This is a genomic window from Vibrio sp. Vb0349 (assembly GCF_033338975.1).
Genome location: NZ_JAWOTS010000028.1, coordinates 1 through 47,943, shown reverse-complemented (window position 1 = coordinate 47,943; position 47,943 = coordinate 1). Strand labels below are relative to the sequence as shown.

Below are 47,943 nucleotides of genomic sequence, written 5' to 3'. Positions count from 1 at the left end.
AGCCTCCAATTGAATACTAGTATGAATCAGCCAACATCACTCTATCTTGCTTCTTTATTGGAAGTAGAGTGGCAAAACCCCGAAGAATTCGAATTTCCAAATGAATTTGCCAAGCACTGGCTTGAAGAGCAAGGGTCTTTGTCACGTCGTTTAAAACAGCACTGCCAAGCGTTAACGGTAGAATTGCTACAAAATCAGATCGTCACTGCAGCGACATTAAAACAGGACGAAAGTCAGTTATTGTCCGAACAAGATTGCTTACTGAGAGAGGTAATTTTGTGCGGTGACAATAATAACTGGGTTATTGGGCGGACATTGATTCCTCGCTCAACCTTAGTTGATCAGCAGTATGATTTGGCTCAACAAGGTGATATCCCATTAGGACTAACGGTGTTCAGCGCAGACAACGTTGAGCGAGACTCTTTGCAAATGGGATGGGTAGCCGTACCAGAAGGACGTTTGTTAGCGCGACGCTCAAGGTTGTGGATGAATCACAAACCGATGCTAGTCGCCGAGTTATTCTTATCTAATTCACCAGTTTACGCTAAGGAGACAGTGTAAATGTCCGCAGAAAAAGCCAAAGCATATTGGCAACTGATGCGCATGGATCGCCCGATTGGTTCACTGTTACTGATGTGGCCAACGATTTGGGCGCTAATTATCTCAGCCCAAGGGATGCCGAGTTGGGATGTATTTATCGTGTTTGTATTGGGTGTTTTCCTAATGCGTAGTGCGGGGTGCGTGATTAATGATTTTGCAGATCGCAAAGTCGACGGCCATGTAAAGCGTACTAAGCAACGTCCACTGCCATCAGGGAAAGTGACAGCAAAAGAAGCGATTGGATTATTTTTGGTTTTGGGTATCAGCTCGTTTTTGTTAGTGCTGACCATGAACCCGCTGACGATTCAGCTATCCTTCGCTGGCATTGTGTTGGCGTTCATCTATCCATTTATGAAGCGTTACACTCATATTCCACAGCTATTTTTAGGCTTGGCTTTTAGCTGGGCGATTCCAATGGCGTGGGCTGCACAAACTGGGGAATTACCATTAATTGTTTGGTTTTTGTTCCTCATTAATGCTTTGTGGACCATTGCGTACGACACTCAATATGCGATGGTAGACCGAGATGATGATCTAAAGATTGGCATTAAATCGACGGCAATTCTGTTTGGTCGTCATGACAAGCTTATTATTGGTGTGTTGCAACTGATTACACTCGCGATGTTGGTTTGGTTAGGGCAGTTCTACCAATTGGGACAAAGTTACTACTGGACCCTTTTGATTGTAGCGTCGTTGTTTGTTTATCAGCAGCACTTAATTCGTCACCGTGAGCGTGAGTTGTGCTTTAAGGCTTTCCTCAACAACAATTATGTTGGCATGGTGATAGCGATAGGGTTACTGGTCGCATTTTGGTAAGCGAAGAAATAGAAAAAGGCATCCGATTGGATGCCTTTTTTCTTATTGGAAGAAGGTAAAACGGTTACGACCGAAGTTGGTGAATACTCTCTTCGATCGTCAGTTTCACTTCTGGATAAAGCAGAGTGAACAGTAGCCGTGCAAATTGCTGCGTTTTCTTCGTGTCACAGTTACCTTCGTTATCGAGGTATTTTTGCTGTTTGAGCGTATTGAACATCGCGGTAAACACACCTTTATCGAAGAATTCTGGCGCATTAATACCGTGCAAACGCCCTAGGCGCTGGGCAATATCTTGGCTCTTCTGCTCTAGGTCCGATTTACCGAGTTCAGGGTAAGCAACAAGCAAGTTCATCGCGATAGAGTAGCGTTGCAGCGTTTCAGTTATCGTTCGACCTAACAGAACCAAAGGCTGGTTGTTCGATTGATTGATTTCCAGCTTATCACCATCAAGACTAATCATTTTCTGATCGGCAAATTCATGCAGTGTTTTAACGACCAATTCATCTAACTCGTCTTCCTGGTAACTTAAGAACAGTTCTTTCTTCAAGAATGGGTAGATTTGCGCGACATTCGCTTGAATCTTGGCTACCGAAAGGTTGCGCTGACGAATGAGCATTTGGGCAATTAATGACGGCAGAGCGAACAAGTGGATGATGTTGTTGCGATAGTAGGTCATCAGGATCGATTGGCTACGGTCCAGCGAAATGATGTCACCCATGCTATCGGTTTCAATCACGAACTTATCAAGCGAAATTGCATGATCGACCAACTCCTCAGCACTTTCGGTAGGGATAGTGGAGGTGCTTGAGTACGGATTATTTTTGAGTAGCTTTAAGTAACACTCGATCTGGTTGATCAGCGAGTCACGAGAAAGTGCACGTTGACGAGAAGCAAGCAGTGCGGTTGCACACAAGGTCAACGCGTTTGCCGCCGCCGCATCATTGATGTGCGTCATCATCTTATTAGCGAGGTCGTTCACCACAGGATTCATCCATTGTGGTTTGTTACCACCCATGCTGTCGATGTCTTTCGTCCACTCAGGAGCATGCTCGTTCAAGTATTGGTTGAGCTGAATTGGCTCACCGAAGTTCACATAGCCCAAACCAAAGTTACGCAGTTTACGCAGAGTACGCAGTACAAGCCCTGCGTTTTCTTTCTCTTTGCGTTTGCCACGCAGCTCTTTCGCGTAAGTGCCCACTTCCATTACGTGCTCGTAGCCGATGTAGACCGGCACTAGCGTTACTGGGCGGTTTAAACCACGTAGCATTGCTTGGATGGTCATAGCCAGCATACCCGTTTTCGCTTGCAGTAAGCGACCTGTACGTGAACGACCACCCTCACTGAAGTACTCGACTGAATAGCCTTTGGCAAACAGCTCAGCTAGATACTCACGGAAAATGGTTGAGTACAGTTTGTTGCCTTTAAAACTACGACGAATAAAGAACGCCCCACCACGACGGAAAAGCGGACCGGCCGGGAAGAAGTTCAAGTTAATGCCTGCCGCAATGTGCGGAGGCACCATGCCTTCATGGTATAAAACATAAGACAACAGCAGGTAGTCCATGTGACTACGGTGACACGGAACGTACACAATTTCGTGGCCGTCTTGCGCTAAACGACGCACAGTCGAGGCGTTATTGATGTGCAAACCTTGGTATAGTTTTGTCCATAACCAACTCAGGATGCGGTCGCCGTTTTTCACCAGACTATAGGAGAAGTCGGCAGCGATTTCATCCATGATGTCGTGGGCTTCTTTACGTGCCTTATCAATCGAGATGTTTTTGCTCTTGGCTTCGTCAGCAATCGCCAGTTCAATAGCTGGAGATTTTAGTAAACGAGCAAACAACACTTGTCGTTGTGGCAGGTTTGGGCCTGAAGCAGCCAGTTTCTGGCGTGAGAAGTGGATACGCGCCACGCGAGCCAGTTTGTGCGCAATTGCGCTGTCGGTTCCGTGAGAGTCTGCCATATAACGCAGAGATACCACGGGACTAAAGCGAACTAAGCAGTCGCGTCCCGCCGCCATTACCGCTTTGGCTTTTTGCGGACCATTCATCGGTTGAAGGTAAGGCTTTTGGTTCTCTTCTTTACCTGGCTTACGACCCCAAAGCACGGTTGCAGGGATCATTTGAACATCCAACTCACTATCCAGCTTGTGCAGTTCCAGTAAGTCAGTGAACAGAGAGACAGAATCTGTTGGGACATCATTATCGTTGTTCATCACAGTTGGACGCGCAGCGATAAAGACGAAACGGTTCAGCGTTTTGCCATTGATTTCCAGCGGGCTGAGCGGGTCGGGTAGACCAAGGCTCATGGCTTGTTTTTGCAGTGTCAGCAAATCCACGTTCGAGCGGAAAGGCAGGGCATATACAATCGGTTTAGTTAGGTCGATGTTCAGATCTTCAATCGGGTTCGACGGGATTGTGGTGCCCTTTACCAGTACCGATAAAGGTAGTTTTAGTAATGAACGTGAAAATGATTGTCCAGAAGACATAAAGTTCACAGCCTCAATAGGTATTCAAACAGGCCTAACCTTATTTCAGTTTCCGCGTTGCATGTCTTCTCTATAAAAAGAGATGAGTACGGCAATAGAAATAAGCCTAGGCGATAAAATTTAAGCGCTGCAAGGATACCAGAAACTGGTCAAACCTTTTAATTTTATTGGCTGTAAATTAGTCGAACCCCTAAGTTATTGCTTTGACTTGATTAACTGAAAAGTCGGTGTTTTAAACGAATAAAGAATGAACTTAATCGGTAAGCTGAAAGCTCTCCACAAATAAATTAAAAAACAACCAATTGGGTTTTCATTTGAGCATTTACTGGATATACTCACAGTTAACTGTATAAAAAGACAGGTGAGACATGAAGCCGTTAACGCCACGCCAACAACAAGTCTTCGATTTGATTAAAAGTAAAATCGACGACACCGGAATGCCACCAACTCGTGCAGAGATTGCGCGTGAGCTTGGCTTCCGCTCTGCGAATGCCGCAGAGGAACACCTAAAAGCGCTTGCTCGTAAGCAAGCAATTGAAATTATTCCAGGCGCTTCTCGTGGGATTCGTATCCTGCTTGAAGACGCAGCCAATGATGAGCAGGGTTTGCCTTTGATTGGTCAAGTCGCAGCGGGTGAGCCAATCTTGGCTCAAGAGCACGTAGAGGCGCACTACCAAGTCGATCCTGCGATGTTCAAACCGCAAGCGGATTTCTTACTTCGTGTAAATGGCGAGAGTATGAAAGACATCGGGATTATGGATGGCGATCTGCTCGCGGTGCATAAAACCCAAGACGTGAGAGACGGTCAAGTTGTCGTTGCGCGTGTTGATGATGATGTGACTGTGAAGCGTTTGGAGCGCAAAGGTTCAACCATATTACTGCATGCTGAGAATGAAGAGTTTGCCCCAATCCAAGTGGACTTAACGTCTCAGCACCTTACGATTGAAGGCTTAGCCGTTGGTATTATTCGCAATACCGATTGGATGTAAGTGTGTTTAAGCAGCCCAGTTCATCTGGGCTGTTTTGTCTTTTCTCTTTTTCTACTTCCTCCAAAAGCTTGCTCATCATCTTGACCTTGTTTGTTTTGACCAATTTATAAGCTTGATAATGTAATTGATATTCATTATCATCTTTATTAATGTCTATGTTTTCTCTCTGGCGCAGGAAATGCCCATGTCTCAGTCTAAACATCAAGTTCCTAACCATTTATTAAAACCACTGTTATTGCGTAGCCGTGAAAGCATGGTCGACAATGGCTTGGTGTACGATCCGATAGCTGCTAAAGCGTGTTTGAGCTGTAAGATGGCGCCGGATTGTTTGAGTGGTGATATTGCGCAGAAGCAATTGCTGCACGTGACGCTGACTCAGCTTTGTGACCAGCAGGTTAGTCACTTCTTACAGCAGTATCCCGATGCTTGGATAATCAATGTCGGAGCGGGGCTGGATACCCGCTTTTATCGCTTGGATAATGGACGCTGCCATTGGATAGAGCTGGATGTGACGGAAAATTTGGTATGGCGTCAGCGCTTGTTCCACAAAAATGAACGCTATGAACATCGCTGTGGCAGTGTGGATGAAATGTCGTGGCTAGAGACGTTAGCCATTCCAGAGCAAGCACCGGTACTCATTTTATGTGAAATGGCACTGCTCGATTGCACAGAGCGTCAAGTCGCGAAATTTATTCAAACCTTGGGTCGACATTTTGTTTCTGCTGAACTGTGTATGGTGCTGGCAGGAGATTTAACGGAAACCAAGTGGGGACAAAAGCTTGGCTCTGATCGTTATGCTCATGGCTTTGAAGCGCCTGCAGAACAGATATTGCAATGGTTACCATGGGCACAGTGGGTGAAAGCTTTCTCGCCATTCGATAGATTCTGTTCTCGTTGGAAAGCTTGGCAGCGTTGGCTTAATAAGATTCCAATGTTGAAGCATCGCCTCACGCCAGTACTCGTTCATATCAAGTGGTAATTGGCTAGTCGTTAAGCGCTCAGGTACACTCGTCGATCTTACTGATGAGGTGCCTGTGACAAATTCAATCTTCTCTCCTTTATCTAACCCAAAAGTTCATCGCCAAGTCTTAGCTTTAGCGATACCTATGGTGCTGTCGAATATTACTGTTCCATTGCTCGGTTTGGTCGATGCTGCGGTGATTGGTCATCTAGACCACGCTTGGTATTTGGGCGGTGTTGCGTTGGGCAGCACCATGATCAGCGTGACGTTTTGGCTGCTTGGTTTTTTGCGTATGTCGACTACAGGGTTGGCGGCGCAGTCCTATGGCGGTGAAGACCGAAAGCAACTTGCCTTGGTGTTTATGCAAGGCTCACTTATGGCGCTGCTGTTTGCGTTAGTCTTCCTTATTGCCCATAACCCGATTGCTGATTTGATCTTTGGCTGGAGTGACGCCAGCGCAGAGGTAAAACACTACGGCATGCAATATTTCTCTATCCGTGTGTGGAGTGCCCCCGCTGCGCTAATGAACTTTGTGTTGTTGGGGTGGCTGCTCGGGACGCAAAATTCCAAAGCACCAATGTGGATGGTGATCATCACCAACGTGACTAATATCGCCCTCGATTTGTTGTTTGTGATTGGTTTGGGGTGGAAAGTAGAAGGCGCTGCGCTGGCATCGGTGATTGCTGACTACTCAGGCATGGGTTTTGGTCTCATGTGTGTTTGGAAAACCTGGCGAGAGAGGCAATTACCATCACCTCAAAAGTTGCTAACCAGCACTCAACACGGTTTAGGGCGCTTCGTGAAATTGAATCGCGATATTTTCTTGCGCTCTTTGTGTCTGCAAGCGGCTTTTAGCTTTATGACGTTCCAAGGTGCGAGCTTTGGTGATGAGGTTGTCGCTGCAAATGCGGTTCTGATGAGCTTCCTGATGATTATCTCGTATGGCATGGATGGCTTTGCTTACGCAATGGAGGCCATGGTCGGGAAGGCGATTGGTGCCAAAGATAGGCAACAATTGAGTGAATCGCTTGTCGGCACTTTCTTTTGGAGTTTGGTTATTTGTTTAGGACTGACCGCGCTCTTTGGTTTGGCGGGATCGCAGTTGATCGCCATGATCACTTCAATTGAGGCGGTACAACAGCAAGCAGCGGTGTATCTACCTTGGCTGGTGGTGATGCCACTTGCGTCGATGTGGTGCTTTCTATTGGATGGCATTTTTGTCGGTGCAACCAAAGGCAAAGACATGCGCAATAGTATGTTTGTCGCGACCAGCAGTTTCTTCGTTGTCTTTTACTTATTCGCCGAGTGGGAAAATCACGCGCTGTGGTTTGCAATGACGAGCTTTATGTTGATGCGGGGTATTGGTTTAGGGGTTATCTTTCTCTACCAATGGCACAAGGATACCTTCCTAGCACAATGTTGATATAAAAACAGCAGGTCCAAGCCTGCTGTTTTTCTGTCTGCTATCAAGAAGCATAGATTAGAACAAGCGGTTCAAACCATTCAACGCAGCGACACGATACGCTTCGGCCATTGTTGGATAGTTGAAGGTGGTATTGACGAAATACTCGATGGTATTCGCTGAGCCTTTTTGCTCCATAATGGCTTGACCGATGTGGATAATTTCCGCGGCACGTTCGCCAAAACAGTGAATCCCTAAAATTTCTTTGGTTTCACGATGGAACAATATCTTCAAGCTACCGATGTCTTTTCCTGCGATCTGTGCACGAGCTAGATGCTTGAACGAAGAGCGTCCTACTTCATACGGTACTTTCGCAGCTGTTAGCTCTTGCTCGGTTTTACCCACAGAGCTAATCTCTGGGATGGTGTAGATACCCGTTGGAATATCATCAATCAGATAGTTTTCTGCCTGACCTTTCGTAATGGCTTGTGCGACAAATCGCCCTTGGTCATAAGCGGCGCTTGCAAGGCTAGGGTAACCGATGACATCGCCTACAGCATAAATGTGCTCAATATCGGTTTGGTAGTTACGGTTTACTTTTAGTTGTCCGCGAGAGTCCGCTTCCAGACCCACTGCACCCAAATTCAACTTATCGGTGTTACCTGTTCGACCATTCGCATACAACAAGCAGTCTGCCTTCATCTTCTTGCCAGATTGTAGGTGAATAATCACACCATCTTCTGTGCCTTCGATTTTTTCATAGGTCTCATCATTACGAATTACCACACCGCTGTTCCAGAAGTGGTAAGACAGCGCATCTGACACTTCGTTATCCAAAAACTCCAACAAACGGTCGCGGGTATTGATAAGGTCGGTTTTCACTCCAAGGCCGCGGAAGATAGAAGCGTATTCACAACCGATAACGCCCGCACCGTAAATGATGATATGGCGAGGGTCGTGTTTCAGGCTCAAAATGGAATCACTGTCGTAGATACGCTCATGCAAGAAATCTACGTCGTTAGGCTGATACGGGCGAGAACCTGTCGCGATGACAAACTTATCCGCAGAATAGATTTCTTCTGTACCGTCGCTTTGCATCACTGCAATTGAGTAGTTATCGATAAATCGCGCGGTTCCGAACAAAAGTGTGCATGAGTTACGGTCATAAAAGCCCTGACGAAGTCGAGTTTGCTTATCAATGACCGATTTAGCATGACCTAAAATGTCAGAAAATGTTGCATGAACGCTAGTGTTGTTTCGACAAAATAGCGGGTTGCTATTAAATTCGATGATGCGGCTAACGGCATGACGCAGTGCTTTTGATGGAATAGTACCCCAGTGAGTACAACCGCCGCCGACACTGCTTTCTTTCTCGACAATGGCAACATTCAGTCCCGCTTTGGTTAATCCCATTGCAGCCCCTTCTCCGCCAGGGCCACTACCGATTACGATCACGTCATAATGATTAACATGCGCCATGATGCCTTCCTTGTTATATTTGCTTAACATTGCTTTAGCGCGATTTTAACTCATTTACTCTATTGGTACACGTCATGCCTGTTAGAGAGTGGAAGTGATCACGCAGAATCGACCAAAAGGGTGATTTGGTATGTTGTATGTCTATAAATTGCATCGAGAACATTGCAATTGGATGCATGCCAATAGTAACGTTCTCGGCGCTCAGAGCGAGCGAAGCAACATATCTTTCTCCGTAGGAGCAAATTGCGTTATATTGAGGCTCTTGTACCCTACAGAAAAAGAGCAAGTTAAGAATGAAATCGATGGGAATCCGCGCACAGCAAAAAGAGAAGACACGTCGATCATTGATCGATGCGGCATTTAGTCAATTAAGTGCGGATCGCAGCTTTTCCAGCCTTAGCTTGCGAGAAGTCGCCCGAGAGGCAGGGATTGCACCGACTTCTTTTTACCGTCACTTCAAAGATATGGATGAGCTAGGCTTAACCATGGTTGATGAAGGCGGTTTGCTACTACGTCAACTGATGCGTCAGGCGCGTCAACGTATTGTGAAAGAAGGTAGCGTAATTCGTACCTCGGTCGAAACCTTTATGGAATTCATTGAAAGTAGTCCGAACGTTTTTCGTTTGTTGTTGCGTGAGCGCTCCGGCACTTCTGCTGAATTTCGTACCGCTGTTGCTCGAGAAATCCAGCATTTTGCGGCAGAATTAACCGAGTATTTAATGAGCACCGGCGTGACCAGAGAAGAGGCGTATACTCAAGCAGAAGCGTCTGTGACTTTGGTTTTCAGTTCGGGAGCTGAAGCTTTAGATTTAGATCGACGTGAGCGCGATGAACTCGCCGAGCGATTGATCATGCAATTGCGAATGATAGCCAAAGGGGCCTATTGGTATCGCAAAGAACGTGAACGTAACCGATTAAAAGGCGGGATAGAATAATGTCGAATGGAAATAAATCTGAAAAGAAAACGCTGATTTTGGCACTGGTTGCAGGTATGTGTGGTGATGCTTTGTTGTCATGGTTGACCATGAGTGAAGTGTCTTTTTCAATCTTCCCATTGATTGCACTCGTACTGGCTGTACAAGCTCTTTACCAAGAGTACCTAAATAATCCGGTATCAGAAGATATCCCATTAGTTGGCTTGGCGTGTTTCTTCGTAGGTGCGTTTGGTCACTCTGCGTTTATTAAAGCGCAATACCCAGAAGCAGGCTCAAACTTCTTTGCGATCATGGTTTCAATGATCTTACTCGCATGGATTGGTAAGAAGCTAGGTTTTGTCAGCAAGAAGACTTCTGCGGAATAAGCAAAACGAATCAAATTAAAAAGCGAGCCATTGAGCTCGCTTTTTGTATTTGACGCCGTGGGTTACACTTTGCGTTCCAATAGCACTCCCGCTTCCATGTGGTGGGTAAATCGAACTCTGAATCTTGTAATGTCTTCCAAAATCCAGGTTTGAATTTTAATTTATTGTTTTTATTTGGTTTTTAATTGCTCGTTGTCCAAGAGTGTCTTTAGCCGTACAATGAAAACTCGTCTTTTCCCGTACCCCACGCCGTACCCAGAAATACAGAGGTTTTTCAGTCATGATCAAGCCAGTCGATAAAATTAGCACGAACGCCACACTGAAAGCATTGAAGCCACAAAACAAGGAATATTTAATCCCAGATAAGAAAATAGAAGGATTGAATATTCGCGTTCGACCAACGGGCACGATGACTTGGATCTTTCGCTTTCAGGCTGGTAACAAGCACGAAAAAATAACCATGGGGCGGTATGTTAAGTTAAAACCGGAAACGGGGATGACGCTTGAACAGGCTCGAACAGAAGCGGGGCGTTACCGTAGCTGGCTGGAAAACAATAAAAATCCGAAGCAGGAACTGGCACGTGAACAGCGCGAACAAGAGGAAGCAAAAACTTTTGATGATGCTTTTGTCAGTTTTGATGAAAAGCGTTTATCTAAGCAGCTGCGGGGAGAACAGGCGAGGGCAATCTACACCCGCGATATCAAACCGTTTCTAGGTCACATCAAACTAGAAGAGTTGAGAATTCATGATCTTAATAAAGTATTTGACGCAAAGGTTGATGATAGTGGAAAAAGAAAGGCGGGTGCGATTAGTGCATGCCATAGAATAATCAATCAGGTGCTCAACCATGCACTAGCTTTGAATATGATTGGTGCACACCCTGCACCACATTTGAAATCCAAGGATGTCGGTGGTGGTTCTAAGGTCACAAAACGCAATTTGAGCTTTTCAGAATTGAAAACATTGCTAACAAGCTTGCCTTCTTGGCGTACAGAGCACTCAAACGTCCGTCTAATGCAGTTTTTGCTCGGGTGTGGGCAACGTATTAGTGCTGTGCTTGAAATGCGTTGGAATGAGGTAGATTTGCAAGAGAAGGTATGGTTGTTGCCAGCCAGTTCAAAAGAACGTCACACCAAGAGTCAGGAGAGCCGAAAAGTACCATTAAGTGATTACCTACTGAAACTTCTTAAAGAGCAGCGTGAGAATGTACCAAGCAAATGGAAACTTGTTTGGCCGCAGCTTATGGATGACAAACTTCAAGAACCCGCAGCAGTACGTGCTCTAATCAAACGCAATTTACCGGAAGATTTTGAGCGTTTTTCGCCACACGATCTACGCCGCACCTTTATCAGCCGTTGTAGCGAAATGGGGCTGGATATCGTGGCGATTGAAAAGACGGTTGGTCACCAGTTACCAGGTATGTTGCGGGTATATAACCATCACGACTATCTTGAAGAGCAGTTAGTGGTACTGCAAGCATGGGGAGAAAAGTTGCAAGCGTTAGATACAAGCAATGTCATTCCTTTAGAGTCGATGAAGTTGCCTAAGCATTTGTAAAATTCTTAGAGATTATTCTTACTAGTTAGGGGGTGTTACTCTTTATCTGAGCGAAATTTAATCGTGGCTCTTTGACTATGTGGGCTTCATGAATGGGGAAGTCTTTTGGAAGACGATAGAGAGAATACATAACTCGCTGAGATTTTTCGTATGCTCCCTTCTCTTGTCCATCGGCAGCATCCACTATCATCTCTCCAACTAAACGAGCTTAGGGTTAACCTTCATCAAAACGTTGACTGTTATATAGATCAAATAACTACTCCAAAAAGTCCCTCACATTGACGGTGCTTTAGTACTATTGAGTGGGATGTTTAATACCTCTTTAGTATTGCTAAAATCAATATTTTCAAATGTAATGCAGTACACCAATAAACATAACAAAAAATTATCATATACATAAAATATTTTGCTGCATGCTGGAGGCCATAATGTATCTTCAAGTAGGAAGGTTGGGAGTTAATCTTAATGATCTTATTGAATCTCTTGATCATCTCGAGACATATGTGTTCATCAAAGATACGCAATCCAGATATATCTATGCAAATAACCTAAGCCTGCAGTTAATGAGAATTGATAAGAAAAAACTGGGTCAAATAAGAGATTCGGATTTTTTACCAGAGGATACCGTTGAGTTCATAAAGCATATTGATGCTAAGGTCATCAAGGGAGAAACGACTAGGGAAGAGGTTTTCATTAATGATGCAAATGGTAAGCAACGGATTTATCTTGAGATGAAATCACCAATTTATAGCTCCGAATCCTCTAATGAGGTTGTAGCTATCTTAGGTATTGCGACTGATATTACAAAGCAAAAGGAACTCGAAAAGAAGGCATGCCAGAAAGCTCAAATGGATGAATTAACTAAAGTTCTCAACAGGCGTGGACTCATCGAAAGCGTACAACGGTACCTAAAAAAGAGGATAAGTGAAAACACTTTTTCTGCTTTTCTATTTATTGACTTGAACGATTTCAAAAAAATTAATGATGATCATGGCCATACAGTAGGCGATCACATATTACGTGAAGTAAGTGAACGTATGAAAAGTAGTGTGAGGGCTTCCGGCCTAGTATCAAGGTATGGCGGAGATGAGTTTGTCGTATTTTTAGGGAGCGTTGGGAGTAGCAATAGAGAAGCGGAACACTACACGGAAGAGGTGATGTCGAGAATTGAGAGTGCACTCGCTGGTCCAATAAATATCGGCAAAGGTAAGGTGCAGGTAGGTACGTCAATAGGTAAGTATATTATTGAAGGAGCAGACTTTTCCCTAGAGTCAGCGATAACTAAAGCCGATGAGAGTATGTACTACGAGAAAACGCGAGTAAAGAAGATTTAGACTGAACTACAGTGTCTCAACTCATGCTTGACCTTACAAACCCACAGGTTAGTACAACTAGGTCGTACTGCGAATGTGCTGGTGTCGTAACTCACAATGGGACAAAGCGATTTGCAAAGAGTATGGTATCTACTCGAAAGTTTTAGTAGTTTGACTGATGAACTAAGATACCGTAGGTGATTTGAGTTGTGGTCAGTCATATAGAGAGAAAACTAGAGAAGTTGCTTAAAAATGAACCTCACTTGACTAGGGCTGAAGCAGTTAAGCTACTAGCAAAATTGAAGCAGAAAAAAACAAAAAGCAAAAGTAAACATCAAGCACTGAAAACCGTTTCAGGGGGAGTTGTTTCTCCTCGATAGAACAAGTTGTCTAGCATCACACCAGTATTGAGTAACGCGCTCAATTAATGATGCTTGTCGTCGGCAGTTCAGCAAGCCTCCACAGCATGCTGTTTGGGACAAACGCTCCTTCAGTTTTTGGGCCTGCTAGACACTGCAATGAAATCAACTTTATTGTCTTGCGAAGTTATATTTAATTTCTCTTTTAATTCTTCAACAGGTATTGGGTGGCTTAGATAGAAACCCTGGGCTTGTTCACAGCCTAACTCTTCAAGAATTCGTAACTGTTGATCGGTTTCTACTCCTTCTGCAACGACTTGAATTCCGCACTCTTTTGCAATGTTGATAATGCCTGAAGTGATCGCTCTTGAACGATAATCAACCGCAATATCTTTGATGAAGCTACGATCTATTTTGATTTCATCGATGTCTAGTCTATTGAAAATTCCAAATGAGGTATAACCGACTCCAAAGTCATCGATAGAGAACGCTACACCAGACCTTTTCATTTTTTTTACTAGGCTTGCACATTTTTCTATATTCTTAAGTGTAGCTGTCTCTGTGATTTCAAGGCATAGGTATTTTGAAAGTTCAGTGTCTTGATTTAGCTGATACTCAATTTGATGAATATCCTCAGTGCTATTTAGCTCAGTCGCTGAAATATTTACAGATACGCTTTGGATGACACGGCCTAGGAGCTGAGCTTCTTTAAGTTGCTTTGATGCTTGCTTGATTACTAGCTTCGTTAAAGCGCTACTAAGATTATTTTCTTCTGCCAGCGTGACAAATACTGATGGAGGTATATCTCCGTATTGAGAGTGAGTCCAGCGAGATAGCACTTCAACTCCCATCATTCTCTTGTCTTTTAGGCGATATTTTGGTTGAAAGACTATCTGTATTTGCTCTTCTTGAATCGCATGACGCAACTCTATAATCATACGTTGTTTTTGGAAATCTTTTTCAGCGAGTTTTTTGTCGTGGTATCGGATAGTATTTTTTGTTTTTTTTGCCTGAGCTAGAGCATCTTTTGCCGACGACATGAGTTGCTTGACACTCTCTCCATCATACGGGTAGAAGGCCACACCAATAGAGCATGTCACATCAATTTCATGACTTTTTGCATGTTGATTAAACTGCTTTTGAACGCGAGCTAAGTGCAGAGCTATTTGATTTTCATCATGCATTCGTACCAAACAAGCAAACCCATCAGAGTGTATTCGTGATGAGAGAAGAGGAAAGACCGTATGAGAGTCAATAGATTGTGCGATATCCTTTAGAAACTGACTACTTTTCGTAAAACCGAGGCGATCGGCTATGGGTTTAAAGTTATCAATATCAAGAAGAAAAAGAACGTAGTGCTCATCTTCTTTGGCATTTTGGATTTTTTGTTCTAGGCAGCGAAAAAATACCAAAGGGCTGTGTAAACCTGTTACAGAGTCAATGTCATTCGCTTGTTCAAGTTCTCGATTGTTCTTTTTTACCAGTCCCCACAGCAATAAAGATGTGACCACTATAAATAACATTCCCTTCAGTGATTGAACCAAGGTATAGACTTGTGTATTGCTCGATAGGAGTTCTACTGCTTTATCTGAGAACCAAACCCATAGCGACGCAAACACAAAGTAGGTAAAAACGAACTTAGTGGAGGATTTTATATCTCTTTTCATATTGACCACAGTATTATTTTTTTACTGCCCATGAGTAAGTTTATAAGTAAATAAGTAAATTATCATTACATTGCATATCAATCTAGTGACACATCACTAAAGTGTTTAAAATGTTACATCGAGCATCAATCACAGACCGTTAGGGCTATTCTGGCGTTTTAACGTATGTTGGTTAGTCACGTCTTGGAGTTACTCTCTATGGGGTTTTGCTCAAGATAACTCTAAGTAAGGAGTAATGTTTCATACAGAGTATTCAAAGGTCTGATTAAGTCTTTGAGTTAGTATAGATCTGTGAGTGGCAATGTCTTTTATATCTAATGAAAAAATGGATGATTTAACTTATGGAGTATATGGAGGAAATGAAACAGATGAGGGATAAGTTAAATCTGAGAAAGTTAATTCTGTGCCTGAGTGTGTTCAGTGTACTAGTCACTCTTCTTAATACTTTTCACTCCATATATAGAGTTCAGCATGAGCTGCTAGTTAACAATACCATAGAGTCCAACCGTATATATGCCGTTATACCGAATCAACTTGAAGATGCTGGCTTGAGAACCTGAAAATTATCATTAATTCGAGATGTCAAAGAGCCTGCGATCTCTGGAAGAGTCACTGCAAAAAATTGGTCTATTGCCGCCTTGAAGTCCCGTTTTCTTTTGAAGTAAACGTTGTTCCTCGCCTTCTCTCATTCATTACTTTCCATAGCCGCTCGATTGGGTTGAGGTTTGGACTGTAAGGTGGAAGATAATGCAGTTCAATATTCAGGACAAACGCCGCATCTTTGACTAAGTCACTGCGGTGATATCCCGCACCATCCAAGATGATATGAAGCTTATGGGCTAAGGGATAACTCTTTCTTAACTCACAGAAAAAGCGAACAATCGATTCACTGTTAATGCTCTCATAGTTGTGAACAATGGTTGCTCCAATATCCGACAAGTTCAGTGCGCCAATAATGTTCAATCGGCTACGATTACCCGTTGTTTCAATCACTTTATCCTGACCAGTTCGTATCCAGCCATGAGATATTTTTGTTGATAGTGTTGGGTGAACTGCGTCGATAAAGACTATCGATTCATCCTTGCCACAGCTTGCCTTTAACGCTTCATAAGCCTCTATAAATGCTTGCTGTTGTGCTTCATCAAACTTGTGTGGTACGCCTTTCGGTTGCTTGTAGCTAAAACTATTGTGGTGAAGCCATTTATTCATACCAGAAACCGTGTAATCCAGTCCAAATGTCTCTTTAACGTAAGTGACAATTTGATGCGTGTGAGAATAGGTTTTCTCAGTCAAATGCTCGATTAGGTGCATGGTTTGAGTAGCAGAAAGCTTGCTTTGGCTTCCGCCATTTTCAGGCTTAAGTTTTTCAGAAAGAACGTAGTCGCTGAGATGACGAGCAACGGTCGATTCATGAATACGAAGAGCTTGTGAAATCATAGTCTGATCCAGCCTTCAGAAGCCAGCAAAACAGCCTTAATACGGTCGCAAACTCGACTATCACGTTCAATGTCGTGCATTTGTTCGAGTTGCAGTTTCTGTTGAGGAGTCAGTGTAATTTTCATGGTTCGTAGCATGATCCTGATTCTATCGAAAATCAAGCATCTTCAATGATCACGGGTATATCACAGATTAATGAATCTCTATCTTCTCACCAACACCAAAAACATTAACACAATATTATTCCTCTCTTGGGAAGGAGGAAAAATCATAAATTAACCAATCTCCTCTAATTTCACGATTTTGCCAAATGCATCACATTATGCATCAATAAAAAGCCATCAAATTCAATAAAAATCAGATAGTTAAATGATAGCTTAATCTCTATTCCAATTTTTATTTTTTATTTCATGCTTGATGTGTACATTTAGTGACTGTATTTAAATCTATCAAAACAAACACCGTGCAAATAATGACCATTCTCACAATCACCTTTCTTTAAAGATGTATTCCTTTTTATCTGTCCTAAAGTTCTGCTGTCTTTTTAGACATAATACATTTTTTCTTACATTTTAAGATTTCAAACTTAAGGAAAGAATATGAAATTCAACAAGAGTTTGTCTGCCGGGCTCATGTTATTCGGGAGTTTAATCGGGGGGGCACCAAGTTATGCCCAAGACGTTCCCAAAACCGCCTTCGTCCATTTATTTGAATGGGGTTGGCAAGATATTGCTCAAGAATGTGAAGAATTCCTGGGCCCAAAAGGATTTGCTGCCGTACAAATCTCACCCCCTCAAAAAAGTGTTGATAACCCCGCTTGGTGGGCTCGCTATCAACCTGTCAGCTATTCTTTTGAAGGGCGCAGCGGTAACCGAGCGCAATTTGCAGATATGGTTCAACGCTGTAAAACAGCGGGCGTGGATATTTATCTCGATGCTGTCATCAACCATATGGCAGCATGGAATCGGAATTTCCCAGAAGTTCCTTATGGAACGAATGACTTTAATAGCTGCACCAGTGATATTAATTATTCCAATCGTTGGTCCGTACAAAACTGTGATTTAGTCGGGCTTAACGATCTGAAAACCAGCTCCGAATATGTGCGGCAAAAAATTGCGGACTACATGAATGAGGCCATCAGCATGGGCGTTGCCGGATTCCGTATTGATGCAGCCAAACATATCCCTGCTGAAGATATTGCCGCGATAAAAAGTAAGTTACACGGCACCCCTTATATTTTCCAAGAAGTGATCGGAGCGGAAAATGAGCCAGTAAAACCGGGGGAATACACTTATATTGGTGATGTGACTGAATTCTTCTTTGCTCGAACCCTTGGCCCTAAATTTAAACACGGAGGAATCAAAGATTTACAAGGGATTGGTTCATGGAGTGGCTGGTTAGGCAACAGTGATGCGGTGACTTTTGTAACGAACCATGATGAAGAACGTCACAACCCAGAACAAGTACTCAGCCACCAAGATTTTGGTAACCTCTACTTCCTCGGTAATGTCTTTACGTTGGCCTATCCCTATGGATACCCCAAAGTCATGTCAGGCTACTACTTCAATGATTTTGATGCAGGCCCCCCCGCAACTGGCATACATACGGGTAACGCCTGTGGTTTTGATGGAGGAGACTGGGTTTGTGAACATCGCTGGCGCGGCGTAGCCAATATGGTGGCTTTTCGTAATCACACTGCAGCAGAATGGCGCGTGACCAACTGGTGGGATGATGGCTATAACCAAGTGGCCTTTGGCCGTGGTGGGCTAGGTTTTGTTGTCATTAACCGAGACGACAACAAAGGCATCAACCAAGGTTTTGCTACCGGAATGCCAGCGGGTGAATATTGCGACATCATCAGTGGTGACTTTAACTCACAAACGGGAACATGCAGTGGCACCACCATCAGTGTAGACAGTTCAGGTTATGCCCATTTCACCGTGGCTTCTCATAATGCGGCGGCCATTCATGTCGGAGCAAAAGTAGGACAAACCTGCACCGATTGTGATAGTGATAGTGATAGCGATAAAAAACCAGCAACTCCCGTCACAGCAACCAACCTCTGCTACGACAATGCCGCTAATCACACTTCACCAACACTCTACTACTGGGGAGCACAACCAGCAGGCTCACTCACAAACGCCACTTGGCCTGGCGTTACCATGACGGCAAATGGTGATTTCTATTGCCATGATGTTGAAACTGAGCTTTCAAGTGTGAATGTGATTTTTTCAAATCAAGGTGCCAATAAGAGTAACGATCTCACCACCACTACAGGAACGTGTTATAGCGATGGTAGCTGGAAATCTTTAGCCGACTGTGGGTTTACCCTAATCACAGAAGAGGATAATGATAACGATAATGCCACCCAAATCTGTTATGACAATCAGCAAGGTTTCTCTCAACCTTACCTCTACTTCTGGAATGTGGATGCAGCAACGCCTATTGCTAACGCAACTTGGCCAGGGCAAGCAATGACTCAACAAAATGGTCAATATTGCTATGACTTTGGTACTAACCTCACTAGCTTGAAAGTCATTTTCAGTGATCAAGGCAGCCGCCAAACACTCGATATGAATGTTTCAGCACCAAACCTTTGTTATGCCAATGGTGAATGGAAAGATCTCTCCCAGTGCACCAGCAACACAAATGGTGGAAATGAAACTTGGTACTTCCGAGGAACAGCAAACGGATGGGGATTAGCCGCATTGGATTACAATGAGCAAACCGGCCTTTACACAACAACCCAAACCTTCAATGGTGAAGAGTCACCCGCAAGGTTTAAAATTGATGATGGTTCGTGGACAGAATCCTACCCAAGTACGGATTATCAAGTCGGCGACTACGCCACCTATCAGATTCATTTCAATAGCAGTACAAAAGCCATCAGTGTGACACAACACTAATAACCTTATCGGTACAGTCTGAAGACTGTACCGATTTTCACCTCTTACAACCAATCCTTCGGATAAGCATTGAATTTATTTGCGGGGCTGCTACATTCATGAGGTTCAATCCGAGATTCCGCAGCCAATTTAGGAATAAACCGCTTCATACAGTACACCAAGAAGCCTAAGGAGCTGAGTCTGATGCTCTTGAACACCCGTTATGAAGCTTTGGCCGCCAAATTCGAGCGTGTCGATACCTTCGAATTTTAAGAATACCCAACGTGCCGTCGGTTTAGTTGTCGTCTTGTTCTTTACCATGCTAGGAAAGAATTCCTCGGTCTTAGTGAGACTCTCTCGGATTTTGTGCTCTAAGCTCGCGTAAACGAGTAGGCTAAGCGTCATGATCATCAGTAGTGCCTCGATTCGCTGAGGTTTCTTCAGGAAAATTGATGATGTTAAGAACTCAGGGCTTTTCAAAAAGCGAAAGCCGCGCTCAACCTTTTGCTGAGACTTGTAATGCTCAAGCAATGCAGCCATTGTGAGATCGGCGTAGTCAGTATCGTTGGTGGCGAGAATAAACATACCCACTTTAAGCTTGGCCAGTTTCACTTTTTCTAGATCGGTATAAGGCGTAGCATCTATCAAATAGTGGTATCCCCTTGGCTTTTCGTCTTTCTTTGGCCGACCACGACCTGAATAGATTGGCTCTTTAACGATGGTTGATTGTGCAAAACCAAGCAAATGACACTGGCTGGCGAAGTCGCCCATTGCTTGCTCGGCATCCACTGCGCAGGCAAACCTCTTTTTCATTAGTTGGCCCAGCGCTCTCTGCTCTTTGGTGATATTTTTGTCTAAGTTGTGAGAGAGTAATAAAGTCTCATACCAAGTAATAAAGATTCATACTGAGTATTAAAGTATCATATTAAAATGGCAGCGCAGTCGATACGCTGCCATTTCTAAATCGAATCTGCCCCAAAATCGTTTTCAGCTATAACATACATGTTAGAAGATAACCGGAATTTGCCCAAATCCTGCTCATGTGACGGCAACAACAATCATGCAGTAAAAATGATTTTTTATGTTGGCAAGGTCACTTCGGGACAAAAGCGCCTTACAAAAAGATCATCAAACTCAGATTTCAAGACTGGTTTAATCAAGTTCGAAAAGCAAAGGTTCTTGCTTCCACTCCGCAGGAAAGCCCATTGCAGATATAAAACGATTGGCTATCGGATATTTATCAAATAAGTGGGCTAACGCAGGTCCAAGCTTTTCGTCGAATTTAAGCCCTGAGTATATTCGTTGTAACGCAATTACCGAAGTATATAAGCGGTTCAACTGATCGTGAGCTTACGGGAAGATAGCTTACATCGGTGCGCAGAGTTGGCTCCAGACGAAGCAGGAGCATTTCTTGGTTAGATATTAGATAGGTAATTCCAAGGTAGGAACTGCTGTGGGGTCGCCTTTACTTCACCTTGTTTACGCTGCAGCGTATTGAAGTAATCCAAGACGTTGATACCGGCTTCGGCTGACGTCGCTATCATTCCCATCACCACATCAGCAATACTGGCGCCAGCTTGAGTTTTATGGAACATCGCATTCTTACGGTTTCTGGCGACCAGTTTGAGGGCTTGCTCCGCTTTGTTATTGTCTATCGGAGCCCCTTCGATGTGGCAGAACGCGCTAAGCCCGTCATAGTGTTTATTGAAGTATCCAATCGCTTTGCCAAGACCACTATTTTCTTCAACACGCCCTCTATTAAGTTCTGTCTCTCCCCATTCACGGATCTGCTCCATCACCGGCAGAGATACTTTCTTATGCCACGCAAGTCGCTGCTTACTGCTGAGTCTCAAGACTTTGGCCTCATGATCGTTATCCCAGATCATTCCATACCACTTTAATACCTGTTCAACTTCGGTTGGGAATGAGTGAAGCACTTCCGCGAACTGCCGCCGCCCGTGACTATTGCACAGACAGTGTTGGACTTCATAACCAAGAGATGGGCGATTGCTGGATAAGGCATCGCTCATCAATATGGGAGTAGATAGCGTTTTACCGCGCTCGCTCAGCAACTCGTCAATGAACTCGCCCGCATGCCCAATGTTCGTTTTGTATAACACCACATTGTGCCCGCCTTTTAACCCAGCGACTAAACCCGTACTGTAAACGCCGGTGCGCTCTCGCATTTTGGTGCCATTGCGTTGCGGTTTTTCGATTGGGACTTTGTCTAAGATTCGATTACTCGTGTCGTCTAAGTAGTAATGCTCGGCGTTGGCTGCAAAAATTCTAAGCAGGTTATAAACGGGTTGTAAGCTATTGGCTACCAACTCAACTTGGTCAAAAATGGTTGACGCTGTAAGCTTTACTCCCATCAGAGCCTGCATGCTTTCTTGGCAATAATAAGGCGCACCAGCACAAAACTTATGCAGAGCCATTAAAGTGCGAGCACTGTAACCGTATTTCTGACTCGGCCCTCCATCCTCAACGACATCATCAGGCAATGTCGCCTTGAAGTACTGACCGCACGCATTGCAGCGCAAGCGTTCCATAACATGCTGCTCAGCTACGAATGGGCTTTGCCCCGTGATACGCAGCAAGGTAGCCGGCTCATACTTATACAGCTTGCCTTGATGGCACTCCGGGCATGCATCGCCTTTCCTTAGGTCGGTTAATTTGTGCTGAGTAACTTTTGTTTTTACCGGCACATCAGGTTGAGTCGCTTTAGGTTTGGACCGTTTTTGACCACGTTTTTTGTTCTTCTTGGCTTTCTGGCCAAGCAGGGTATCCATGGTCTCTGACGATCTGACCATTCCCACCAGTTTACGCAGTTTATGCAAGGTAATATCGTTATCAGATAAGCGCTCTTGTAAGGCCGCCAGCGTTTTTAATGCTTTCAACAGGATATGACAATCTTCCGCGCTCAGTGCCAGGTCATGCTCTTTCGCCTCCTGCACTCGCTGGATAAGTCCATCCAACTCTTCGCTATCTATGTCGGTAAACTCTTGCGCCACTTTCTATCCTGTCGGCTAATGTGCTCTGATGATGTATCTCATTATTTCAGCTCAGCATGATCGGTCAACTCGATCGAAACGATCGTTTGTTTGAACCCGTAGACTGTGCGTTTGTTCACACTCTTTGCCAGCCTGGCAGCCCTGTCAGCAGGGCTTTCAATTGCCTAGCGACTAAAGGCGTGATCGTCTCTTGAGATTTCCTCGGCCAATCTTGAAAGCGCCCTTTGGTCAGGCGCTTACTCATCAACCAGTATCCGGAACCATCGTAGCATAGCGCCCTTAACATGGTTCGGCGTCGATTGGTGAACACAAACAGGGTACCGCTACGTGGCTCTTGTTTGAGCTGATGACGACAGAGGGCGACAAAGCCATCAATTCCACAACGAAAATCGGCAGGCTTAATGGCCAGAAGGATTTGGGTCTGCGCAGTTAGATGGATCATGCTAATGCCCCCACATCTTGCAGCAAGGTTTGGAGCAGATGAAGTGACAGCTCTCCGCTAATACGAATTTGACTTGAGTTTGGTAGCGTCATTTCAATGCTCAAACGATGCTCTGTATTAGGCTCAAATTCGTGCTCGATAGGCAATGACATAAAGTCAGAGGGGGCGGTGGAACTGACAGCAGCATGGTCACACCAAATCTTGAGTTGTCGAGCGTTAATCCTCAACGCAGTAGCAATGTGATTATGGGAGTGACTGTCTGCTAATTCAACGGCCAATTGTCGAAGTTCGTTAGGAGTGTGAGTGCGTTTAGTTCGGTTTTGGCACCAGTGATCAAACGCGGCAATGGCTTGTTCTAGTTTATGTTGTGGCACGGTGTCGATCCTCTTAATGGACAGACACTCAGTAAATCACGACTTGTTGCTAAAAGTTGAGCTATACTGCCGTAAGCTCACGGTTTATTTGCGCAAAAGTAGATTTAGATATCATTAATTCAGTCTCATTGTAGATATTAATCCTTCAGATTTGTACTTTAATATTTTAGTTATCACTTTGTTCTTATTGTTTTTGTAAGATTGAATTTTAATATGCTTTTAATTACATAATAGGTAAGTTAAACGAATAGAGGAGAAACGCATGGATGTTTCAGATAATAGGCGGAGATCGACCGTTCTTATCCCCGTTTTTATACCTGCAGTTGTCGTTATTGTATTATTGGTAGTCGGTACCATTTCTAACCCAGAGAGAGCTGGGGACTTTTTTTCTCAATTATTATCAGAAGTAACCACTAATTTTGGCTGGTTTTATATGCTAGCTGTTGCGATATTTTTGGTTTTTATAGTAGCAGTGGCAGTCAGTAAATGGGGAGAGATTAAGTTAGGTCCCGATCATGCGGAACCTGAATACAGCTTCATGGAATGGTTTGCTATGTTGTTTTCGGCAGGGTACGGCATCGCACTTTTATTCTTTGGTGTAGCAGAGCCAGTTCTACACTATGCTTCACCACCAACCGCAGCACCCGAAACGGTTGAATCCGCCCGAGAAGCGATGCAAATTGCATTTTTCCACTGGGGTTTTCATATCTGGGCTATCTATGGTTTAGTCGGTTTAGCACTGGCGTATTTTGCTTTCCGCCATGGCCTGCCTCTTTCAATGCGCTCGACGCTTTATCCGTTAATTGGGGATAAAATTCACGGCCCGATTGGTCATGCGGTTGATGTGTTTGCGATTTTAGGTACGTTATTTGGTATCGCGACCACATTAGGATTGTCGGTTACCCAAATTAACACAGGCTTGCATTACTTATGGCCTGATATTCCAATTAATAGCACCGTGCAAATCATTGCTATTACGCTAATCACATTGTGTGCACTGGTTTCCGTTCTTGCAGGTATGGATAAAGGGGTAAAAAACTTATCGTTATTAAATATTGCTCTCGCAATATTGCTGATGGTCTTTGTATTTGCAGCAGGTCCAACTCTCTTTATTCTTAATACCTTTATGCAAAATACAGGTAGTTATTTAAGTAATATTGTTGAACGCACATTTAATCTACAAGCATATGTCGCCAGTGATTGGATCGGGAACTGGACACTGTTTATCTTTGGCTGGACCATCGCTTGGGCACCATTTGTAGGTTTGTTCATCGCGAAAATTAGTCGTGGTCGTACCATTCGGCAGTTTGTTGTGGGTGTGATGGTAGTACCTACTACCTTTACTTTTCTATGGTTCTCCGTGTTTGGTGATACGGCCTTGCACATGATCATGACAGATGGTTATCACCACATCATTCAAGAAGTGCAAAACAATAACGCTATCGCCTTATTTAAGCTGTTTGAACGCTTGCCGATGACTTCGATTATCTCGTTTCTTACGGTTATCTTAATCATTACCTTCTTTGTGACTTCATCTGACTCCGGTTCACTTGTGATTGATTCACTGGCTTCAGGTGGTGTGCACGATACGCCTGCATGGCAACGTACTTTCTGGGTTGCAACGGAAGGGATTGTCGCTTCTGTTCTACTCTTAGCGGGTGGTCTGGGTGCTTTACAAACGGCGAGTGTGGTGAGTGCTTTGCCTTTTGCCATCATTATGTTAGTTGCTATGGTGGGTATGATCAAAGCTCTCCGTATTGAAGGCCACCATGAAGACAGTCAGCAACAATATATGCAGTCTCAACAGTCTAGCTCTACGGGGGTAGGGAAAGGATTATGGAAAAAACGCTTAGCTAATTTAGTTGATTTCCCAGATCGCTCTGATGTTGAAAAATTCATTAGTGTTACTGTTCTCAATAGTATGAAGCGTGTTGAGCAAGAGCTGGAAGAGCAGGATTGGGAAGCGGAAGTGAGATTTGACGAAGAGCTGTGTCGCGCACACTTTGAAGTGTTCAAAGAAGGGCAAGTTGAGTTCATCTATGAAATTCGCTTACGTGGTTATGACTTGCCTGAATTTGCTTATAATGAAGGTGAAGTGCCAGAGGATAAGTACTACTACCGTGCAGAAGTCTTTTTACGCCGCGGTGGTCAAGCGTATGATGTTTATAACTATGAACAACAAGATATTATTAACGACATCTTGAACCAGTTCGAACGTTATTTACACTTCCTACATATTTCGCCGGGCATCTTACCGTGGAATATGCAAGAGCATGATATTGATGTGCCACCGGAAGATCCATCGAACCTTGAATTAACATAATCTCCACTCAAAGCCTCATCAATCTGCTGAGGCTTTTTTAGATTGGTATAAAACAAAGCAGAGCCACATTAATTTTGCAGTAGCTGAGATAATTCCGGTGTTGCCCTGTGGCGTCGATATCGCAATTAGAGTGTAAAATTAATTGAAATAACAGCGCAAATATAACAATAAGAGAGAAGTTTCTCTCTTTGCTTGGTGGATCACCAAGGTGCGGTCGAAATCCTTCTGGTTATAGATACGGTCTTCAATCAGGTTACCCTGTTTGTCGAGCTGCCCTTTGGTTGGGCGCCAACCCTGCAGATCAACGTCTATATCGACCCGCACCACCTTGTAGGGGGCAAGAAAACCATCTTCGATCCCCTCTTTGAGGGAGTAGGTATAAACAGGGTCACCGAAGTAATCGGTACTGGAGACGGTTGCGGTCTCATTTAAAACGGTACAAACAGGGTTACTTGACTGCTTAGTATGAAACTTTATTCCTCTCCTACACATATCGTTGCCTTCGACTTTAAATAGTAGCTAATACATATATATATTAGCTACTATAAGTAAAAAACAAAGCCTCCCCTGGTACTATTTATTCAGTCCGCACTTGAAAAGTAATTTTTAACAAAATCATATTTAACGTTTGTGCTAGCCATATTTTATGGCTAGCAATTTTTGCGTTTGGTGACGTTGTCGTTAGCACTTATTTGGTGCATCTCGTCTTTCATCATGGGCGGCTCAAAATAGATCGCTTCAATAGGCGAAATTTGTCTAGGAGATCGGTGGCGGTCCACTTTTTCGCTTACAAATTCTCATCCATTTCACTCAAATCTTGCCATTCCATGCGCGTTTTCGCATTACACAATGAATAAATATCTTTATAATTATGTAATTATTGTCAGAAGACAATATAGTTTCATCGAGTCCAATAAAGTCTGATCACTTACAATAAAGTTTGTCACTTTTCCTCTGTCAGTTCACTTGGCAGAGGTGATGCGAACCGACTATAGCAAACACGCCTTTGCCCCAAAACAACTCAGAGAAAAAGTTATTGCACATTTCGTTCCTAGTGTTTTTCCTTATCAACATTTATCCGAAGGAGTTTGGAAATCAGCCTTTGAGAAATTATAAGGCATCGTGCAATCGAAAGCGGGGTTAACTTTCATTAACCATTTGATTACACATTGAAGTGATATTAAAAAAGTTGCATAATCACGGAATGAAAAACGGCTTTTAGCCGACTAATAAGCGTTATGCTGCTTTAAATTAACTTTAGGATGAGTGAAATGAAATATGTAAAATCGATTTTATTATCAATGTTGTTTCTAGCTGGTTGTGGTGAAAGCAAAGATAATTATATTGGTAGTTATTTATATAAATCTCCATTTACTGGTTCGGAAATCTTAGCTGAGATAAAAAAAGATGGGGATTCTTATATTTTTATTGAAAATTTGAAATATCCATCAAAAGTTTTTCCTCTAAGTATTGAAGATGATGGTTTGTCCTACAACGGTAAGTTGCTGAAAATATCAGAGGACCAATCTAAGTTATACTTCGCGGGGATAACAGCAGATAGAATGAGCCAATCTATGCTAGTTGAGCGTGAAGAAGATCAAAGAAAATTGCGTGAGACATGTAATAAGATTCAGGCTGAAATTGATCATGAAACATCATTAGGGCGGAGTACGAAAGATTGGAATACATATGTTAGAAGTGTTCAAAACACTGCTCCAGAAGGTTGCGATCTTAAAGGCTTGAATCTCAAGTGGTAGTCCAGCAGCATAACAAGTTGTTCAAGAGGAATTCGCAACGCGGCGTCACTTCTCAATACGTAAAGTTATCCGCACTTTTCTAATTTAGGTGATTACTCTAAGAAAGTTTTGTCCAGAAGTGAGTTACAACGAGTATGATACTTTAATACTCATTTGTAGCTTGATTCGGACATGGTGGTAGCAATTAGTATGAATCTTTATTTTTGGTTATGTTTAATCTTAAACGGTTCGATCAAGGGTGCTTGACTGTTTAGTATGAAACTTTATTCCTCTCTTACATAAGTTCTTATAGAACGTTACCTCTTCTCGCTTGGTTGCTTATTCACTATGAATCAACAGCCACTTCTGAGATACCGAGCCATAATCAGCGTCAACCCAGCAACCCGAGTAGCCATTACCGATACGGCTCAACTGCTCTGACTCAAGGTTCATTAAGGCTTCTTTGGCTGACTTAATGGTCATTGGAACACGCGTAATAAACTTCTGTTGTTGCTCATCCAGTGAACGAATGCTTTCTTCGGTGTATAGAGCGGCATCGGCGATGAAGTAGCGACTGTTTTGAGCTGCCTTCAGGCAATGAATATGCCGTTTAGTGACCTCTGAGAATGCCTTAGAATCGTTGGTGTTGCCACTAAGCGCTTGCATGTAAACAGGTAGGCCTGCTTGGTTTTCACAAATCAGCTCAAGGACCACTTGATTTAGCTCTGGACGGTGGTCTCGGCTGTAGCCTTTTACCAGCTTGATGGCATTAAGATCTTCGTCTTGGGCGTATTCACCATCGACATGGAAGCTAGTGATATCAAGGTGGACAGAGTCTGTTTTAAGTCCTAGCTTATCAACGACATGCTCTGCAATCGCTTGATAAAGTGCGGCGACATCAGCTTCATATAAAGCATCTAAAGTACGTCCGAGTACATCGTCAGTTAAATGGTGCGCTTCAATGTCTTTAGCGAGCAACTTGGCAACAGGCTTTGTCTCGAAGAAGTCAGAGAACATATGCAGCGTTCTACTGTGAAAGCCAAGGCCATTAAGAATCATTGCTAAGACTGCATCGCCATGTGAAACATTGTGATCCGAGTACTTAGGAATGATGCAATCAATAATGCCTGGTAAACCGATTTCATGACAGAAAGCAGCGATTAGCCCTAAGTGGTCTAGGCGTTTAATGACAGGTTGAGCAGCAGAAATAATAAAGTGACCGTTAAATAACAGTAATAGATCAAAACTGGGGATCGCGGTCAAGATGTCTGTCGCACTAACACCTGTAAACGCTCACTGGATCACATTGTTTTAATTCTGAAATTGGCTGCGGAATGACGGATACAGTGGGCTAAAGAGATGCAAGCTGACGCTGAGATGATGGAAAAGCTGGGGCTTTCCACTGATGAAATTGCGTTTTACCGTGCATTGGTCACCAACGAGGCATCTGTGCGCACCTTGGGCGATGACAACCTGCGCCAACTCGCCATTGAACTCACGCACCAACTGCGTAAATCCGCTACTGTAGATTGGCAGAAACGAGAAAGCGTGCGAGCAAGGATGCGTAACCTTGTACGCCGTTTATTGCGTCGCTGGAAATATCCACCTGATGCGGCTGAAGAGGCGATTAAGCTGGTACTGGATCAAGCAGAAGTGCTGGCTGACGGGTGGTATGCGGCATGATTAAATGAAAGGCAAGGCCTGAGAGCCTTGCCTTTCTATTAGTTATTAGTGTTGACATTGGTCGTGTCTTATCATCTCACTTTCTGCTGAATATTATTTATAGTGTGTTTGTATTTAGAGAATGATCCCAGTAGTTTTCTTTTCCTCTTTAGGCTTAACGACTTTTGGCTTCGCATGTTCTGTATGCTTTCGTTTTGACTTCGTATAAGCGGACTTACGTGCAATACTATGATTTTCGATTTCTGCAATATTTCCTTTTACTACTTTTGCATAGGCAAACTTAGGTAATACTTTGGTCACTTCAATGGTCGCAACTTTGATTTCATCGTGGCCTAAACTCTCTTTTGTCACTGGATCGATAAATTTTTCACCCAAATTGAAGACATCAAAGTATTGTCCTTGCTTAACTGTATTGCCGCCCGAGTTCAAAACTAAAGAGCCATTATCGCCAACTAAAACCACTAACGGATAAATATTATCTTTTAGTTGGTTAAATATTTTTTTCGAAGCAATATCAACCAGAAGATTCAAATTGTTTCTACTTGAAGTGGTTGGAATAGTTGCTGACCATTTCACTTGATTATTGACAACATCGAGAATTTGAAATTTTACCAAAACTTTAGAGCTATAGTAGGTTTTCACATCTTTAATGCTTTCCCCTGTGAGCTCTACGGTACGTGAGTTATCGACGACACTTTTGTTAGTGTTAGCAGTAACAACCTGACCAGTTACAAAATACTGTAACGTTGGGTCGAGTCTGTCATATAGTACTTTGAACTTTCGGTCTTGCACCAAAAGTTCTTCGACTTTTTTGCCGATAATAGTGCCTTTTGGGCCAGAAAAACTACCAACAGCGATTGTTCTTCTTTTGGCATTTTGATCTTTTATTTTCTCTCTAGGGTCAACCTCAACCTTAACCTCTAACTTTACCTCACAGCCATAACTTGAACACTTTTCATGTAGCACTTTGTACTTAACGTTCCCTCGCGAGTATGTTGCAGTGCCATCTGCCATAGAGTCGTTTAACTGTTTTGTCTTTCCGTCGTTAATTGATGTAAGGAGTGAAGTGCGGGCACTTTCAATAGATACACCTGAGACCTGTTCTACCGCACGCCTTAAACTGACATCAATAGCCTGATCTAATGTTTCTCCTTGCCCATTTGTTATAACTTTCTCATAACTTGCAGCACTAGATAAACATGAGAATAAGCTTGCTGCGCAAAGTAGTATAAGCCTTTTATTCATGTTAAAAATCCGCCACATCAAACATATCTTCCGATTCAGCCGAGTTAATGTTATCAGAGAGAGTTTCTGCTCCCAGGGCTTCTTGCGCCAGCTTTTCAGCACTCATTCCACTTGCCATATTTTTTGCACTCACAATCTTCTTGGGATGCCAAACGAGTACCGTCCCCACCATTTCATGCCCCATCACAGGGTGTTTACGACGCCATTCAAACTCAGTACTTACACCAGTCATATTTTGTACACTTGATGTCATTGAAGCACTTTGTTGAACGGATTTGATTAATTCATTAGTTAAGCCTGGGGACTTTTTGCGAACAGCACCTGTTATCAAATCGAACTGCTCAGCTTTACTGACACGGTTTTCTTCTGAAGTTGACTCTTGGAAATCGCCATTCAGATTATAGGTTTGTGCCAAGCTCGCCCAAGCGTTGTTCGTTGCAAAGCTCTTAGCTGCTTTACGTTCAATTTTTCTTTCCGTTGGTGAGGATGTATAAGTAACGCCTGCTTGACCGTATGAAATCAACATGGGATAGCCGTCGGAGTCATAGCTAACTTGAGTTCCTACCTTCAGATATAGACTGTCTTTTTGGTTATAAAACATATCGTAGATAGATGTCATTTTAGGGTTAGCTTTATCTTTCTGTGGTGTAATTTGACCGCCGGAATCGATCATTGCACGAACTTGATCTCGTTTATTTGCAGACAAAGCAAGTACAACCCCAACTGTTCCTTGACCAGAATCTCTGATTTCCTCATAGGTTTTGATAATCATCATTCCAGCCAAATCACCGTATGAAGACCTTATAGTTTGCTTGATCACTGATTCTTTAAATAGATCGCGCTTGATCGATGGTGGGGCTGCTTCAAACTCTTTTGGATCAATCCCCATTTCTTGTAATTCTGCATCAAGTTTACCTTCCAGCACCGCAACCACTTTATCTAAGAAGCTTGCCATCTGAGAGTCACTCTTAAAATCCTCTTCAGTCGGGGTCGGCAAGCCGCTATTTTTTGTCATGGAGTAAAGCATGTTATTTTCGACACTGGTATTTAGTGTTTGTAAGTATTCTTTTTGCGCCTCTAATACGGCCTTATCTAATGCTGCTACTCGAAACTCTGCCCATCGAGGGTCATTGCGATCTGCCATGATTTCAGCAGAACCAGAATAAATAAATACACTATGTTGCTTACCCTGTTTATATAAGGTGCGTTTTACGTTTGACACATAAGCATCAAGCTTTTCATCAATGGCATCAGTGGTATCAACATCGTTTTGAACTTGGACCACATCTTTATCGGTTTGTTTGCCCGCAGCCTCTTCTGTTATTTCTGCTACCGTTGTTGTATCTACTAAATTACCTTCTTGAGATGCATGTGTTGGTAATGACAAGCCCGCGATTACCATTGCTGTAAGTAATTGGTTTAATTTCATTTTTAATCACCTAACCCTCTAACTAAAAGTAATGGGCAGCTTTCACTGCCCATCATTTGACGCTACCTACCAGCTCACACTTGAGCCATCCGCTACCTTGCCGACTACTCGCTCTCCTTCCCAATACGCTAAACCATTTTCTATATTGGTTAGTGACATTTGGAAATAGTACTCAATTCGTGTATCTCCGTTATCTAGAGTTGAGTCTCGCTGAAGGATTTTGCCTGATAGGCTAAAGTCTGGGGCTAGTACTTGGTTATCTCCTTTGACACTTGCCTGTTTGACCATTTTGGAATTTTTTAAATCACGCATTTTTTTTGTGGCATCGTCCTCACCGAATGCAGTTGTTACTAAGAACTTGCCTGATTGAAGTAACTTAACTCTTAAAGATTTGGTTAGCTGATCAGTGTCTAAGCGCTGCATAGTGTCATTCTCAATGCCACTTACATAAATAATGTATCGACCACCAACATCTGCTTGAGGGTGAGTCATCAATTTATTAGAAATAATGTCATCGGCCATTTCATTTGCTGCTTTCGAGAAATCAGCGTAAGAGAGGGCTGCTACCACATTTGTCGTTGTATCAGCAGCATCAATATAAGATGTGGTTGTTTTACAACCAACCAAGCTCATCGCAGCTACAACAGCTGCAATTGTCAATTTTTTCATGTTTATCCTTAAATATTTACGACTTTTACGGATGGTTCTATTAATGGAGAGACCGCTTTCACGTAGATGATGTGTTTGTTGGATTCTGTACTAAGCTCAACTGGAATAGTGAAAGATCCTGCCTTTATTTCAACTTTATTGTGTTTGGCTTTGATTCGGGTTGCTTGATATTCACTCGGTAGGGCTGAGAAAGTTCGAATATCAGCACCAGTAGTCACCATTTGTAAAATGGCTAATGCATCACCAAGTAAAGCGTTTTCATCTTTAACTTGTTTTTGAGCGATGGTTTTTAATGTTACTCGGGTGATTTCACGAGCTAAAATATATGGAAACTCCTGATCGAATTCGGCACTAATTATCTTGTCCATATCTGCAATAGTGCTGGTCTTTGAACCATTAATTGTAATGCTGTCAAATGTTGTACCGCGTTTTTTCAAGGTAGGAATTGCGATACCAGCATAAGATACATTGTTAGACAGTAAGAAAATTGGCAGATCAATTCGACGCTCTTCTTTCACTGGCGATTTGCCATTTTCAAAAATCACCCAAACTTGATTTTTTAGCTTAGATTGGCTTGGATTTTTAACCATACTACGTGCCAATTGATAGTCCGCTTTGGCAGCAGGTGAACCAGTAAGAGAATGTACACGCTTGAAAGAGTTAGCAGCTTTTTCAAAGTCTGACTTAGATTTACCTGTGATGAGTAAATGAAGACCGTAAGAGTATGTAGTAAAAGGGTTTACGTAGCCTTCATAAGGTTTCCATTGACCTTGCTCAATACCTGCTTTTTTTAGTGTGTTTTGTGTCAAATCCGATTCTATGGTCTGCTTTACCAAAGCGCTTGACTCACCAGCTTCAGACTCTAGTTCTTCACTTCGCTCCTTAATGATATCTGCAAAATGTTGAGCTGCTCTACGCTGTCGCTCTTCTGCTCTATTAAGTTCAACGCGAGCATTTTGATAGTCATGAAGTGATATAAAATTCCATGCTTTAATGGTATTTGTCATAATGCCGTCGTAATGCGCTTGTTCGTAAGCCAACATGGCGTCATTTCCAACCATTGAACCAATAAGCTCAACTCCCTCAGAAGCAGTACTTTCCGTATCTTCTTCTTTCATCATTGTTTCTGTTTCATCAAGCAGCTTGGTGGATAATTCGTATTCACCTGCATAGTTCAAGCTTGCACCAGCTTGCAATGTCCATAGTAGGTCGCTTGTTTCACCTGAATCGTTATCGTAGCCAGCATGTTCTAAGGCTACTTGAGATGCTCCTGAAAAGTCACCAGAATCAAGTTTTGAATTGAAGCTATCGAAGTCGTTTCTCTGCATCATACTTGTACAGCCTGACAACATAACCACACTGATCGCACTGCTAATTAGTTTTATATTCATTGATTTTATTGTTATCTAAATGATTGATTTTTTGAACTAGAATCACCTTATAATCACAAATAGCACTGCAATCAAGCTCTTAATGTGTGGTTAATTAACACTTTTAGTATTATCCGATTATTGAATGCTATTTATTTGATTTATGTCATTAGGCTCACATGCGTCTCTTGTCTTTGAAAGTTGAGTGTATCTACTAAACGTAAGCGAATATCGATTGTTATCAGTAGGGAAGCTCTTCTTATCTCAATTGGACCATTTCATTATGTGTAGTAGTAATGAAAGGAATTTCAGATAGATATTATCTTCGTGTATATCCCAACGGTTTCATTTTTAGGAGCTTTTTATGCACGAAAACAACTACTATTTTGATGGTCCTGTTACAGCAGATAAGGTGCTCGACGCTGCCGCTGAAATCCTTGCTACACGGGCCCTCCGAGGCGAACAATATTGCAATCCCGAAGCAACAAAAACCTATTTATCTTGCAAATTAAAACACCATGAAAGAGAGGTGTTTGCGGTGATGTTTCTAGATAATCAGCATCGCCTTATTGCTTTTGAAGAGCTCTTCTTTGGCACAATTGATTCGGCAAGTGTTTATCCCCGAGAAGTCCTCAAAGCAGCTTTAAAAGTCAATGCCGCCGCACTCATCTTTGCTCACAATCACCCTTCTGGCGATGCCACACCTTCCCAAGCCGATAAACAAATTACGCAAAGGCTCAAAGAGGCTTTAGCGCTGGTGGACATTCGAGTTCTTGATCATATCGTGGTTGGCGATAGCGCCATCTCTTTTGCAGAAAGGGGGCTACTATGATCCAGAAAACATCGGGTGAACTGGAACTGTTGGATGGCTTTCGTCGAGCATTGCTTTTGGTAATCCAACGTTATTCGATTCCTCCACAAGCTCAACGTATGGTCCTGAACTGTCGACAAAGACGCTATTACCAGACGGGGCAGGGGCTTCATCCCATTGAAATTCAATTTCGTCGGACATCGGCCAGTGAAGATTGGCAGGTCGTCTGTTTAGCGAGTTTTTCTTATTCGGAAAATAAACCGAGTGAGATGGAGCCTGAACTCTACTTTCATCTCTTCAATCTTTGGTGTTATCAACCAGATAGCGGTACTGCAAGTCTCGCACACCCACAAGTGAAAGCGCTGTTAGATACTTGGCTGAATGTGCTCTCTCGACACCTTACTCAGTCCCTCTTTGATGATATTCAGTTATCGATGATCCAAACCTTCGATGAACACCATTCATGATCACATTCTAACCTCGGTCACTTTTAGGAGATCTAACCATGTCTATACTGCATTTTACGCCGTCAGCTCTTGCTGTTTCTAATAAGCTTTTGACGTTATTAAACCAACATTGTCATGCCTCGATGAAATCAACACAGTCCACCAGCCATGCCCTCTCTATCCATTTTCGAGACAAAAGCTATAGCGCGGAAGAGGGGGGATATCATCCGGTTGAGATTGGCCTCAACATTGTGAATGGTAAAACGGTTGATATTCTCTACATTACCGATTTTGCGTATATGGGGAACTATTATCCGGAGCTAGAGCGATGCATTGATTTTGATTTTGGCAATCAAGTCGCTTTTACCGTCGCCACTGGATGGCAAAGCATTCGCTCTCCAGGCATCGATGAGCTGTATCAAATGTGGGAGCAAAACTTTCTTCAGTACGTCGAATGGGAGTGTTACGACGACATTCAGATTTCTCATTAACTTTTATCAATCTAGCTAAGCTTTAACCTGCTGCTTTATATCTCCACCAAAGAATCAATCAAACTCCTGGTTGTGGTAATCCCAACTGTTCATCTCGCTCTGTCACTCTTTCTAATATCCAGTCTTGGACCTCGCTTTCTACCCAAGCCACGCTGCGAAAGCCCAGTGATACCGATTTAGGGAACTTACCCTCAGCCATGAGCTTGTACATGTACGCACGGCTCAAACCTGTATTATCCAGCACTTCTTTTAGTCGAATTAGTCTCATTTTTCTGTCCTCATGATTTGTTCGTCATAAGGAGGTAGCTAGTTGTAATTTTTCCGGACGCTAACTAAGGAGCGCCTATGTCCGAACAGCACGATCTTTTCACTACGCTTGAAAGCGAGATACGCCAGGCATCCCTCAATGAACGTACTCGCACCAAGTTACTCGATAACCTCAAACAAATGAGAGCCACCGAGCTCAACATTCTCATTACAGGAGCCACCGGAGCAGGAAAAAGCTCAACGATTAACGCTCTCTTTGACATGAGTGTTGCAGAGGTGGGCATCAGTTGTGAGCCGCACACGCAGGGTGTTACGCAATATCGTCTGAACAACCTCATTCTTTGGGATAGTCCTGGTCTGGGGGATGGCATCGAAGAAGACAAGCGCCATGCTCGCTTATTGAAAAATACGCTGAGAGCGAGAGATGAGCAGAACCGTTTCGTGATTGACCTGGTACTTGTGATTCTTGATGGTGGCTCACGCGATTTAGGCACACCTATCACCTTGATTAATGATGTGCTTATTCCAGCATTAGGCGAAGACGCACAGCACCGTTTAATTATCGCCATTAATCAAGCCGATAATGCGTTAAAAGGAAATCAATCCTGGGACTACGAAAACAATACACCGACACCTGTGTCGAAAACTTATCTTGAAACCATGGTGCGATCGGTTCATCGACGCGTATTACGCGCAACAGGGGTGTATCTAAAGCCCGTCTACTACGTTGCGGGGCACTGTGATGGATTGGCCAAGCAACGGCCCTATAACCTTTCCAAGTTGCTGTATTTGATTGTTGAACGTTTACCAAAAAATAAACGGCTCTTACTGGCGAATCGCACGCTTTCCCCTCGACATGAGAATTGGAAAGACAACGATGCCAGTGATTACAACAAAAAAACCAGCCTTAGTTTGTGGGAGGCAATCTTCGACACGACGACTCAAGGTGCGCAATACGGCGAAGAAATAGGAAGTGTGTTTGGCACGACAGGCAAGCACCTGGGCAAAATTATAGGCGGTGCGCTAGGGGCATGCTTAGGCGGTTTACGCTATCTCTTTGGCTGGTAGATAAGCGCCGCTACGGTTACATATCTCAAAGCCAACCTCTCTTCGACATAAGTTGTCGCAACTACCTTTTAATATCAACTCATTGAATAACTGTTCAAAGGATACTTCTCATGAAACCAATTGTGCTTACAACAGCACTGTCAGTGCTATTGGCCTTTAATGCGTCTGCTGAAGGCTACAAAGTGGAATATAAAGACATCAATACTCAATGGGGTATGAAAACGAAAATATTTGTAACGGCCCTTTTTGACTTCTCTACCATCTTCGGTATTGAAGTAAACCGAGGTAATTGTGAGGTCGCTTGGCCAGAGATGCCCAAGGTGACGGTAAACAAGAGTAAATACAGTCAATCCGATGATTTACTCAATAATCTGAGTAATCCCGATTACAAAAAGCCATCTAGCGATAGCAAAGCGAATGGTGTTATATGGCACCGTTATCCTGAAGTGGACTTGAAGTACGGTGATTCAACCGGATACGTCACCACAACGCGCTGTCGAGTCTTAGAGATAACGGTCTTCTCCAGTGAAGGGGAGTTCCGCTATACGACGGATTAGGTGACAGAAAGGCCACAGGGGCCTTTCTTTTTTTGTAAACTCAATAGCGACTGTAACCGAAGCTTCTTCCGTTCCCAGATAGTTTGCTTTCTTTTTTAGCAAAGTAACTAACACGGTAAAAGGCTTGATTGTATTGATTCTCATAGAGCTCTTTATCGCCCCTCTTATTGATTTCACACGTGCTGCTCTTAGCGAAATAAATTGCACGATTTGCCTGTTCAACCGAAAGACCTGTTGCACTTGCCCAAGCCTTAGCAATCATTCCAGAAACGTATTCTCCCGTAACATCATCGTAAGGTCCCATTCCTTGAAAAACATCACCATTTAGCAATACGGCAACGTGATAGTGAGGGTTCTCTGAAGTGACGGCCTCTTTGCACCAAATAAATCGTGGCTTAGAGTGGCGGTTGTGCGTCTTACGTTTTAGGTAAGCACACATCATCGCTTTGAAGGACTCTTGAAATTTTGTGATTTGCTTACTTGATACTTTCTCGCTTGAAAAACTTTTGGGGTATCTTAAATCGATACGAAGTAGCAACGTTCGAGAGTATTGCTCTAGAGCCCTATCAAAAGTGCTTTTAATAGCTAAAAGGCAGGAAGGTATTAGAGGTCCTTTCTTGGAGTATACCGGTAAGTCCATATCATCGATGGTGAGTATTTCTGCATGTTCAAGATAATTGTTCATTTCTATCATTCCTATTGGTTAGTGTTCTCAATAGGTAGATAGGTTGTTGTAATTAATTAGATAAGATTCATATAAATACTATTATTACCGACAGTTTTTCACTCCCTTCCTCCAGCCACGTATCTTTGCTCGACAAGGCGTCCTGTAGCTTCAAAACTTGCAAAAGTTACTCTGATAAAAAGTTAGGCCCCCCGTTTGAGAAGGAGTCTCTGATTTTTCTCATTGATACCAATCGCAAATTGCTTTCCATCAACAACATCAAGGGCTTTGATTGTACGTGCTAGGTCCAATGCACGATAAGCAAGAAATTCGATTAACTTATTGACTTTCTCTTTCTCAAGCTTAAGTGTTGCCCAGGCAAAATGTTCACGTATAACACGCTCATACCACTCAATGTCTGTACAAACCTTTCCTTCGACATTGATGAACTTAATGATTTCACTTTCAATAAAGTAATCTATGTGTTCTGCAAACTCTTTATTGCATTTTACGTCAGCAACTTTTTGAAATAATAAAGGTATTGTGAGGTTGTAAACGGGATTCAGCGCACCAGACGATTTTAAATGGGCGATAAAGCTGTAGTAGCTTTTGTGATCGTACATGGATAAGTTCAGAAAAATTATTGACTTCCTTTTCTTTAGAACAGAGTGGCTGAGACCTTTGATATATCCCCTGATATAACCAAGTCTTCTAAGCTTGCTGAGCATTGCTTGAGCTTTACGTTCAGTACATCCCATAAATCTGCATAAATCTCTAAGGCTTATACTATCAACAATCCCAGATTCCGTAGCCTCACTTAAAAGATGGGTAAGCATTAAGCGATTTGACAGCGTCAACTCTTTAGCATGCTGATTACTATACCAAAGATGATTCATCCACCTCCTCATATAGATGGGGCGTTGTTCAAACTGACTATTCAACTCATCAAAATCAATGCCTGTAAGTTGATAGCGTGTGACTGGTCTTCCTCGTTTTCTAGGTGCTTCTTTCTCAGGTATCAAGAGAATAACTTTTGCCTCTATCAATAAGCGTAGACAGCGCCTTATAAGGCGTTCTGAGGCTTGGTATTTTTGGGCCATATATAGAACAGGTTTTCTGTAAAAATTGTCCGATTCGGCATCCAAATACATAAGCAGCAGTAGCATTCTAGCTTCAGCGTTTAGTTTGTCATTCTCTTGGAAAGTCCAGTTTACAATCATAAAATCACATTTAGATTTATTTATAAGGCGTTTTAGTATGTATATTACATGGTTTTTTCTTCCTATGTCTTTGGACTACGTCTAAAGACATAGGTATAGTATGAAGGATGCCAACTATATTGAAAACGCTGGAAGCTAGAGTGATATGAGTGAGAAAAAAATACGTCCATTAGAAGGTTTTAGCTTCAACAATGAATCTCATGTGAAATGGTTAAATACGTATCTAGCAAAAGCCAAAACTAATCCAATTGTCGAAAAGCATTACTTTGGGCTGTTTCAGTTATCAGTATCACCTAAAAAACGACTTCAAAATTTTTTTATAGATTGTAAAAATTCAGCTGATGGTAGAGAGATCTGGTTACTTATGCATGGAGCTTGGGTGAAAAGGTCGAGAAGAGAAAAGCAAAAGCGGAAGGGGAAAAAACAGTATAATTTTGAACTCACTATAGAATTTGGTCAAAATCTTCAAGCTTTAGCCACAAAGAGGGGGCAGACTCAGCAGAAGGTTCTTGAAGAGCTTGTAAATGGTTCATTAACATCAATGCTCGAAGTTCGAAAGTTACAAGAAACTGATAGAATTCTATCACTAGAAGCTACAGCCAATACCACGTTAGAAAAGGAGTTAGGCTCTGCTCGAAAAAAAATTTTAGAGTTGGAGTCAAAAATTGCGACTCTTAAAAAAGAGAACCTTCACAAGCCCTCTCAAAGCGACAATGTTTCTACTAACCATCATGCAGATGAACCGTTACAACTGACTCTAGAAAGAAAAGGTCGTTCAATTATTCACATGCAGCCAAAGGACAGTGACCAAGACTAAGCATCTTTACACTATAAATACCACTAGTAGAGCTGGTGGCTAGGCGCTTGGTGTGAGTATTAACATGAAGGAGATCGGGTTATTGAGTGATCAGCTTGGGGGAAAATACACACTTGGTGTGCTTAATGTAAGGAAATTGTCTGCTTACTGCATGTGAGCATATAACGCGCTGTCAGCGCTGACTATTCACATGAACATGTTGCTTATTTTTGCGAACTAGCATCTAACAGTGAATAAAATCACTGTCTTTAAATACAGCGATGGTTTACACTTTTTGCGTTATATCAACCGGATTATGTAAACTATTTGGACGAAATTGGAATAAAAAATGAAAGCATATCACACATACAGTGCTGTAGACGTTGCATGGAGCTTGCTCAAGCATGCGAAAGAGCAAGGTAAATGCTTCTCCAATTTGCAGCTACAAAAACTTACCTATGTTTGTCATGGTTTATCATTGGCACACTTCCAGCGTCCTCTCGTCGTAGATGATGTATTTGCTTGGAAGTTTGGTCCAGTGGTGCCATCTGTTTACTTTCGCTTTAAATCCTACGGTAGTAGTGTGATCACTGAACAATGTGATGTAGCACTAGACCAAGAAAGTGAGTCTATTGTTAAAGATGTAGTCTCTAAGCTGGGCCATTTGACGGGGCCTCAACTTGTAGATTTAACTCACCGCGAAGGAAGTCCATGGCATCAGGTATGGGATGGCACACACCAAAAAGTGATTCCGGACCATTTGATTCAAGCCCATTACACTCAAATCAAACAATCCGGACGAACAGCTAGCCTGTGAGTAACAAAGAAAATAGTGTCGTCAGTTTTTACATTGACGACACCCCCACAGCTGAACAAGCTTCAAAAACCTTCCAAGACGACTACGAACTGGACTTTCAAGATTTTATAGAAAGAACGGTAAATGAAAGTGCTGCTGAAGACTTCTCGTACTCAAATAATGGAGTAAAGAAAGCTGGAAGACGGCTTCGCAAGAGAGAGGGCGACCTCAAGTCAGCTACTGCTACAATCCAACAGTTTCGAGCCGCACACGAAAAGCCATTAAACACTATCGCATATCTTGTTGGTCGCTGTTGCCGTGAGCTGGGTATAGATGTTAAACCAGTTACACGGTTAAAGCGCTTAGAAACAATCGTAGATAAGTTGCAGCGTAAATCTCTTGATGGTGAAACGGCAAATGCTACTTGTGTAACCAATATGAATGATATTGGCGGCTGCAGGGCGATTTTTCCGGATTTAATTTCATTGGAGAAGGTGAAATCTCAACTGCAACTTACAGTTGAGAAGGTAGGCCGAGTTAGAATTAAAGATATTGATGACTATATTACTAGTCCTAAACCTAATGATTGTGGTTACCGAAGCTTGCATGTGATTTATCGCTATGACCATGCTAGTGGTAAAAGTTTTAACATTGAGGCTCAGCTACGTACTCGACTTCAACATCTTTGGGCTACTACAGTGGAAATTGTCGACATCCTAGAAGGTACCAAGATTAAGACTCACTCTCACAGTTCAAATGAAGGCAAGAGCAGTTTACAGGTTCAATGGGAAGAATTGCTTTCGATAATGAGCCAATACATTGCTGATGCTGAAGGGGCTATAGAGCTAAGTGATATCGATAAAGCAGACTTTTCAAAGCGTTTGGTCGTCTTGGACCGCGAAATCAATGCGCTAAATCGCTTGAGTAGTTTTAAAATTTTATCTGAAAAGGTTAATTCTTACTGTGATAGTTCCATTGAGCACGTATTGCTAGTTATTAACGAAACTTCACGAGAATTGATCTTTAGTGAAGAGTTTGAAAATTACAGCCAAGCAATTTCAGTTTATAACGCAGCTGAGAAAGTCACTCGTAGCTACTCACGAGCAACCTCGAGACTCAATACCCTTCTCATATCCACAAAAAATATGGGCCAACTTTCGGAAGCCTACCCTAACTATCTAGGCGATTGTGCCTCATTCATCACTCTGCTTGAAGACGGAATGCTGTCTGGTGAAAGTTAAATACAAACCTTTCTTGTTGTTATTGACCCTTGTATCTAATCCTGCTTGTTAAAACGTGCCCCAATCTGTCATCGAATTTGGTATGTGTAAAATATGGCTTCCTGTGATGGCTTGAGGGTTAGACTTTATTGTCCCCGTACCCCAAGCCGTACCCAGGGTGTTTTTTGCTAAAGATAAAAGCCGTTCAGGTCCTTATTTTATGCGCTCTAGAAGCACTCCAGACTCCATATGGTGGGTATAAGGGAATTGGTCAAACAGAGCAAAACGCGTCACGTTGTGTGTTTCGCATAGAATGTCCAAGTTCTCTTTTAGAGTCTCAGGGTTACAAGAGATGTACATGATGCGCTCGTAACCTTGCACCATCTTACAAGTATCGACATCCATCCCAGCACGTGGTGGGTCGACAAAAATCGTATTGCAGTTGTAGCTCTTCAGATCTACACCTGCATCTTGTAGACGACGGAATTCACGCTTACCTTCGATCGCTTGAGTAAATTCCTCTGCTGATAGACGTAAGATTTGTACGTTATCAATCTTATTGGCAGCGATGTTGTACTGTGCAGATACCACAGATGGCTTCGCTAGCTCAGTTGCCAGTACGCGGTCGAAATTCTGTGCCAACGCCAGCGAGAAGTTACCGTTACCACAGTAAAGTTCTAGTAGGTCACCAGTGCTTTCTTGGGTACAGTCGACAGCCCATTCCAGCATCTTCTCTGCGACTTTGCCGTTCGGCTGAGTGAAGCTGTTCTCTACTTGTTGGTAGATGTAGCTTTGACCATTTACATCGAGCTTCTCGATCACGTAGTCGCGGTCTAGGACAATCTTCATCTTACGAGCACGACCAATGATGTTTAGATTGAAGCCTTCATCATTTAAACGCTGTTTAAGGGCTTTCGCGTTTTCAATCCACTCTTCATCAAGTTGGCGATGGTAAAGGAGTGAAACCAGAATCTCACCACTTAGCGTCGATAGGAAATCCACTTGGAACAGTTTACGACGTAGTGAGTCGTTGTCTTTCATCGCTTCAACCAATAGCGGCATCAGGTCGTTGATCAGACGGCTTGCTGCAGGGAATTGGTCAACACGGTACTTCTCACGAGTTTCTTGGTTGAACATGATGTAGTAAAGATCTTCGCCTTCATGCCAAACACGGAACTCAGCACGCATGCGGTAGTGCTGCTCTGGTGATTCAAACACTTCCAGTTCTGGCATGTTGTATGGCGCGAACATATCCGTGAGACGTTCGACTTTTTCAGCCAGTTGTTCTTGGTAGCGTTGTGGGTTTACATCAAGAGTAGCCATGATCTTACCTTTTATGGTGCATTCAATTTAAGAGCGCAGATTTTATTCAATCTCAATAGGATGTCCAGTTTTGTACTGGAATTGATTTAAAGATAGTGCGTACAGGCAGAGTAGAAAGCAAAATCAATCAAAACGTTACAACTTTTAAGGGCAATATTGGCTGGACAAATAATCAATAGCTGAATAATATTTGCCTCAAGTTGGTGCTATCTAGCAATCTAGATGGCTGAAATGGGAATCTGGTGTGAATCCAGAACTGACGCGCAGCGGTAAAAGAGAACGAACGCTCATCAGACACTGCATTAGTTTATGTGGGAAGTCGAGCAAGTAGGCGGTACACCCGTGCTCTTGAGTCCGAATACCTGCCAACAACTGAGCCACAGCACTGGACTGTCATGATGACAGGGCTCGGAAGGAATTACGCGATTTAGGACAATACAATGAGAAAATCCGCACTGGCGATAACTTTGGCATCGCTGCTTTCACCTGTCTCTTATCTACAGGCCCAAGAAACCTCCACTGACGAAACCATCGTTGTTACTGCAAACCGTTTTGAGCAAGCCGAAAGCCGTACGTTGGCAGATGTCGAAGTAGTTACTCGACAAGACATCGATCGCATTCAAGCGAAAACCCTACCAGATGTATTGCGTCGCCTTACGGGGATTCAAGTTTCACAAAATGGTGGTCGTGGTCAGTTAGCGTCTTTATTTGTTCGTGGAACCAGTTCCGACCAAGTTTTAGTACTGGTTGATGGCGTACGTTTTGCACGAGCAGCGAAGGGCGCTGTGGACTTTAACCAAATCCCACTTACTTACGTTCAACGTATTGAGTACGTACGTGGTGCGCGTGCGTCACTTTATGGCTCAGAAGCGATTGGTGGCGTGATCAATATCATCACCATTGCGCGTGCTGACGAAGAAGGAACGAAGTTAAGTGCGGGTTTAGGTAGTTTAGATTATCAAGAATTGAGTGTGGCATCTGGTATTAAAGTCACAGAGAGCGGCCAGCTAAATATCGCGCTTGGTAGTGAAAGTGATGATGGTTATAACGTTCGTCCTGTACCGGGAGTTAATGACGGTGATCGCCATGGCTTTGATACAAAGAATGGTCTGCTAGGTTACGTGCATAACTTCAATGACCAGTGGTCTGCATTTGGTAACCTACGTGCTTACGAAAATGTTTATCAATATGACAGCAGCTACGGCAGTCGCGGTTACTACGAAGCAGAAAAAGACGATCTTTCTGTCACTCTGGGCGGTAAGTATCAGTCTGATAATGTGATGTCAGAACTACAAGTAACGGCACAGAAACAGAAGTCTTGGAACTATGAGCAAGCAAAAGGCAAACACTCAGGTACTGAAGATGAACTTGAGCAGCAAAATGTCCAGTGGACCAACAGTTACTTGCTAAACAACAATACGACGTTGGCTGGTGGTATTGATTGGCGCAACGAGTCTTATAAAGACAAGAGTGCGAATAAAACGTTTGATCGTATCAATGGCGCTCTGTTTGGTATGGCAACCACCAGTATTGATAAAGCAATGCTCGAGGGCAGTGCTCGCCTTGATGATAACGAAGAATACGGTAGTGAGTTCACTTACAGTTTAGCGGCTGGTTACCAGTTTGTACCAGAGTTTGGGGTTAAAGCCTCTTTTGGTACTGCGTTTAAGGCTCCAAACCTATATCAACAGTATGACCCAACATACGGTGAGAAAGATCTGAAGCCGGAAGAGTCAGATGCTTGGGAGCTAGCATTCAGCGGTGATGTCCAAGGCGTTTTTTGGTCCGTCACGGGTTATGACTATAAAATCACGAATCTTATCGATTACCATCCAACCACGTACAAATATTTGAATGTCGATGGTGAAACACATATCCAAGGTGTGGAGCTTGTTGCTGAGTTTGATACAGGGATTGTGCAGCACCAGTTGAGTGCAGATTACAAAGATGCTGAAGACGATAAAGGGCATCAGTTGCAGCGTCGCGCTAAAGAAATGTATAAGTGGAATGCTTTAGTGAGCTTCGATAAAGTGGACTGGTCGGTTAGCTATCAGTACGTCGGTAAGCGTCCAGATGTGGATTACAGCACTTGGCCTTCACAAGATATTACGCTTTCTTCTTACTCGTTGGTTGATACGGCGGTGACTTACTATCCGAATGAGTCGACCTCTATTAGCGCTCGTATCGATAATCTACTTGATGAAGAGTATGAGATGGCAAAAGGTTACCCTGCTGCAGAGCGAGCGTACTATCTCAACGTTGGCTACGAATTCTAATCGTGAATGAGCACAAACCGCCTTCGGGCGGTTTTTAATATTTTGTGGTGGAAAATCGAATGAAGAAACCCAAGCGAGTGGTGATCAGTTGGTCCAGCGGTAAAGATTCGACATTAACGCTTGAGCGCCTTAACGAGAATCCAAATTATCAAGTTGTCGGTTTGTACACGACTTACGTAGGGAAAGAAGTCCCTTTTCAAGCAACTCCGCTTGAGGTTGTACAAATGCAAGCAGACTTACTTGCGCTTCCACTCATTACTATCGAACTGCCTGAAGTCTTTCAGAGTAACGACATTTATCAATCAACCATCGTTAATGCATTACACAGTAGTGGTCTGAACATAGAAGCTGTCGCATTTGGTGATATGTTTTGTAATGGCATTGCCGATTACCGACGCAGCTATATTGAACCTGTTGGCTGGGAATGCGTCTTTCCTCTATTAGGGGAGAGCAGCGAAAAACTAGCGATGGAAATCATAGAGCGTGGTATTCAAACGATGTTAATCACCATCGACGGAAGAGTTCTCCCTCCAGAATGGTGTGGTCGCTGGTATGACAAAGCCCTAATAGAGTCATTACCAAGTCAAATTGATCCCTGTGGGGAAAATGGTGAATTTCACACATTGGTCACGTCTTCGCCATCTTTTCAAGGACATATCGAGTTGACGAAGCGAGATGTAGAATCTGGAGATAGATTCAGCCATCAAAGATACCATGCTAAAGCATTGCCAAAACAAATCTACGCAGTATGATCGCAACGTTTCTGTTCTTTAGGTAAGACTCGTGCGAGTAGCAAGTAAGAAAAAAGTCCTAGTTTTTGACTCCGGTGTTGGTGGCCTTTCTGTATTCCAAGAGATACATCGCCTATTGCCCCAGCTAGACTACTTATACTTATTCGATAATCAGGCTTACCCTTATGGTGAACTCGATCAGGCTGTACTCATTTCACGAGTTAACCAACTGGTCTCTTCATTAGTCGAAGAACACCAAGTCGACATTGTTGTCATTGCTTGCAACACGGCGAGCACCATAGTGCTTCCTTCCTTACGCGAAAATTTATCGATTCCCGTTGTTGGTGTTGTCCCTGCGATTAAACCCGCATCGCTTTTAGCATCAAAAGGAGTAGGGCTGATCGCCACTCCGGCGACAGTAACACGCCAATATACTCACGAGTTAATACGGGACTTTGCGCAAGGTAAACCAGTTGAGCTGGTGGGATCAACTCGCTTAGTAGATATGGCCGAAGAGAAGTTGCGGGGCAACAGCGTTTCTCTCGACGAACTGACAAATATCCTGCTTCCCCTTCGCGATAAAGTCGATGTTGCGGTGCTCGGTTGTACTCACTTCCCTTTAATCAAAGAGGAGATTCATCAAGCTTTGGGTGGGGACGTTACTTTAATTGATTCAGGCGCAGCGATTGCACGTCGAGTAAAAGCATTGCTATTAAGTGATGAAATTGAGGATACAGAAGAGGGAAGTAAGTCGATTTATGCCAGTGCAACTCCTTGGCAGGAAGATGCACTGAACATTTGTTTAAAGAAGCTAGGTTTTAATCCTGTTCAGGTTTACCACCATCCGGATGTTTAGGATCGTTCGCAATTCTCACTTTTAGCGTTCTCTCCATATATTCCTTTTCATTAAGTTTAGCGATAGCTGGCTTGGCATCTGCCGCAGCCATCACGACAAAACCAAACCCTCTTCTTTTTCCAGTACGCTTATCTTTCATTAAGCGTACCGCATAGACCTGTCCATATTCAGCAAACAAATCGCGAACATGACTCTCATTGGCCTTATAAGGAAGGTTGCCGACATACAGCGTTTTAGTTGAAGGATCAGGATCCGAAGATTGAAGAACAGGTGTTTTGCTAGAAAATGAAAAAAGAAAAGCAGTAGCGATAACACCAATGAGGAAGCTCAAGGCTGGTGGGATGATGAATTGAGAGAAGATGATTCCCCCAACGATGGCCAGCCCAACACATAAAATCAGATTTTTTTTAGACGTCATTTTAATTACTACACATAGTGATAAAGAGATCGATTGTCCATTAACAGAATAGACACATGAATCTTACGTATATGGTTGGTGTTTTTCCAACCAATTGCTGTGATATGTCTCAAATGTGACGAAGAAATATGCAAATATCGCACTTTTGGATAATTTGTGACCGGTTGGTTTTTTATTTGCAAAAAACGCTTGTACTAATTTCTCAACCCCCTATACTGCGCATCCACCGACACGGAGTGAGACGAAAGTCACACAGCGAGTCGAGAAGAGAGAAAAAAGAATTTGAAAAAAATGCTTGACTCTCTCACGGTGTAAAGTAAGATACGCACCCCTAACGACGAGCAACTAAGTTGCTGAAAATGTTAGAAAAGCTCTTTAAAAATAAGAACCTATCAATCTGTGTGGGCACTCGTTGATGATAATCCAATTAGATACTTCGGTATCAAATTAGGTTTCAATGAAAC

The 47,943-nt window shown here is 43.0% G+C and carries 38 protein-coding genes, 5 pseudogenes and 1 riboswitch; of the genes and pseudogenes, 24 read left to right on the top strand and 19 right to left on the bottom strand.

All coding sequences use genetic code 11. From position 1 onward, the window contains the following. Positions 1–21 precede the first annotated feature (21 nt). Together R7Q47_RS20340 and ubiA are read left to right on the top strand one after the other, a co-directional pair. Positions 22–561, top strand: coding sequence for a chorismate lyase (locus R7Q47_RS20340; protein ID WP_005378686.1), 540 nt, complete (start codon positions 22–24; stop codon positions 559–561). Further along, positions 562–1,416 (top strand): 4-hydroxybenzoate octaprenyltransferase, encoded by an 855-nt coding sequence (gene ubiA / locus R7Q47_RS20335; RefSeq protein WP_137282439.1) that lies wholly within the window; start codon positions 562–564, stop codon positions 1,414–1,416. A 64-nt stretch (positions 1,417–1,480) separates the two neighbouring features. Here ubiA and plsB read toward each other — a convergent pair whose 3' ends face one another. Further along, positions 1,481–3,907, bottom strand: a complete 2,427-nt coding sequence (plsB, locus tag R7Q47_RS20330) for a glycerol-3-phosphate 1-O-acyltransferase PlsB (protein WP_222712615.1) — start codon at positions 3,905–3,907, stop codon at positions 1,481–1,483. 368 nt (positions 3,908–4,275) lie between these two features. On the opposite strand from plsB, the gene lexA reads away from it, so the two are divergent. The 3 genes from lexA to dinF all read left to right on the top strand — a co-directional run bounded on the left by lexA (position 4,276) and on the right by dinF (position 7,280). After that, positions 4,276–4,896, top strand: a complete 621-nt coding sequence (lexA, locus tag R7Q47_RS20325) for a transcriptional repressor LexA (protein ID WP_005378682.1) — start codon at positions 4,276–4,278, stop codon at positions 4,894–4,896. Positions 4,897–5,080: 184 nt separating this feature from the next. After that, positions 5,081–5,875 carry a class I SAM-dependent methyltransferase gene (locus R7Q47_RS20320; RefSeq protein ID WP_005393777.1) on the top strand — a complete coding sequence of 265 codons (795 nt, stop codon included), beginning with the start codon at positions 5,081–5,083 and terminating at the stop codon, positions 5,873–5,875. A 55-nt stretch (positions 5,876–5,930) separates the two neighbouring features. Continuing rightward, on the top strand, positions 5,931–7,280 hold the full coding sequence (dinF, locus tag R7Q47_RS20315) for an MATE family efflux transporter DinF (RefSeq protein WP_186584595.1): 1,350 nt from the start codon (positions 5,931–5,933) through the stop codon (positions 7,278–7,280). 57 nt (positions 7,281–7,337) lie between these two features. Here dinF and sthA read toward each other — a convergent pair whose 3' ends face one another. Then, positions 7,338–8,768 (bottom strand): Si-specific NAD(P)(+) transhydrogenase, encoded by a 1,431-nt coding sequence (gene sthA / locus R7Q47_RS20310; RefSeq protein ID WP_005389689.1) that lies wholly within the window; start codon positions 8,766–8,768, stop codon positions 7,338–7,340. Positions 8,769–9,031: 263 nt separating this feature from the next. On the opposite strand from sthA, the gene fabR reads away from it, so the two are divergent. The 4 genes from fabR (at position 9,032) to R7Q47_RS20290 (ending at position 12,930) form a co-directional block, all read left to right on the top strand. Then, positions 9,032–9,673 (top strand): HTH-type transcriptional repressor FabR, encoded by a 642-nt coding sequence (fabR, locus tag R7Q47_RS20305; RefSeq protein WP_005378632.1) that lies wholly within the window; start codon positions 9,032–9,034, stop codon positions 9,671–9,673. After that, positions 9,673–10,038 (top strand): YijD family membrane protein, encoded by a 366-nt coding sequence (locus tag R7Q47_RS20300; RefSeq protein WP_005378634.1) that lies wholly within the window; start codon positions 9,673–9,675, stop codon positions 10,036–10,038. Before fabR ends, R7Q47_RS20300 begins: the two co-directional genes overlap by 1 nt. 280 nt (positions 10,039–10,318) lie before the next feature. Further along, complete coding sequence (locus R7Q47_RS20295; RefSeq protein WP_213905041.1) at positions 10,319–11,596, top strand: tyrosine-type recombinase/integrase; 1,278 nt, start codon at positions 10,319–10,321, stop codon at positions 11,594–11,596. 428 nt (positions 11,597–12,024) lie between these two features. Next, positions 12,025–12,930: a GGDEF domain-containing protein gene (locus tag R7Q47_RS20290; RefSeq protein WP_318089352.1), complete on the top strand. Its 906-nt coding sequence runs from the start codon at positions 12,025–12,027 to the stop codon at positions 12,928–12,930. 469 nt (positions 12,931–13,399) lie between these two features. Here the strand turns inward: R7Q47_RS20290 and R7Q47_RS20285 are convergent, their stop codons facing one another. Together R7Q47_RS20285 and R7Q47_RS20280 are read right to left on the bottom strand one after the other, a co-directional pair. Next, positions 13,400–14,935: a putative bifunctional diguanylate cyclase/phosphodiesterase gene (locus R7Q47_RS20285; RefSeq protein WP_213905043.1), complete on the bottom strand. Its 1,536-nt coding sequence runs from the start codon at positions 14,933–14,935 to the stop codon at positions 13,400–13,402. Positions 14,936–15,464: 529 nt separating this feature from the next. Continuing rightward, positions 15,465–16,497 (bottom strand): annotated as a pseudogene (locus tag R7Q47_RS20280) (IS630 family transposase). Between the two features lie 474 nt (positions 16,498–16,971). Between R7Q47_RS20280 and R7Q47_RS20275 the strand changes: the two are divergent. After that, complete coding sequence (locus R7Q47_RS20275) at positions 16,972–19,278, top strand: starch-binding protein (RefSeq protein ID WP_104966161.1); 2,307 nt, start codon at positions 16,972–16,974, stop codon at positions 19,276–19,278. Positions 19,279–19,407: 129 nt separating this feature from the next. Here R7Q47_RS20275 and R7Q47_RS20270 read toward each other — a convergent pair. The 4 genes and pseudogenes from R7Q47_RS20270 to R7Q47_RS20255 form a co-directional block, all read right to left on the bottom strand. Continuing rightward, positions 19,408–20,118 (bottom strand): annotated as a pseudogene (locus R7Q47_RS20270) (IS1634 family transposase); the annotation flags it as partial. A gap of 554 nt (positions 20,119–20,672) precedes the next feature. Then, entirely contained in the window at positions 20,673–22,268 is a 1,596-nt protein-coding gene (gene tnpC, locus R7Q47_RS20265) for an IS66 family transposase (RefSeq protein WP_318089351.1), read from the bottom strand. Between the two features lie 115 nt (positions 22,269–22,383). Continuing rightward, on the bottom strand, positions 22,384–22,710 hold the full coding sequence (gene tnpB, locus R7Q47_RS20260; RefSeq protein ID WP_188046902.1) for an IS66 family insertion sequence element accessory protein TnpB: 327 nt from the start codon (positions 22,708–22,710) through the stop codon (positions 22,384–22,386). Further along, on the bottom strand, positions 22,707–23,084 hold the full coding sequence (locus tag R7Q47_RS20255; RefSeq protein ID WP_213905044.1) for a hypothetical protein: 378 nt from the start codon (positions 23,082–23,084) through the stop codon (positions 22,707–22,709). The genes tnpB and R7Q47_RS20255 overlap by 4 nt, the downstream gene beginning before the upstream one ends. Positions 23,085–23,346: 262 nt before the next feature. On the opposite strand from R7Q47_RS20255, the gene R7Q47_RS20250 reads away from it, so the two are divergent. Next, complete coding sequence (locus R7Q47_RS20250; protein ID WP_213905045.1) at positions 23,347–25,407, top strand: BCCT family transporter; 2,061 nt, start codon at positions 23,347–23,349, stop codon at positions 25,405–25,407. 192 nt (positions 25,408–25,599) lie between these two features. Here R7Q47_RS20250 and R7Q47_RS20245 read toward each other — a convergent pair. Then, positions 25,600–25,833 (bottom strand): annotated as a pseudogene (locus tag R7Q47_RS20245) (hypothetical protein); the annotation flags it as partial. An 845-nt stretch (positions 25,834–26,678) separates the two neighbouring features. Here R7Q47_RS20245 and R7Q47_RS20240 point away from each other — a divergent pair. Continuing rightward, the gene (locus R7Q47_RS20240; protein WP_213905046.1) at positions 26,679–27,164 is read left to right on the top strand and encodes a hypothetical protein; all 486 of its coding nucleotides are present in this window, start codon (positions 26,679–26,681) and stop codon (positions 27,162–27,164) included. A gap of 321 nt (positions 27,165–27,485) precedes the next feature. Here the strand turns inward: R7Q47_RS20240 and R7Q47_RS20235 are convergent. Next, positions 27,486–28,352: pseudogene (locus R7Q47_RS20235) on the bottom strand (IS1634 family transposase); the annotation flags it as partial. Positions 28,353–28,484: 132 nt separating this feature from the next. Between R7Q47_RS20235 and R7Q47_RS20230 the strand changes: the two are divergent. Continuing rightward, positions 28,485–28,826: pseudogene (locus R7Q47_RS20230) on the top strand (type I restriction enzyme endonuclease domain-containing protein); the annotation flags it as partial. 114 nt (positions 28,827–28,940) lie between these two features. Here the strand turns inward: R7Q47_RS20230 and R7Q47_RS20225 are convergent. From R7Q47_RS20225 to R7Q47_RS20210, 4 genes are all read right to left on the bottom strand, one after another. Beyond that, entirely contained in the window at positions 28,941–30,071 is a 1,131-nt protein-coding gene (locus R7Q47_RS20225) for a hypothetical protein (RefSeq protein WP_213905047.1), read from the bottom strand. Between the two features lies 1 nt (position 30,072). Continuing rightward, the gene (locus R7Q47_RS20220) at positions 30,073–31,500 is read right to left on the bottom strand and encodes a DUF6844 domain-containing protein (RefSeq protein ID WP_213905048.1); all 1,428 of its coding nucleotides are present in this window, start codon (positions 31,498–31,500) and stop codon (positions 30,073–30,075) included. 66 nt (positions 31,501–31,566) lie between these two features. Beyond that, complete coding sequence (gene lpoB / locus R7Q47_RS20215) at positions 31,567–32,169, bottom strand: penicillin-binding protein activator LpoB (protein WP_005393740.1); 603 nt, start codon at positions 32,167–32,169, stop codon at positions 31,567–31,569. A gap of 8 nt (positions 32,170–32,177) precedes the next feature. Further along, the gene (locus R7Q47_RS20210) at positions 32,178–33,560 is read right to left on the bottom strand and encodes a COG3014 family protein (RefSeq protein WP_250158402.1); all 1,383 of its coding nucleotides are present in this window, start codon (positions 33,558–33,560) and stop codon (positions 32,178–32,180) included. A 343-nt stretch (positions 33,561–33,903) separates the two neighbouring features. Here R7Q47_RS20210 and radC point away from each other — a divergent pair, with 343 nt between their 5' ends. Genes radC through R7Q47_RS20195 form a run of 3 tightly spaced genes read left to right on the top strand, consistent with a single transcriptional unit; the run spans position 33,904 to position 35,287 of the window. Next, entirely contained in the window at positions 33,904–34,371 is a 468-nt protein-coding gene (gene radC / locus R7Q47_RS20205; protein ID WP_025575953.1) for a RadC family protein, read from the top strand. Further along, on the top strand, positions 34,368–34,817 hold the full coding sequence (locus R7Q47_RS20200) for a DUF2787 family protein (RefSeq protein WP_213905049.1): 450 nt from the start codon (positions 34,368–34,370) through the stop codon (positions 34,815–34,817). The genes radC and R7Q47_RS20200 overlap by 4 nt, the downstream gene beginning before the upstream one ends. A gap of 38 nt (positions 34,818–34,855) precedes the next feature. Beyond that, on the top strand, positions 34,856–35,287 hold the full coding sequence (locus tag R7Q47_RS20195; protein WP_140279178.1) for a DUF2787 domain-containing protein: 432 nt from the start codon (positions 34,856–34,858) through the stop codon (positions 35,285–35,287). 58 nt (positions 35,288–35,345) lie between these two features. On the opposite strand, the gene R7Q47_RS20190 is transcribed toward R7Q47_RS20195, so the two are convergent. Continuing rightward, positions 35,346–35,555, bottom strand: a complete 210-nt coding sequence (locus R7Q47_RS20190; protein ID WP_213905050.1) for a helix-turn-helix transcriptional regulator — start codon at positions 35,553–35,555, stop codon at positions 35,346–35,348. Between the two features lie 77 nt (positions 35,556–35,632). Here R7Q47_RS20190 and R7Q47_RS20185 point away from each other — a divergent pair, with 77 nt between their 5' ends. Next, positions 35,633–36,622, top strand: a complete 990-nt coding sequence (locus tag R7Q47_RS20185; protein WP_140089486.1) for a GTPase family protein — start codon at positions 35,633–35,635, stop codon at positions 36,620–36,622. A 110-nt stretch (positions 36,623–36,732) separates the two neighbouring features. Further along, positions 36,733–37,179 carry a hypothetical protein gene (locus tag R7Q47_RS20180; RefSeq protein ID WP_213905051.1) on the top strand — a complete coding sequence of 149 codons (447 nt, stop codon included), beginning with the start codon at positions 36,733–36,735 and terminating at the stop codon, positions 37,177–37,179. Positions 37,180–37,219: 40 nt separating this feature from the next. On the opposite strand, the gene R7Q47_RS20175 is transcribed toward R7Q47_RS20180, so the two are convergent. Both R7Q47_RS20175 and R7Q47_RS20170 read right to left on the bottom strand, forming a co-directional pair. Continuing rightward, on the bottom strand, positions 37,220–37,864 hold the full coding sequence (locus R7Q47_RS20175) for an inovirus Gp2 family protein (protein WP_213905052.1): 645 nt from the start codon (positions 37,862–37,864) through the stop codon (positions 37,220–37,222). 182 nt (positions 37,865–38,046) lie between these two features. Next, positions 38,047–39,063, bottom strand: coding sequence for a hypothetical protein (locus tag R7Q47_RS20170; RefSeq protein ID WP_250158403.1), 1,017 nt, complete (start codon positions 39,061–39,063; stop codon positions 38,047–38,049). A gap of 145 nt (positions 39,064–39,208) precedes the next feature. Between R7Q47_RS20170 and R7Q47_RS20165 the strand changes: the two genes are divergently transcribed. The 3 genes from R7Q47_RS20165 (at position 39,209) to R7Q47_RS20155 (ending at position 41,896) form a co-directional block, all read left to right on the top strand. Beyond that, positions 39,209–39,880, top strand: coding sequence for a hypothetical protein (locus R7Q47_RS20165; protein ID WP_213905054.1), 672 nt, complete (start codon positions 39,209–39,211; stop codon positions 39,878–39,880). A gap of 328 nt (positions 39,881–40,208) precedes the next feature. Continuing rightward, a complete protein-coding gene (locus R7Q47_RS20160; protein ID WP_005378671.1) occupies positions 40,209–40,676 on the top strand; it encodes a Panacea domain-containing protein in 468 nt (155 codons plus the stop codon). Next, positions 40,673–41,896, top strand: a complete 1,224-nt coding sequence (locus tag R7Q47_RS20155; RefSeq protein WP_213905055.1) for a RelA/SpoT domain-containing protein — start codon at positions 40,673–40,675, stop codon at positions 41,894–41,896. Before R7Q47_RS20160 ends, R7Q47_RS20155 begins: the two co-directional genes overlap by 4 nt. A 192-nt stretch (positions 41,897–42,088) precedes the next feature. On the opposite strand, the gene trmA is transcribed toward R7Q47_RS20155, so the two are convergent. After that, positions 42,089–43,198, bottom strand: a complete 1,110-nt coding sequence (gene trmA, locus R7Q47_RS20150; RefSeq protein ID WP_064376997.1) for a tRNA (uridine(54)-C5)-methyltransferase TrmA — start codon at positions 43,196–43,198, stop codon at positions 42,089–42,091. A 184-nt stretch (positions 43,199–43,382) separates the two neighbouring features. Then, a riboswitch (cobalamin riboswitch) is annotated at positions 43,383–43,583 on the top strand. Between the two features lie 55 nt (positions 43,584–43,638). On the opposite strand from trmA, the gene btuB reads away from it, so the two are divergent. Genes btuB through murI form a run of 3 tightly spaced genes read left to right on the top strand, consistent with a single transcriptional unit; the run spans position 43,639 to position 47,061 of the window. Continuing rightward, positions 43,639–45,474 (top strand): TonB-dependent vitamin B12 receptor, encoded by a 1,836-nt coding sequence (btuB, locus tag R7Q47_RS20145; protein WP_213970090.1) that lies wholly within the window; start codon positions 43,639–43,641, stop codon positions 45,472–45,474. A 59-nt stretch (positions 45,475–45,533) separates the two neighbouring features. Then, positions 45,534–46,226 carry an adenine nucleotide alpha hydrolase gene (locus R7Q47_RS20140; RefSeq protein ID WP_213970089.1) on the top strand — a complete coding sequence of 231 codons (693 nt, stop codon included), beginning with the start codon at positions 45,534–45,536 and terminating at the stop codon, positions 46,224–46,226. A 31-nt stretch (positions 46,227–46,257) separates the two neighbouring features. Next, positions 46,258–47,061: a glutamate racemase gene (murI, locus tag R7Q47_RS20135; RefSeq protein ID WP_005389694.1), complete on the top strand. Its 804-nt coding sequence runs from the start codon at positions 46,258–46,260 to the stop codon at positions 47,059–47,061. On the opposite strand, the gene R7Q47_RS20130 is transcribed toward murI, so the two are convergent. Further along, a complete protein-coding gene (locus R7Q47_RS20130; protein ID WP_017636066.1) occupies positions 47,024–47,479 on the bottom strand; it encodes an RNA-binding protein in 456 nt (151 codons plus the stop codon). The genes murI and R7Q47_RS20130 overlap by 38 nt on opposite strands. Positions 47,480–47,943: the final 464 nt, after the last annotated feature.

Bases quoted from the DNA above. Each gene is read 5' to 3' on its own strand.
- R7Q47_RS20190 (WP_213905050.1), bottom strand. From the start codon at position 35,555: ATGAGACTAATTCGACTAAAAGAAGTGCTGGATAATACAGGTTTGAGC.
- R7Q47_RS20165 (WP_213905054.1), top strand. From the start codon at position 39,209: ATGAGTGAGAAAAAAATACGTCCATTAGAAGGTTTTAGCTTCAACAAT.
- lpoB (WP_005393740.1), bottom strand. From the start codon at position 32,169: ATGAAAAAATTGACAATTGCAGCTGTTGTAGCTGCGATGAGCTTGGTT.
- R7Q47_RS20275 (WP_104966161.1), top strand. From the start codon at position 16,972: ATGAAATTCAACAAGAGTTTGTCTGCCGGGCTCATGTTATTCGGGAGT.
- R7Q47_RS20130 (WP_017636066.1), bottom strand. From the start codon at position 47,479: ATGACGTCTAAAAAAAATCTGATTTTATGTGTTGGGCTGGCCATCGTT.
- R7Q47_RS20295 (WP_213905041.1), top strand. From the start codon at position 10,319: ATGATCAAGCCAGTCGATAAAATTAGCACGAACGCCACACTGAAAGCA.
- R7Q47_RS20185 (WP_140089486.1), top strand. From the start codon at position 35,633: ATGTCCGAACAGCACGATCTTTTCACTACGCTTGAAAGCGAGATACGC.
- R7Q47_RS20290 (WP_318089352.1), top strand. From the start codon at position 12,025: ATGTATCTTCAAGTAGGAAGGTTGGGAGTTAATCTTAATGATCTTATT.
- R7Q47_RS20240 (WP_213905046.1), top strand. From the start codon at position 26,679: ATGAAATATGTAAAATCGATTTTATTATCAATGTTGTTTCTAGCTGGT.
- R7Q47_RS20180 (WP_213905051.1), top strand. From the start codon at position 36,733: ATGAAACCAATTGTGCTTACAACAGCACTGTCAGTGCTATTGGCCTTT.
- R7Q47_RS20320 (WP_005393777.1), top strand. From the start codon at position 5,081: ATGTCTCAGTCTAAACATCAAGTTCCTAACCATTTATTAAAACCACTG.
- R7Q47_RS20210 (WP_250158402.1), bottom strand. From the start codon at position 33,560: ATGAATATAAAACTAATTAGCAGTGCGATCAGTGTGGTTATGTTGTCA.
- btuB (WP_213970090.1), top strand. From the start codon at position 43,639: ATGAGAAAATCCGCACTGGCGATAACTTTGGCATCGCTGCTTTCACCT.
- R7Q47_RS20250 (WP_213905045.1), top strand. From the start codon at position 23,347: ATGGATGTTTCAGATAATAGGCGGAGATCGACCGTTCTTATCCCCGTT.
- fabR (WP_005378632.1), top strand. From the start codon at position 9,032: ATGAAATCGATGGGAATCCGCGCACAGCAAAAAGAGAAGACACGTCGA.
- R7Q47_RS20200 (WP_213905049.1), top strand. From the start codon at position 34,368: ATGATCCAGAAAACATCGGGTGAACTGGAACTGTTGGATGGCTTTCGT.
- R7Q47_RS20160 (WP_005378671.1), top strand. From the start codon at position 40,209: ATGAAAGCATATCACACATACAGTGCTGTAGACGTTGCATGGAGCTTG.
- R7Q47_RS20340 (WP_005378686.1), top strand. From the start codon at position 22: ATGAATCAGCCAACATCACTCTATCTTGCTTCTTTATTGGAAGTAGAG.
- tnpB (WP_188046902.1), bottom strand. From the start codon at position 22,710: ATGATCCATCTAACTGCGCAGACCCAAATCCTTCTGGCCATTAAGCCT.
- sthA (WP_005389689.1), bottom strand. From the start codon at position 8,768: ATGTTAAGCAAATATAACAAGGAAGGCATCATGGCGCATGTTAATCAT.
- R7Q47_RS20140 (WP_213970089.1), top strand. From the start codon at position 45,534: ATGAAGAAACCCAAGCGAGTGGTGATCAGTTGGTCCAGCGGTAAAGAT.
- radC (WP_025575953.1), top strand. From the start codon at position 33,904: ATGCACGAAAACAACTACTATTTTGATGGTCCTGTTACAGCAGATAAG.
- R7Q47_RS20300 (WP_005378634.1), top strand. From the start codon at position 9,673: ATGTCGAATGGAAATAAATCTGAAAAGAAAACGCTGATTTTGGCACTG.
- plsB (WP_222712615.1), bottom strand. From the start codon at position 3,907: ATGTCTTCTGGACAATCATTTTCACGTTCATTACTAAAACTACCTTTA.
- R7Q47_RS20195 (WP_140279178.1), top strand. From the start codon at position 34,856: ATGTCTATACTGCATTTTACGCCGTCAGCTCTTGCTGTTTCTAATAAG.
- R7Q47_RS20285 (WP_213905043.1), bottom strand. From the start codon at position 14,935: ATGAAAAGAGATATAAAATCCTCCACTAAGTTCGTTTTTACCTACTTT.
- R7Q47_RS20170 (WP_250158403.1), bottom strand. From the start codon at position 39,063: ATGATTGTAAACTGGACTTTCCAAGAGAATGACAAACTAAACGCTGAA.
- R7Q47_RS20220 (WP_213905048.1), bottom strand. From the start codon at position 31,500: ATGAAATTAAACCAATTACTTACAGCAATGGTAATCGCGGGCTTGTCA.
- trmA (WP_064376997.1), bottom strand. From the start codon at position 43,198: ATGGCTACTCTTGATGTAAACCCACAACGCTACCAAGAACAACTGGCT.
- R7Q47_RS20175 (WP_213905052.1), bottom strand. From the start codon at position 37,864: ATGAACAATTATCTTGAACATGCAGAAATACTCACCATCGATGATATG.
- R7Q47_RS20225 (WP_213905047.1), bottom strand. From the start codon at position 30,071: ATGAATAAAAGGCTTATACTACTTTGCGCAGCAAGCTTATTCTCATGT.
- ubiA (WP_137282439.1), top strand. From the start codon at position 562: ATGTCCGCAGAAAAAGCCAAAGCATATTGGCAACTGATGCGCATGGAT.
- lexA (WP_005378682.1), top strand. From the start codon at position 4,276: ATGAAGCCGTTAACGCCACGCCAACAACAAGTCTTCGATTTGATTAAA.